General features: G+C 41.0%; 63 protein-coding genes (1 of these 63 running past the window's edge). 45 read left to right on the forward strand and 18 right to left on the reverse strand.

Annotation, left to right across the window (positions count from 1 at the left end):
- The 8 genes from NIE88_RS07540 to NIE88_RS07585 form a co-directional block, all read left to right on the forward strand.
- Positions 1 to 1,537 (forward strand): phage tail protein (locus tag NIE88_RS07540; RefSeq protein ID WP_253060720.1); only part of this gene is annotated, 1,537 nt, incomplete at its 5' end.
- Positions 1,537 to 1,971: a hypothetical protein gene (locus NIE88_RS07545; protein WP_253060721.1), complete on the forward strand. Its 435-nt coding sequence runs from the start codon at positions 1,537 to 1,539 to the stop codon at positions 1,969 to 1,971. The genes NIE88_RS07540 and NIE88_RS07545, both read left to right, overlap by 1 nt.
- A complete protein-coding gene (locus tag NIE88_RS07550) occupies positions 1,968 to 2,831 on the forward strand; it encodes a hyaluronate lyase N-terminal domain-containing protein (RefSeq protein ID WP_253060722.1) in 864 nt (287 codons plus the stop codon). Before NIE88_RS07545 ends, NIE88_RS07550 begins: the two co-directional genes overlap by 4 nt.
- Entirely contained in the window at positions 2,828 to 3,112 is a 285-nt protein-coding gene (locus NIE88_RS07555) for a hypothetical protein (protein ID WP_253060723.1), read from the forward strand. The genes NIE88_RS07550 and NIE88_RS07555 overlap by 4 nt, the downstream gene beginning before the upstream one ends.
- Entirely contained in the window at positions 3,109 to 3,564 is a 456-nt protein-coding gene (locus tag NIE88_RS07560; RefSeq protein ID WP_253060724.1) for an XkdX family protein, read from the forward strand. Before NIE88_RS07555 ends, NIE88_RS07560 begins: the two co-directional genes overlap by 4 nt.
- Positions 3,565 to 3,669: 105 nt before the next feature.
- Positions 3,670 to 4,074: a phage holin family protein gene (locus tag NIE88_RS07565; protein ID WP_253060725.1), complete on the forward strand. Its 405-nt coding sequence runs from the start codon at positions 3,670 to 3,672 to the stop codon at positions 4,072 to 4,074.
- On the forward strand, positions 4,071 to 5,120 hold the full coding sequence (locus NIE88_RS22380) for a GH25 family lysozyme (RefSeq protein WP_290446360.1): 1,050 nt from the start codon (positions 4,071 to 4,073) through the stop codon (positions 5,118 to 5,120). Before NIE88_RS07565 ends, NIE88_RS22380 begins: the two co-directional genes overlap by 4 nt.
- 14 nt (positions 5,121 to 5,134) lie before the next feature.
- Positions 5,135 to 5,527 (forward strand): phage holin, encoded by a 393-nt coding sequence (locus NIE88_RS07585; protein ID WP_253060726.1) that lies wholly within the window; start codon positions 5,135 to 5,137, stop codon positions 5,525 to 5,527.
- Positions 5,528 to 5,886: 359 nt separating this feature from the next.
- On the opposite strand, the gene NIE88_RS07590 is transcribed toward NIE88_RS07585, so the two are convergent.
- Together NIE88_RS07590 and NIE88_RS07595 are read right to left on the reverse strand one after the other, a co-directional pair.
- A complete protein-coding gene (locus NIE88_RS07590; protein ID WP_253060727.1) occupies positions 5,887 to 6,117 on the reverse strand; it encodes a hypothetical protein in 231 nt (76 codons plus the stop codon).
- A gap of 117 nt (positions 6,118 to 6,234) precedes the next feature.
- Complete coding sequence (locus NIE88_RS07595) at positions 6,235 to 6,426, reverse strand: hypothetical protein (RefSeq protein ID WP_253060728.1); 192 nt, start codon at positions 6,424 to 6,426, stop codon at positions 6,235 to 6,237.
- Between the two features lie 257 nt (positions 6,427 to 6,683).
- Here NIE88_RS07595 and NIE88_RS07600 point away from each other — a divergent pair, with 257 nt between their 5' ends.
- Positions 6,684 to 7,535, forward strand: coding sequence for a hypothetical protein (locus tag NIE88_RS07600; protein WP_253060729.1), 852 nt, complete (start codon positions 6,684 to 6,686; stop codon positions 7,533 to 7,535).
- Between the two features lie 14 nt (positions 7,536 to 7,549).
- On the forward strand, positions 7,550 to 7,951 hold the full coding sequence (locus tag NIE88_RS07605) for a hypothetical protein (RefSeq protein WP_253060730.1): 402 nt from the start codon (positions 7,550 to 7,552) through the stop codon (positions 7,949 to 7,951).
- 336 nt (positions 7,952 to 8,287) lie between these two features.
- On the opposite strand, the gene NIE88_RS07610 is transcribed toward NIE88_RS07605, so the two are convergent.
- The 3 genes from NIE88_RS07610 to NIE88_RS07620 all read right to left on the reverse strand — a co-directional run bounded on the left by NIE88_RS07610 (position 8,288) and on the right by NIE88_RS07620 (position 9,302).
- Complete coding sequence (locus tag NIE88_RS07610; RefSeq protein ID WP_253060731.1) at positions 8,288 to 8,650, reverse strand: class 1 isoprenoid biosynthesis enzyme; 363 nt, start codon at positions 8,648 to 8,650, stop codon at positions 8,288 to 8,290.
- Between the two features lie 5 nt (positions 8,651 to 8,655).
- Positions 8,656 to 8,832: a hypothetical protein gene (locus NIE88_RS07615; RefSeq protein WP_253060732.1), complete on the reverse strand. Its 177-nt coding sequence runs from the start codon at positions 8,830 to 8,832 to the stop codon at positions 8,656 to 8,658.
- A 233-nt stretch (positions 8,833 to 9,065) separates the two neighbouring features.
- The gene (locus NIE88_RS07620; protein WP_373689414.1) at positions 9,066 to 9,302 is read right to left on the reverse strand and encodes a tyrosine-type recombinase/integrase; all 237 of its coding nucleotides are present in this window, start codon (positions 9,300 to 9,302) and stop codon (positions 9,066 to 9,068) included.
- Between the two features lie 24 nt (positions 9,303 to 9,326).
- On the opposite strand from NIE88_RS07620, the gene NIE88_RS07625 reads away from it, so the two are divergent.
- From NIE88_RS07625 to glnA, 12 genes are all read left to right on the forward strand, one after another.
- On the forward strand, positions 9,327 to 9,488 hold the full coding sequence (locus NIE88_RS07625; protein ID WP_253061105.1) for a hypothetical protein: 162 nt from the start codon (positions 9,327 to 9,329) through the stop codon (positions 9,486 to 9,488).
- Positions 9,489 to 9,915: 427 nt separating this feature from the next.
- A complete protein-coding gene (locus NIE88_RS07630) occupies positions 9,916 to 10,398 on the forward strand; it encodes a hypothetical protein (RefSeq protein ID WP_253060733.1) in 483 nt (160 codons plus the stop codon).
- A gap of 1,336 nt (positions 10,399 to 11,734) precedes the next feature.
- On the forward strand, positions 11,735 to 11,995 hold the full coding sequence (locus NIE88_RS07635; protein WP_253060734.1) for a hypothetical protein: 261 nt from the start codon (positions 11,735 to 11,737) through the stop codon (positions 11,993 to 11,995).
- Between the two features lie 258 nt (positions 11,996 to 12,253).
- A complete protein-coding gene (locus NIE88_RS07640) occupies positions 12,254 to 12,550 on the forward strand; it encodes a hypothetical protein (protein ID WP_253060735.1) in 297 nt (98 codons plus the stop codon).
- 458 nt (positions 12,551 to 13,008) lie between these two features.
- On the forward strand, positions 13,009 to 13,632 hold the full coding sequence (locus tag NIE88_RS07645) for a DUF5052 family protein (protein ID WP_253060736.1): 624 nt from the start codon (positions 13,009 to 13,011) through the stop codon (positions 13,630 to 13,632).
- 386 nt (positions 13,633 to 14,018) lie between these two features.
- A complete protein-coding gene (gene miaA / locus NIE88_RS07650) occupies positions 14,019 to 14,963 on the forward strand; it encodes a tRNA (adenosine(37)-N6)-dimethylallyltransferase MiaA (protein ID WP_253060737.1) in 945 nt (314 codons plus the stop codon).
- Positions 14,964 to 15,173: 210 nt separating this feature from the next.
- Positions 15,174 to 15,407 (forward strand): RNA chaperone Hfq, encoded by a 234-nt coding sequence (hfq, locus tag NIE88_RS07655; protein WP_253060738.1) that lies wholly within the window; start codon positions 15,174 to 15,176, stop codon positions 15,405 to 15,407.
- 268 nt (positions 15,408 to 15,675) lie between these two features.
- Entirely contained in the window at positions 15,676 to 16,629 is a 954-nt protein-coding gene (locus NIE88_RS07660) for an AAA family ATPase (protein WP_373689415.1), read from the forward strand.
- 25 nt (positions 16,630 to 16,654) lie between these two features.
- Entirely contained in the window at positions 16,655 to 17,908 is a 1,254-nt protein-coding gene (hflX, locus tag NIE88_RS07665) for a GTPase HflX (protein ID WP_253060740.1), read from the forward strand.
- Positions 17,909 to 17,912: 4 nt separating this feature from the next.
- Positions 17,913 to 19,193, forward strand: a complete 1,281-nt coding sequence (locus NIE88_RS07670) for a methionine gamma-lyase family protein (protein ID WP_253060746.1) — start codon at positions 17,913 to 17,915, stop codon at positions 19,191 to 19,193.
- A gap of 104 nt (positions 19,194 to 19,297) precedes the next feature.
- A complete protein-coding gene (locus NIE88_RS07675; RefSeq protein WP_253060748.1) occupies positions 19,298 to 19,684 on the forward strand; it encodes a MerR family transcriptional regulator in 387 nt (128 codons plus the stop codon).
- Positions 19,685 to 19,745: 61 nt separating this feature from the next.
- Positions 19,746 to 21,080, forward strand: a complete 1,335-nt coding sequence (glnA, locus tag NIE88_RS07680; RefSeq protein WP_253060750.1) for a type I glutamate--ammonia ligase — start codon at positions 19,746 to 19,748, stop codon at positions 21,078 to 21,080.
- A 125-nt stretch (positions 21,081 to 21,205) separates the two neighbouring features.
- Here the strand turns inward: glnA and NIE88_RS07685 are convergent, their stop codons facing one another.
- Positions 21,206 to 21,340 carry a hypothetical protein gene (locus tag NIE88_RS07685; RefSeq protein ID WP_309247022.1) on the reverse strand — a complete coding sequence of 45 codons (135 nt, stop codon included), beginning with the start codon at positions 21,338 to 21,340 and terminating at the stop codon, positions 21,206 to 21,208.
- A complete protein-coding gene (locus tag NIE88_RS22385) occupies positions 21,288 to 21,422 on the reverse strand; it encodes a hypothetical protein (RefSeq protein ID WP_290446379.1) in 135 nt (44 codons plus the stop codon). The genes NIE88_RS07685 and NIE88_RS22385 overlap by 53 nt, the downstream gene beginning before the upstream one ends.
- A gap of 495 nt (positions 21,423 to 21,917) precedes the next feature.
- Between NIE88_RS22385 and NIE88_RS07690 the strand changes: the two genes are divergently transcribed.
- Together NIE88_RS07690 and NIE88_RS07695 are read left to right on the forward strand one after the other, a co-directional pair.
- Entirely contained in the window at positions 21,918 to 22,889 is a 972-nt protein-coding gene (locus NIE88_RS07690; RefSeq protein ID WP_253060752.1) for an AEC family transporter, read from the forward strand.
- A gap of 242 nt (positions 22,890 to 23,131) precedes the next feature.
- Positions 23,132 to 23,638, forward strand: a complete 507-nt coding sequence (locus NIE88_RS07695) for a DUF3189 family protein (protein ID WP_253061085.1) — start codon at positions 23,132 to 23,134, stop codon at positions 23,636 to 23,638.
- Between the two features lie 492 nt (positions 23,639 to 24,130).
- On the opposite strand, the gene NIE88_RS07700 is transcribed toward NIE88_RS07695, so the two are convergent.
- Positions 24,131 to 25,072 (reverse strand): exonuclease domain-containing protein, encoded by a 942-nt coding sequence (locus NIE88_RS07700; protein ID WP_253060754.1) that lies wholly within the window; start codon positions 25,070 to 25,072, stop codon positions 24,131 to 24,133.
- Positions 25,073 to 25,225: 153 nt separating this feature from the next.
- Here NIE88_RS07700 and NIE88_RS07705 point away from each other — a divergent pair, with 153 nt between their 5' ends.
- The 4 genes from NIE88_RS07705 (at position 25,226) to NIE88_RS07720 (ending at position 28,992) form a co-directional block, all read left to right on the forward strand.
- A complete protein-coding gene (locus NIE88_RS07705) occupies positions 25,226 to 26,275 on the forward strand; it encodes a C39 family peptidase (RefSeq protein WP_253060756.1) in 1,050 nt (349 codons plus the stop codon).
- 670 nt (positions 26,276 to 26,945) lie between these two features.
- Positions 26,946 to 27,317: a phage holin family protein gene (locus NIE88_RS07710; RefSeq protein WP_253061087.1), complete on the forward strand. Its 372-nt coding sequence runs from the start codon at positions 26,946 to 26,948 to the stop codon at positions 27,315 to 27,317.
- A gap of 439 nt (positions 27,318 to 27,756) precedes the next feature.
- Positions 27,757 to 28,359, forward strand: a complete 603-nt coding sequence (locus NIE88_RS07715; RefSeq protein WP_253060758.1) for an ECF transporter S component — start codon at positions 27,757 to 27,759, stop codon at positions 28,357 to 28,359.
- An 87-nt stretch (positions 28,360 to 28,446) separates the two neighbouring features.
- Complete coding sequence (locus NIE88_RS07720; RefSeq protein WP_253060760.1) at positions 28,447 to 28,992, forward strand: DUF6944 family repetitive protein; 546 nt, start codon at positions 28,447 to 28,449, stop codon at positions 28,990 to 28,992.
- Positions 28,993 to 29,085: 93 nt separating this feature from the next.
- On the opposite strand, the gene NIE88_RS07725 is transcribed toward NIE88_RS07720, so the two are convergent.
- Positions 29,086 to 29,433, reverse strand: a complete 348-nt coding sequence (locus NIE88_RS07725) for a hypothetical protein (protein WP_253060762.1) — start codon at positions 29,431 to 29,433, stop codon at positions 29,086 to 29,088.
- An 87-nt stretch (positions 29,434 to 29,520) separates the two neighbouring features.
- Complete coding sequence (locus NIE88_RS07730) at positions 29,521 to 29,961, reverse strand: DUF4395 domain-containing protein (protein ID WP_253060764.1); 441 nt, start codon at positions 29,959 to 29,961, stop codon at positions 29,521 to 29,523.
- A gap of 192 nt (positions 29,962 to 30,153) precedes the next feature.
- Between NIE88_RS07730 and NIE88_RS07735 the strand changes: the two genes are divergently transcribed.
- The 5 genes from NIE88_RS07735 to gnd all read left to right on the forward strand — a co-directional run bounded on the left by NIE88_RS07735 (position 30,154) and on the right by gnd (position 37,588).
- Complete coding sequence (locus NIE88_RS07735) at positions 30,154 to 31,029, forward strand: putative RNA methyltransferase (protein WP_253060766.1); 876 nt, start codon at positions 30,154 to 30,156, stop codon at positions 31,027 to 31,029.
- A gap of 127 nt (positions 31,030 to 31,156) precedes the next feature.
- Positions 31,157 to 31,921, forward strand: coding sequence for a DeoR/GlpR family DNA-binding transcription regulator (locus tag NIE88_RS07740; protein ID WP_253060768.1), 765 nt, complete (start codon positions 31,157 to 31,159; stop codon positions 31,919 to 31,921).
- Positions 31,922 to 32,017: 96 nt separating this feature from the next.
- The gene (locus NIE88_RS07745; RefSeq protein ID WP_253060770.1) at positions 32,018 to 33,922 is read left to right on the forward strand and encodes a PTS fructose transporter subunit IIABC; all 1,905 of its coding nucleotides are present in this window, start codon (positions 32,018 to 32,020) and stop codon (positions 33,920 to 33,922) included.
- A gap of 251 nt (positions 33,923 to 34,173) precedes the next feature.
- The gene (locus NIE88_RS07750; protein WP_507237321.1) at positions 34,174 to 36,348 is read left to right on the forward strand and encodes a glycosyltransferase-like membrane protein; all 2,175 of its coding nucleotides are present in this window, start codon (positions 34,174 to 34,176) and stop codon (positions 36,346 to 36,348) included.
- A 340-nt stretch (positions 36,349 to 36,688) separates the two neighbouring features.
- Entirely contained in the window at positions 36,689 to 37,588 is a 900-nt protein-coding gene (gene gnd / locus NIE88_RS07755) for a phosphogluconate dehydrogenase (NAD(+)-dependent, decarboxylating) (protein WP_253060774.1), read from the forward strand.
- A 228-nt stretch (positions 37,589 to 37,816) separates the two neighbouring features.
- Here gnd and NIE88_RS07760 read toward each other — a convergent pair whose 3' ends face one another.
- Both NIE88_RS07760 and NIE88_RS07765 read right to left on the reverse strand, forming a co-directional pair.
- The gene (locus tag NIE88_RS07760) at positions 37,817 to 39,550 is read right to left on the reverse strand and encodes a pyruvate oxidase (protein WP_253060776.1); all 1,734 of its coding nucleotides are present in this window, start codon (positions 39,548 to 39,550) and stop codon (positions 37,817 to 37,819) included.
- A gap of 171 nt (positions 39,551 to 39,721) precedes the next feature.
- Positions 39,722 to 41,452 carry a pyruvate oxidase gene (locus NIE88_RS07765; RefSeq protein ID WP_253060778.1) on the reverse strand — a complete coding sequence of 577 codons (1,731 nt, stop codon included), beginning with the start codon at positions 41,450 to 41,452 and terminating at the stop codon, positions 39,722 to 39,724.
- Between the two features lie 239 nt (positions 41,453 to 41,691).
- Between NIE88_RS07765 and NIE88_RS07770 the strand changes: the two genes are divergently transcribed.
- Both NIE88_RS07770 and NIE88_RS07775 read left to right on the forward strand, forming a co-directional pair.
- Entirely contained in the window at positions 41,692 to 42,282 is a 591-nt protein-coding gene (locus NIE88_RS07770; RefSeq protein WP_253060780.1) for a hypothetical protein, read from the forward strand.
- A gap of 2 nt (positions 42,283 to 42,284) precedes the next feature.
- A complete protein-coding gene (locus NIE88_RS07775; protein WP_253060782.1) occupies positions 42,285 to 42,584 on the forward strand; it encodes a hypothetical protein in 300 nt (99 codons plus the stop codon).
- Positions 42,585 to 42,621: 37 nt separating this feature from the next.
- On the opposite strand, the gene NIE88_RS07780 is transcribed toward NIE88_RS07775, so the two are convergent.
- The 3 genes from NIE88_RS07780 to lexA all read right to left on the reverse strand — a co-directional run bounded on the left by NIE88_RS07780 (position 42,622) and on the right by lexA (position 45,431).
- On the reverse strand, positions 42,622 to 44,301 hold the full coding sequence (locus tag NIE88_RS07780) for an ABC1 kinase family protein (protein WP_253060784.1): 1,680 nt from the start codon (positions 44,299 to 44,301) through the stop codon (positions 42,622 to 42,624).
- A gap of 19 nt (positions 44,302 to 44,320) precedes the next feature.
- Entirely contained in the window at positions 44,321 to 44,656 is a 336-nt protein-coding gene (locus tag NIE88_RS07785) for a phasin family protein (protein WP_253060786.1), read from the reverse strand.
- Positions 44,657 to 44,816: 160 nt separating this feature from the next.
- Positions 44,817 to 45,431, reverse strand: coding sequence for a transcriptional repressor LexA (lexA, locus tag NIE88_RS07790; protein ID WP_452654017.1), 615 nt, complete (start codon positions 45,429 to 45,431; stop codon positions 44,817 to 44,819).
- A 161-nt stretch (positions 45,432 to 45,592) separates the two neighbouring features.
- On the opposite strand from lexA, the gene yneA reads away from it, so the two are divergent.
- The 6 genes from yneA to acnA all read left to right on the forward strand — a co-directional run bounded on the left by yneA (position 45,593) and on the right by acnA (position 52,361).
- Positions 45,593 to 45,904, forward strand: a complete 312-nt coding sequence (gene yneA, locus NIE88_RS07795; protein ID WP_253060790.1) for a cell division suppressor protein YneA — start codon at positions 45,593 to 45,595, stop codon at positions 45,902 to 45,904.
- Positions 45,905 to 46,240: 336 nt separating this feature from the next.
- Positions 46,241 to 46,456 (forward strand): YneF family protein, encoded by a 216-nt coding sequence (locus NIE88_RS07800; protein ID WP_253060792.1) that lies wholly within the window; start codon positions 46,241 to 46,243, stop codon positions 46,454 to 46,456.
- A gap of 326 nt (positions 46,457 to 46,782) precedes the next feature.
- Positions 46,783 to 47,952, forward strand: a complete 1,170-nt coding sequence (gene nagA / locus NIE88_RS07805) for an N-acetylglucosamine-6-phosphate deacetylase (protein WP_253060794.1) — start codon at positions 46,783 to 46,785, stop codon at positions 47,950 to 47,952.
- A gap of 2 nt (positions 47,953 to 47,954) precedes the next feature.
- Positions 47,955 to 48,695 carry a glucosamine-6-phosphate deaminase gene (gene nagB, locus NIE88_RS07810; protein ID WP_253060796.1) on the forward strand — a complete coding sequence of 247 codons (741 nt, stop codon included), beginning with the start codon at positions 47,955 to 47,957 and terminating at the stop codon, positions 48,693 to 48,695.
- 4 nt (positions 48,696 to 48,699) lie between these two features.
- Complete coding sequence (locus NIE88_RS07815) at positions 48,700 to 49,428, forward strand: GntR family transcriptional regulator (RefSeq protein WP_253060807.1); 729 nt, start codon at positions 48,700 to 48,702, stop codon at positions 49,426 to 49,428.
- Between the two features lie 224 nt (positions 49,429 to 49,652).
- Positions 49,653 to 52,361, forward strand: a complete 2,709-nt coding sequence (acnA, locus tag NIE88_RS07820) for an aconitate hydratase AcnA (protein ID WP_309247025.1) — start codon at positions 49,653 to 49,655, stop codon at positions 52,359 to 52,361.
- 259 nt (positions 52,362 to 52,620) lie between these two features.
- On the opposite strand, the gene NIE88_RS07825 is transcribed toward acnA, so the two are convergent.
- Positions 52,621 to 53,994 carry a dipeptidase gene (locus NIE88_RS07825; RefSeq protein WP_253060811.1) on the reverse strand — a complete coding sequence of 458 codons (1,374 nt, stop codon included), beginning with the start codon at positions 53,992 to 53,994 and terminating at the stop codon, positions 52,621 to 52,623.
- A gap of 201 nt (positions 53,995 to 54,195) precedes the next feature.
- Between NIE88_RS07825 and NIE88_RS07830 the strand changes: the two genes are divergently transcribed.
- The 4 genes from NIE88_RS07830 to dat all read left to right on the forward strand — a co-directional run bounded on the left by NIE88_RS07830 (position 54,196) and on the right by dat (position 56,730).
- Positions 54,196 to 54,315: an FbpB family small basic protein gene (locus tag NIE88_RS07830; protein ID WP_253060813.1), complete on the forward strand. Its 120-nt coding sequence runs from the start codon at positions 54,196 to 54,198 to the stop codon at positions 54,313 to 54,315.
- A gap of 137 nt (positions 54,316 to 54,452) precedes the next feature.
- Complete coding sequence (locus tag NIE88_RS07835) at positions 54,453 to 54,980, forward strand: GrpB family protein (protein ID WP_253060815.1); 528 nt, start codon at positions 54,453 to 54,455, stop codon at positions 54,978 to 54,980.
- 15 nt (positions 54,981 to 54,995) lie between these two features.
- The gene (locus NIE88_RS07840; protein WP_253060817.1) at positions 54,996 to 55,775 is read left to right on the forward strand and encodes a GDSL-type esterase/lipase family protein; all 780 of its coding nucleotides are present in this window, start codon (positions 54,996 to 54,998) and stop codon (positions 55,773 to 55,775) included.
- 97 nt (positions 55,776 to 55,872) lie between these two features.
- On the forward strand, positions 55,873 to 56,730 hold the full coding sequence (gene dat, locus NIE88_RS07845; protein WP_253060819.1) for a D-amino-acid transaminase: 858 nt from the start codon (positions 55,873 to 55,875) through the stop codon (positions 56,728 to 56,730).
- 165 nt (positions 56,731 to 56,895) lie between these two features.
- Here dat and tnpA read toward each other — a convergent pair whose 3' ends face one another.
- Positions 56,896 to 57,381, reverse strand: a complete 486-nt coding sequence (tnpA, locus tag NIE88_RS07850) for an IS200/IS605 family transposase (RefSeq protein ID WP_253060823.1) — start codon at positions 57,379 to 57,381, stop codon at positions 56,896 to 56,898.
- A 179-nt stretch (positions 57,382 to 57,560) separates the two neighbouring features.
- Positions 57,561 to 57,671, reverse strand: partial view of a glucose-6-phosphate dehydrogenase gene (gene zwf / locus NIE88_RS07855; RefSeq protein WP_253060825.1) — the 3' end only. It continues 1,362 nt past the right edge of the window; 111 of the gene's 1,473 nt are visible here — the last part of the coding sequence; its start codon lies beyond the right edge, outside the window — the gene reads right to left on this strand; the stop codon is at positions 57,561 to 57,563.

The raw sequence follows: 57,671 nt of genomic DNA on the forward strand, positions 1-57,671 counted from the left end.
AGGATGGGGGAAAATCAAGCCGCTGAAAACATTGATCGAAGCTCGGGATATTAAGCGAAATAAGCGGATTTTCAAAGGCCGCGTGCTCAAACCTACACAGACGATGACTAGTGACGGACTGTTCAGTATCGAGTATGCGTGTGAAGATCGATTGGCATATCTTAATGACTCGAATCAGCGTTTCGGCGAATATCATAACATCACTGTGCGTGATTTTCTTGGCGTGATTCTTGAGAATCACAACCGGCAGGTCGAGACGTACAAGCAGTTTAAACTTGGCAAGGTGACAGTGACGGACCCGAACGACAGCCTGTATCGGTATCTTGGCTACGATAAGACCTATGCAACGATTAAGGACAAGCTGCTGGATCGGTTGGGCGGCTTTCTGGTCATCCGGGAAGCAGCGGACGGAAATTATATCGACTACCTGGCAGAGGTCGGCGAGGATTCGGAGACCGAGATCCGGCTGAGATCAAACCTGAAGGACATGAAACGTGAGATCGATCCGCTGGACGTGATTACGCGTCTGGTCCCGCTGGGTGCAAAAATTGAAAGTGACAACCCGGATGACACGGGAGCAAGCGAGGCGCGGATTACCATTGCCGATGTGAATGGTGGTAAGGATTACCTGGATGATCCGGAGATGATCGCTGAATTTGGCCTTATCGTAGGCACGCTCGATCTAGACGACGTATCGGATAAAGCAACATTAAAGGCAAAGGGCGAACAGTTTCTGGCGCAGCAGAAAGCGGCGAAGGTCACGTATTCACTGACGCCGGTCGATGTGAGTCTAATCAATAGTGAATTCGACGAGTTGGAACCCGGGAATCGCTATGCGGTGGTTAATCCGGTGTTCGGTATTAACGAGCGCCTGCAGGTGATTGAGAAGGACAACGATCTCGTGAATCCTCTGAATATCTCACTAACGATCGGCGACAAGTATCAGACACTGACTGAATATCAAAGGGCAAGCCGAAAACAAGTTAAAAATATTGTTCAGCTGGAACGGACGGTGGAAAGTCAAACACAGACGATCGGTACACTGAAAACAGAGCTAGATTCTGTGGACAGCACCGTGCAAACAATGCAACAAGCGTTAGCGGACGGGGACATTCCGGGGCTGAAGCAGGCCGTGGGAAACTTGCAGAGCGCTGTAGATGATCTAAACGAGGCTATAGACGGTCTACCATCTTACGGACCAGCAACACCGACAACAGACGGGTTGATGTCTGCCGCAGACAAGACGAGATTGGATGGGTTGCAAAGCTATGAGGAAGCTACACTAGAAACTGCCGGATTAATGAGCACCGAGGACAAGGCAAAGCTAGACAACCTACGAGATTATGAGGAAGCGACGTCGGAAGCTTCAGGATTGCTGTCAGCTGCGGATAAGGCGAAGCTGGATCTGATTACGGTATTGCAAGAAATTGACCTAGATGGGCTGAGCGAAAAGCTTGCTCTGATTAGTGTGACCGCTGCTGTTGACTTGGACGATTTAGTGAGCCGGGTGGAAGCGTTGGAAGGAGGTACAGCCTAATGGCAAATATTAAGGATTTTTTAAATAAGATCAGAACCGCCGTGTACGGTCGGGAAGTCCGGGGCAGTTTGGCGGATGGATTGGAAGCCATAAACAATGAAGCAGAGGCAGCGACAACCCGGACGGAACAAACCGAACAAAGACAAGACACGCTGGAAAAGAAATTTAACGATGAAATCGCAAACATGACGATTGATGATCCGTCCAGCGCCGAAATTGTTGCTGCCCGAACCAATACGAAGACCGGCGACAGTCATAGCACGATCGGGGAGCGTATTGACGCCGATTACAGTTTGATTGCCGCGCAGCTTGCCCCGATCGATGCGGGAGAATTCGGCGCAACGAGAGACACCGAAGTAATCGACTGCGGCACATTTGCAGATCGAGTTGTCGAGGACAGGAAAAATCTAATTGATGGGGGTGTATGGTCGTGACATATAGACCAATACAGCATTATCGTGGAAACGAAGCGGATCTGCCGCAACTGATGGCCGGGGAAATTGGTGTCGCAACGGATACAAGAAAGCTATTTTTTGGCGCTGGTGGTAATCAGGAAGTTGCAAGAGTTGGGTATGTGCCGCTAATGACCACAGAAGATATGGAAATACATGCCGCTCCTGATGGTAGCGATGAAACAGGGGATGGTACGGAATCTAGACCATTTAAAACAATCCAGAAAACCTTTGATAGTATACCAACTGTTAATAATGAGCACATGGTTAGCATTATAGTGCCGGCGGCGGCGGTATTCAATGAAACCAGACTAACTTTGTCCTCTAAACTTGGAGGACGTATTGAAATATCTAACGGGTTTGCTACTTCTGATATAGATACTGTTAGTGATAGTGACAGAGCTACAATCAATCTTAACGATCAGTTTTTAATACGTAATATATTTTCAATTATATCAATGAGGTACTTAAACTTTAACCTTAAAACCCTTACGGATGAGGATAGAAAAAATGTTGTGGCCCTTTCGGGTGTGTTCAGATCAGATATATTTTCATCACATGTGACAAGCGAAGTTGGAGAAAAAAGTGTTGCGGGTGTGTATGCGTCATCAGCAACGACATTAGAACTCCATAACAAAATTAGAATAACAAATGCCAATTTTGCGGTTTATGCTACTGGCGGATCAACACTTAAACTCTATGATTTTGACCAAGGCGCAACAACGGATAGCAACATCGGAATCGGTTGTGACTCGTCCATAGTGTTTAAGGGAACGGGATACCTTCCTACGGGAGCTACGGCGCAAGCAAAATATAATGGAGGACAAATATACCCATCATGAAAACTCTAACATTTGGAAATACACAATTTGTAGCTGAAAAGATTATTAAAACATCCTCTGATATTATAGGCCTCAATGGAAACAATGTTGCTTTTTCATTTAATGGAATTTCCGATTTTTCAAAGTTTACACTCGGTGAAGGCCAAGAATTCGATTCAGAACCCGCGACAGCCGAGCAGCAGCAGATTTCTCAAATTCTAGCTGATCAAGCAAAAATGAAGCAGGATATTGATCTTCTTAAACAAGACATAGCAGATCTGAAAGGAGATGCGACACAGTGAGTGATACGAGCGAATTAAGCGGGCAAATGGCCGAGTGGGTTCAAGAGTTTTATCGGCTTAAGCTTTACACGAATGATGATGTGAAAGAGTTTGTAAAGTCAAAAGACATTACAGTAAACGATTACAAGATAATCACCAGTGAGGATTACGCAGCCGTTCCTGGTGCGCCAAAGATTGAGGCGGTAGCCAAAGATGGTGCTATTGATTTTACTATCAATCCCCCGGAATCTGATGGGGGCAGTCCGGTCATCAAACACAAAATATATTGCAAAACTCGTGAAACATCTGATTGGGGTACGCCCATCGAGCAAGCGGCAAAGGTGCTTACCGGAACGATTAGCAATTTAAAAAATGGCCAGATGTACACACTTAAAGCGGTGGAAGTCAACATTATGGGCGATGGAGCAGAAAGCGAAGGCATTCACGTAACGCCGATGGCTCCGGCTCAGTAAACAGAGCCTTCGGGCTCTTTTTTCATACCCCAATAAAGGAGGATAGCTTGCTTAGACCCGAGGCGGGTCTATTTTTTATGCTCAAAATTAAAAGGAGGCTAAACGGTGAACAAATACGAAACCATCTATCGATTAATTGCGGCGGCAGTGGGGGCATTAACAGGCTATTTGTATGGAGGGTGGACGCCGCTGATACAGATTCTCTTAACGTTCGTCGTGATTGATTATTTGAGCGGGCTGCTGGCCGCAGCTTACACCGGCACGCTGTCAAGCAAGATCGGCTTTCGGGGCATCGCTAAAAAGGTGATGCTCTTTTCTATTGTCGCTGTGGCTCATCTAGCGGATGCGGCTGTTGGTTTTGGGCACGTGTTTATGGATGCGACCGTTTATTTTTATTTGGCCAATGAACTTTTGTCTATTTTGGAAAATGCAGGACGAACGGGTCTGCCCGTGCCCGATCAGATTAAGAATGCCGTGAGTATTCTAAAAGGAAAAGGGGATCAGAAATGACCGAAATTAAAGGCATTGATGTGGCTCGTTACCAGGGCGACATTGATTTTAACAAAGTTAAGGGTGCAGGCTACAAGTTTGTAATCGCTAAGGCAACTGAGGGCAGTGAAGCAGGGAGTCGGATTGTTGACCCATATTTTAAAAAGAATATTGCCGGAGCAAAGGCAGCAGGTCTGGCCGTCCACGCTTATCACTTTTTTCGAGGCATTTCGGAAGCAGATGCACGGGCAGAAGCAGATTGGTTGTTGAAAAATCTGACTGGAAATGAATCCTACTTATTTTGTGATGTGGAAGCGACAAGTCTGAATAAAGATCCGGATAAACTGACGGCGTTTGTCAATGCGTTTTTCGATCAGCTGGAAAAAGCAGGGCACACCAAACTAGGAATCTATTCCGGGAAGTCATTTTTTGAAAGCCGTCTGATTGAGTCCAAGTTGCGCCCAGGTCTCTTAATCTGGATTGCACGGTACAATGATACACTTGGCCGAGATGCGCATATTTGGCAGCATACATCCAGCGCGCGAGTGCCGGGTATTAGCGGCAACGTGGACGAAAACATTGCTTACACGGATGCGATTGTCGGTGGTAGTAGCAAACCTTCAGTCTCTAAACCAACTAAGGAAAAACCTGTCGCAAAGAAAAAGCCTTCCGGATCTCTTCTGAAGCGTGGATCTCGCGGTGCTGCTGTTCTATCCATGCAGAAAAAGCTTTCTAGCGTTTATTTTTATCCGGATAAAAGCGCAAATAATCATGGCTGTGATGGTATCTATGGACCGAAAACGGAAGACGCGGTTCGCCGGTTCCAATTAACTCATGGACTGACCGCAGACGGCATCTATGGCCCACAGACTGCAAAGGCATTGGACAAGGCTGTTGCCGCACAGAAAAAATCCAAACCGAAAAAATCACCGACACACAAAGTAGTGAAAGGCGATACGCTTTGGGATCTTGCGATTAAGAACAAGACGACGGTTGCGAAATTGAAAAAACTGAACAAGCTCAAGTCGGACATCATCTATCCAGGACAAATTCTGAAATTAAAATAAGGGAGAGATCATTCATGAAAATCAATTGGTTGGTACGTTTTAAGAATAAAACTTTTGATGTTTCCTTTGTGGCACAGGTGATCGGTATCTTGGCGGCTGTCGTCACACTTGGTAACTCGGCAGGTTGGTGGAGCGTCCAGTTTGACAGTAAGGCGCTGACGGATCAACTCACGCAGGCGGTTGCTGTGATCTTTACGCTGCTTGGCACATTGGGCGTAGTACAAGACCCGACGACTGCCGGCATCGGAGACAGCAAGCAGGCGCAGACGTACACAGAGCCGAAAAAGGATACCGCTGAGCAGACTAAGGCAGAAGATCAGACCGCAGCTGCACAGGAACAGCTGACCGAACAGCAGGCAGCGCAGGACGCGGTTAAAGCGCAGACAGAAGCACCGGAACAAAAATAACCCAAAAAAGTTTAAAATAATTTAAACTGACATAACGTAAGAAGCCCGGCTATGCCGGGATACATATGGTATAATAAAGTCAATTAAGGAGCTGGGCTTGTTACGGATCGTACAGGCTAGAAACGGGGGATCGCTATTTGGCGGTTCCCCTTTTTCTTTTTACATAAAAAATCCCACGCTCTCGCATGGGAAACAAAAAATAGGGAACTGGTATGTTGTTCATAGTCCTTATAACCTAATACACAAAAAGTAAACGCTTTATTAACAATATTTATAAAAAAATATCCCCACCGTAGCAGGGAGAGAGGGGAGTTAGTTTTATTTTACATTAATTATATCGGTAAAGACGCAGCAATTTTTTATTGATTTGAAAATTGGTCCATCAAAGAAACAAAAGGATTTATTTCACCATTAAAGCGCTTAACTCTTAACCGTCCAAAATCTTCAATGACAAGGTAGCTCTGGTCATTAACTTCAATGATATCCCCCTTCTGATACTTTGAAAGCGCTGATTGAAGCTCCAAGGTTGCGCACATAAACCATGCGGTAGATCGATCGAGATACTGAATAATGTACATGTTACGAATCATTGATAAAACCTCCTAATTTGATGTGAATACAACTAACATCTATTCAAAGGATAATTTTACCAATAAAAGTGTTTTGAAAATAAAAAAACTTCATGCTATGCATGAAGGGAAAAATAGTTATTTTTCTGTTGGCGTGATTCTTAGTACAGAAAGATCCTCGATCACTTTGTATTTTTTTCCGTCGATCATAACAGAATCACCCGTTTGATACTGCTCTTTTGCATCAAGGATGAGTATCCGATTACAAAGATACCACGAAGATTTACTACCTTCCAAAAATTGAATAACACTAGCAACTCGTATATTCATAGTTAAAACAGCCCATTACCATAATACCACTATATAAAAATAATGAATATAATATATGGATAGATTGGCAGTTTATTACTGTAATAATTTACCATGGTAGCGTGCGTGATCGTGCGTGATTCCGTATGACATAGATCACAAACCACGCATAAAAAATACGGAGCCACGCATGAAATGTGCGGGTTTTTTTGCTCAGTTTAGCGTTATCATTTGTTTGTAAGATAATTAAAACTTATTATTGCATGGGGGACAAAAGCATGAAAAGAAAAATTTTGCTAATTTTACCTTTATTGATTTCTTTGTTCTTTGTAGGCGTTCAGCCAATCAGTGCTGAGGAAGCAAAAGTTGATTATGGTAAAATATATAATGAAGGAATCGCTGATAAGGCAATTGATCCCGTTAACGTAAATTATGCTGATTGGATTACACAAAATAATACTGAATTTATACCTGTGTATCGTCAGGCAATAAACGCAAAAATTATAAACAGTAATACGAGTTATGCAGAATGGTTACGTGCCAATAATTATGGACAAATGCCTGAGGACAATAGTAATGATTTGATGGTTTATACATTGGCTAAATCTGGAGGTTCATTTAAATTTCGCACTGGAGACATGTTATTAACTAATCATACTAGTTCATATGGCATATTGGGTCATATAGCAATAGCTACAAGTAGTATAAACATTGTTGATTTGCCTGGTAAAAGCGGGTTGAAGCCTCTCCCAAACAATAATAGGCATATATCAATAAAAAAATGGCTTTCTCAATATTCCAAAGGAAAAGAGTACGTTAAAGTATATCGTATTAAAAGCAAGTCTTTAGCAAACAAGGTGGGAACTTACGCATATCATAGATTTTGGGCAGGAAAATACTCAAGCGGTAAACATGTTCACATAACTTATTCTTTAACGCCTCACCTTTATTCATTATCGCCAAGCTATTGTTCTAAGCTGGTTTTTCAAGCTTATTATTATGGCTCGGGAAAAGAAAAAGTCGTCGTCCCAGAAAGGGGCATCGTGACACCTTATGGAATGGTTAATAAAAATACACCACATCCAGTAATCTATAAAAAATATGGATTAAAACTTGTCAAAACATACTAAAAGGGGGCGATATTTTGAAAAAAAAGAAAAAACGAGTAGTATTTTGGGGTATTTCAGTTGTATTAGTGATTATAGTTGGAATCTCTCTTTTCAAGGTTTATGCACATTATCAAACAAAAAATCAGGCGGAAAAAATATTAGATCAGTATATCATTGAGTACAGATTTCCGGCAAAACGGGTTCTAATACAAAAAATATATGCACCAAAGGATGTTGGCGATGCCTATAGAAAAGAGGTTCATATTAAAGGTAATAAGGAAGATTATTATGTATTCACTTATTACACGGATAGAAAAAAAGTTGATTTAACAGGTGTTATTGATGGGGGAGAGTGGGTTGATTTGAAAGATCATCTTTATAAATCTTTGCCTTATCAACCGTCAAGTGAATTTTTGAAAATATACAATAGGCAATAAAAAGGAAGCATTTTGGAAGCAGAAAGCTATTTGAAGAAGTATCAAAAATCGCTCACTAAAATGAGATAAGACGTAAAATAAAAATGCCCATCCACCCTCACATGGACGGGCATTTTCTATGTTAAGAGCACCACACCGATCCCCTCAAGAGCATTATCTATAACCCCACGAGATCGTGCAAATTGCACTTTTGGCGAAAATAACGGTTACAATGGGATAAATAACTTTCTTTGCGGTGATTTAAACGTTTCTTGGCTTGTTTTTGCTAATTTTGTAATTCAGATTTTCTGAAATCTTTTCAATAAAAATCCCACGCAATTAAGCGTAGGAATAGGATTATTTAATGTATAGCGTACGTTCAATCTCTTTCTTTCCATAGTACGTAACCATCACATTGATTTGCCTTACTGGATAGTTCTCATCGATCACAGCGGCATGTAGCTTGTTAATTTTCCTCAACCCATCACGATGGGCATTAGTTTGTGACCAACCTGATCCGTCCCATCCTTCGGCTTCTGCGCGAATAGTCATAACGCCGTCCTTAATATGGTAAACGTCAACATGATCATCAAAGATGCGGATGACAGTGTGATGAAGTCCAACAGGATTGCCTAGCGTGCGATAAGCAAAAACAAAGCATGATAAAAGGGTAATCAAAATCAAAGAGATTTCCAGAATTGTTTTTGTCTTTTTCGGCATCGCGATCACCGTTCAGCGAGCCATTTATTTTGCTTCTCAAGTCGTTCGATCTCATTCTCAACTGCATAGTATACGGCACGATCATTAAAGCTGTAGCGATGTTCGTCTGCATATTTTCTGAGTTCGATTAGACTGCGATTGTTTTCTTCAATTAATGCATCAGCTACATTCCATTGGTTCATTTATCTGACACTCCTTTGCCCATAATTTGCCCATGTAGATTTGAAAAGCTATGATTTTACTTGAAAACACCATTTTGAAAAATGGCTCTACAAAGGGATTTTTTCAATCTATGAAATTATGGGGAAGGCTCTGACTATACGCCCTACGAAATGGAAAAAATGTTTAAACGCGTGCAGTGACTGGGTTTCTGAGGGGTGTGTAAGTGATTTGCCCCCAATTTGCCCCCACAATTTTAATACGTCAGATACGACTGTAGGTTATTGATCAATTTTTCTTCCAAGTTCTTTGTGAAATGGACGTATACATTTGCTGTAAATTCGACGCTGCTGTGACCAAGCCGTTTACTCACTGACTTGATATCGGCACCACTCTCAAGTAGCATAATTGCATGCGTATGTCTAAGCCCGTGTGGCGTGATGTGCTTGCCCAAATCTGTTTTGGCTAAGATCATATCAATAACTTTGTTCACGCCATATTCACCCATCTCACGACCGTGTTTGACAGCCAGGAGACCAAAGACGCGACCGCGCTGGCCATTGCAGACACACTTAAGAAGAAAGGCCTGAAAAATGTGACTGCTGATGAGGTGGCCAAGGTTATTGATGAATTGAAAGCAAAAGTAACCGAAGCTGTGAAGGAACAAGCACATAAATAATATAAATGATTCACTGCCCGGAAAAACGGGCGTACATAGGATATAATACAAATAATTGGGCTGACTAAACAGCTAGGGACGGGGGATCCCTGTTCGGCGGTTCCCCGTTTTCCTTTACATAAAAATCCCAAGCACTCGCATGGGAATGGGGAAAGATTAGTTATCTTGCTATACCCTTCTATAAACTATTAAGCTCTCGTTTTATAATTTATCCATGTAATGATTTACCACATTTTCATGCGTGATCGTGTGTGGTACCGTATGACATAGATTACAAACCACGCATGAAAAAATGCGTGGTCACACAGAAGATGTGCGGGTTAGTGCGGTATAAGCTATGGTAATATTTTCATATAAACTATAAGGAGTGATTGTATGAATTGCATAAGTTCGGTGAAATTTTAAAATTTATTTTTGGGTTTTAACGTTGGCCATAACGCTTACCCCGCTTTCGTTATTCGCCAATAATGCTAGCGGGAAAACAAAAATAGATCCAATTAAAATTGAAGTACCGGATTCTTTTGCCCTCTATTCGAATGCGGGCAACATTACTGATAATTTAAATGAAAATACGATAACTCCATTTCAAATGACGCCAGGTCCAGGCGGCGGTGGGATAAATTGGACGTACTGGGGGACGCTTAAGTATTCAAAAAAGTTTATCGCAGTTACAAAATCAGCGATAAGTGCTGCTATTATGGAATTTGTTCCTTGGGCACAGGCAAGGGCTGTTTACGATATTGCCGCAATTTTCTATGCTGCATATGCTCCTAATGAATATGTCACAGAAAAAATATATAGAAAATGGTTCAATGGAGTACCGATAAAAGAAAAAACAATATATTATTTCTATACAAACAAGGCGAGAACGCATCTTGCAGGTAAAGTGAGCCGCATCTATAATAAATAGTGGGGTGAAGGGGCGTTGGCGAATAATAAGGTAATTGTTTTAATTAAAGTTATTCTTGTTATTGTTTTATTCACATGCATTTTTGTTAATCCTGATGGAGGAACTGGTTATTATCTTCCCGCTTTAATAGGGTATGTGATTATCTCCTTCATATTAGATTATATGAAAAGTAAATTTTCAAAATGATATTAAGAAGTCCTTTGAAATTTATTATAATTATTTATAAATATGATTAACACGTCCGTAAGCTTTATTGCTATAATTCGTCAGAAACGTATAGTTAGAAAAGCAGCTATATTTAGCACACCAACTATTCGGAGCGCATAAAAATATCCGTCCGCTTCCAATGGACGGGTATTTTTATGTTAAGTCTATCAGGTTTATAGAATATGATATAATCAGTTCAGGCAATAGATGAAGCATATGAGCGGATACGGTGACGCCCTCTGAAAGGGGGTGGAGCCTATGACAGTATACCAATCGTTAACATTAATGATTAGTTTTGCAGTGCTAATGCTGATGCTGTCAAATAAAAAGAAATAATCCGTCTCGTATGCCATTCACGGTGGCTAAGACGGATTACCTTCAATTTGTGTAATTTGTTCAAGCATCGTTCCGCTCATATGCGGATATTGCATCCCGTCAGTGTGGAAGCACTGGCGGATTTATTTTCTTCCTATGTTCATTATACACAAAATTTGCGGATTGATACAAAAGTTTTAAAATAAAAACTCAGCACTGACCAATGTTTTTGTTTATTTGTAGGAAAGCATGAGTGAGTTTCCTCCTTCAATTGTCCGCGGCGCATGGACGACAACCCAATATATGGCATCTGAGAGTAAATTGTTATGATGTTATGATGATTTGCTTCATATTTTCGCATACATAGTTATGTTTACAGATCAAGTTTCTATCTCAAAAGGACTAGAAACGATAAATTTAGGAGAAAAGTCGATTTGGATTCCATGAGAGTAATGGGTAGTAAAATCATAATGCTATTGCATGATAAACCCTTTGTCGTCTATCAGATCTTTATATTAGCAGGTCTGGAGGAGAGCAAGGAAGATAGTTTCACACATGCAATTTTATTCTCTATATTTTCTGACTTTCAGAAAGAAAAAAATTGTTTTTAGAACAATTTTTTGAAAGAGTAGAATTAGACTCATAAAATGAGGCTGTTAACTTTAGAAACTTTGAAGAACAGTGTTATTCAAAGTTTAAAATCGTTATATACACCAAAACGCTTGTCTAAAGCATTTCAGTTTTTTTATGGATGGTTTTTTATGAAAAAAACAATTAATGACTAGAGCGCGATGTATCCTCATTGGATCTTTTCATGAATCAGGTGAAAAACGCCTATTGGATCATCGAAAAGGAATTTCAAAACTTAGATAAAAATGATATTAGTACGAGTATCCCAATATCTTTTTCTATGACAAAAGAATGGGATGACTTTATTCATTTTATTTTTGATCCGTATTTTGCAAAGGTGCAAGTTGTTGAAAGTTACCATCCAGATGGATTGATCACGCATCTTATTGATTTATCTATGCCCCTAGGGGAAAAGAAACAAGTACAAATTAAGGATTTATTTTAAGGTGATTTCCAAAAGCTTGTCTTGGAAGTTAATAACAGATGTCATTACAGCTATCTCTTCAATAGGATATGGCTTTTTGGTGTTTTTAACTTAAAGCATACTTTATTTTCAGAGGTTATGCACAATAAATCGCTTAGCGAGGTTCAACTGTTTTCTATTCATTCATTCGCCTATAAAAGGCTAATGCAGTATGATTGTATTAAAAAAGATGGGTTGCGTAACAAATAAGCAAGTTATAGGAATTGAGGAGATCATTTAATGGAGAAACTGAAACATCCGAATCTGGTTGCATTTATACTTATGTTTATTGGCGCTTCGTTCAGCAGTGAATTCCAACAGATGGCTTACTGGTCACTGGGTATATTCTGGTATTGGGTTGGCGCAGGAATTGCTTATATAGCAACATTTGCGGCTCTTATTTTAATGGTATTTTTAAACAAATCAAAGAAAGAAGGCAACTTGGTTCTTTCAACTAAGCTGATCGGTATTATTATTTGCACACTGATTCTCTTGTGGACGACCTTTGTGATTATCGCCGGACAGTCAGGGATGTAGGACTGGAATAGTAGAAAAAGGAGTTGGTCTGCAGACAAGCGAAAGACTACCGATCATTTTGATCGCCTTTTTATCGGGAAATCGGGCTGCATGTCCATTATTGTGATTCTAGCAGTGCTTTTTCTAATTTACGCAATTTTTATTGCAAAGTAATAAAATAGTAATAAAAAACATTCTATTTTAACGTTTCTTAAGGATATTAAGAGAGCGTAGACTTGTAAAGGCAATGGCCTCCGCCTTTTTTATTTGAGCGCATTGGTTCGTTTTTTTTGTTCAGAATTCGTTCAGTTTTCTGTGCTACTTTGTACGTGCCGTACATTGTTATTTTTGGGGCCTGAGAGGGCCTCTTTTTTTTGCGTTTTTTCTTAGCTCTGTCTTGAGACGGATGACAAAATCTGATGAACACGTTATGATTTTGATAGACTTACTGATTTTTCATGAGACAGGAGAGAAATCCGGTGACAAGGAAAATAAAAATCGGACTTATGGCTGTTTTACTGGCCTTATTGCTTGTCGCACTCAGCGGCTGCCAAGTATTAGATTTTTTTACCACTCAGGTTGAAGGAAGCCTAAGAGGACTTAATGTGACCATGCAGACTTATGATGCAGACGGACAGCCGATTGATACGATAAAAGGAATTTCAGGATCAATTACACGGGACGATAAGTTCGACCGCACAAATGATAAGGGCGAGACGACCAAAGAATCATCAGTTTTGAATATTACCATTGGCGGGAAGCAAGTGGTTCATGTGGGCAGTACATTGATCATGTATGAAAAAGGTTTGCAGGATGTTATGAATAAATTACCGCAAAAAGTGCTGGTTGAAAACCAAGAGCGCAGCATGCCATTTGTTAATCGGATCGTTAATAATTATCACAATTATTTTGACGGACGTTCGAAAGTCATTTTAATCCGTTCGCAGCTTGGAAAACCAATCGCTACTTTTACGGGTGACCGTGTTTCTTATTTTGCAACGGAAGTGCCGAACTCGACCGGATTGATTATTGATGGGAAATATCTGTTTATTTATCGATGTGATTTCACTATGTATGATACATCACTTCTGAAAAACGAATGAATGGGTTTGAAATGGGTAATAACTTGATCTGACAGCGTCGTTCGAGTGTGTTCACTATAAAAGATTTACTCGTTCAAGGAACACAGCTCCTTATAGCGATAATGAATGAAGAGGCTGCATTCATGATGAGAGGCGCTATCGTCGAGTTATCGATCAAGCAATCGGCATCGGCGTGATCAGTCAGGTTATGGCATATTTAAGTGCAAATGGACTCATATGTTAAGGCATCTCATGATATGAGCTGCTCTGGCTGCAATCTTCCGCAGAACCATGCATGACACGAGTTGCTTCATAGCCATCTGCGTTAGATAGGTTATTCATGTGGTGGCACAGTAATTTGTGTTATACTGTATCCACCTTTTTATTATGGGAGTTCATGCGTACAGATGAAGCAAACAACAATTGTCATTGTCGGGCCGACTGCAGTCGGAAAAACACAGCTCAGTATTATGCTTGCCAAACGGTTTCACAGCGAAATTGTGAATGGAGATGCGTTTCAGGTTTATCGCGGTATGGACATTTGTACTGCAAAAATAACTGAAGCGGAAGCAGAGGGAGTAACCCATCATCTGATTGATATTCGCGAGCCAAGCGAACCTTATACAGTGGCGGATTACCAGCGTGATGCACGGCAAACACTCGAAACTTTATCTTCTGAAGGGAAAATACCGATTTTAGTCGGCGGTACCGGTTTTTATATAAAAGCTGCATTGTACGATTATCGCTTTGCTTCCAGTGGTGCAAATCCGAAATATCGGCGTAAATTAATGCGTATTGCACAAGAAGAAGGTGGAGACGCACTGTTTGCACGTTTAAAGCATGTTGATCCGATTGCAGCAGAGCGGATTCATCCTAATAATGTAGTTCGGGTCATTCGCGCCCTGGAGGTTTATCATGAAACCGGTACGCCTTTTAGCGATCGAGTGCGAAATGAAACTGTTCGCCAGCTTTATCCGTATCTATGTATTGGTTTAACGATGGAGCGTGAATTGCTGTATACGCGTATCAATGCGCGTGTTGATCAAATGATGGACGGAGGCCTTCTTGAGGAGGCACGTTCGATCTATAATCAGGGACTTAGAAATGCACAGGCGATGCAGGCAATTGGCTACAAGGAGTTTATTCCGTTTTTTGATGGAACATGTCCACTGGAAGAAGCAGTAAGTCAATTAAAGAAAAATTCGCGTCATTATGCGAAACGGCAATTAACGTGGTTTCGAAGACAAATGTCGATCCAATGGTTCGATATGACTGATGTGTTGGATGACTTTTCAACAAAAGCTGAAGAAATTTACTGCTTTATTAAGAAACATCAATCAAAAAGTAAGTAATCGTAACCTTCTATCACATTTATTGTCTTGTTTTAGAAACGATCTTTGCAAATGATGGAAATATAAAATATAATCTTAATTGTAGATCTTTCTGACTGGACATTTAATTCCTTCTCAGAGAAAAAAGATCAGGTAAAAGAGGTTTTCTTGCAGGAAATTTTCATATTAAATCGAACTAGTTTTATTTAGAGAGAAAAGAGGAGGAATAAAATGAAACAGTCAATCAACATCCAAGATACTTTTCTGAACCAATTGCGAAAAGAAGGAACATTTGTGACCGTCTTTCTTATCAGCGGTTTTCAATTGAAGGGCAAGGTTAAGGGGTTCGATAATTTTACAGTGCTTCTGGACAGTGAAGGAAAGCAGCAATTAATTTTTAAACATGCAATTTCGACGTTTACTCCTTCAAAGCCTGTAAATTGGACCAGTCAGGACGAGTCATAATAGATTCTGGAAGGACAGCGGTTGCGCTGTCTTTCTTTTATTTTTAGATACTTGGCCGTCCGCATGGATCACCATTTGCAGTCGGCGTATCTTTGGCTGTTTGCACTTCTGAATAAGACACGAATGACATAGGATAGAGCAGTCCAATCATATTTCATCGTGTTCCAAATTAATGGGCATCTGTCACGGACACGTTCAAGCCGGCGTACACATAACAACGCAGGCAGTCAGCGGAGCTTGATCCAATGAATAGCGAGGTGATCGGATCGTGCGAGAGGCCTATACATTTACAAAAAAAAGCCAGATTAACGTGGTCTTTAACCAGAAGGCTGAAAAACATGAAGTTGCACCTTTTCCGGTTGATGAGCGTGTGACTCATGAACCGCTCGAAAAGCTGGAGACGAAGTTAAACCGACTGGTGGGTATGGATCAGATAAAACATATGGTACGCGAACTTTATGCGTGGCTTTATATTTATCGCAAACGTGAAGAAGCGAATTTGAAAGTACAAAAGCAGTCCTTTCATATGCTGTTTAAGGGGAATCCGGGAACCGGGAAGACAACGGTAGCACGTCTTCTGAGCGACTTGTTTCGTGATATGGGCATACTGCCGAAAGGTCACTTAATTGAAGCTGAGAGAGCAGATCTTGTCGGCGAATACATTGGACAGACTGCACAAAAAACAAGAGAACTTGTTAAACGTTCCTTAGGCGGAGTTTTGTTCATTGATGAAGCGTACTCACTTTCTCGTGGAGGGGAAAAGGATTTTGGCAAAGAAGCCATTGATACATTAGTGAAACAAATGGAAGATCACAAAGACGAGTTCATTTTGATTCTTGCCGGTTATTCCGATGAAATGGAAGAATTTCTGCGAATGAATCCTGGACTTCCGTCACGATTTCCGATGATCATGTCTTTTCCGGATTATTCCGGTTCGGAATTGCTTGATATCGCGAAACAAATGATCCGTGATCGCGAATACATCATGACGGCTGAAGCACAAAAGAAACTGTTTCGCCATCTTCATCAGAAAATTGTTGAGAATGAACCGCATTTCAGCAATGGACGTTATGTACGCAATCATGTGGAAAAAATGATTCGGCAGCAGGCCGTCCGTCTGGTCAGGGAAAACAGTTTTGATCGTGACGCGCTGATGACAATACGTGCCTGCGATTTGGCACTTGACGACCATTCGATGATCACGCATGCAGACGAAGCATAATGCATTAATTAAAGAGAGGTATTTTATGGAAAGTGTAATACTCGTTGCCTGTCAGCTTCCTTCTCAAAGTGATGATCATTTTGAATCATCACTTGAGGAGTTGGAGGATTTGACAAAAACGGCTGGTGGACAAGTCGCTGCCGTCGTGACCCAAAAAAGGCAAAAAATTGACTCTGCTACCTATATTGGGAGTGGAAAATTGCAAGAACTTGATGCCCTTGAAAAGGAATTGGCTGCTGGGACCGTGATATTTAATGGTGAGCTGTCTCCATCCCAGCAAGGACGGCTCGGTGCGTTGCTCAATGCAAAAGTGTTAGATCGAACGCAGCTCATTTTAGACATTTTTGCGATGCGGGCACGTTCACGAGAAGGTAAACTTCAGGTGGAGCTCGCCCAGCTTCAGTATCTTCTTCCTCGCTTGAGCGGGATGGGAGAATCACTGTCACGCCTTGGAGGAGGAATCGGGACGCGAGGTCCCGGCGAAACCAAGCTTGAATCTGATCGACGCTATATTCGTAGCAGAATGAAGGATATCCGCAGTCAGTTAAAAACTGTTGTCGCGCATCGTAAGCGCTATCGTGACCATCGTCAGACAAATAATCAATGCCAAGTGGTCATTGTCGGCTACACAAACGCAGGAAAATCCACACTGTTCAATCAATTAACGGCTGCCGGAACTTATGCCGAAAATCAGTTATTCGCAACTCTTGATCCGTTGACTCGAAAAATGGCACTTCCTAGTGGCTTTATGGTCCTGCTGTCCGATACAGTTGGCTTTATTCAGGAGTTGCCGACACAGCTGGTAGCCGCATTTCGCTCAACACTTGAAGAAGTGAGCGGCGCGCAATTGATTTTGCATGTACTGGATGCTTCAGATCCGGATTTGATGGTCCATGAAAAAACCGTTCGTCATTTACTTTCTGAACTCGGTGCCGACGATTTGCCAATGCTTATGATTTATAACAAGAAAGATCTGTTACAAACACCATTCATTGTTCCAAAAGGATCGCTTCTCGTTTCAGCAAAGGACACGGCGGATCGTGATCGAATTCTTGCTGAAATACAGACGCAGATTGAAGCGCAGATGGTCGCTTACCATGCATTGCTCCCTGCTGATGAAGGGAAATTACTTAATGAACTAAAGCGGAACACGATACTGAAGAGACAAGAATATGACGAGGCCTCGCAAGCCTACGAAGTTGGAGGATTTGTTTTTCCTGATACACCGATCGCTGCGAGGTTGACCCGAGATCCATCGTCAATGAATAAGGAGTCTTGACAAAATGTTTGATGCGCTTGTCTATGGAGAAAAATTAAAAAATATTGCTGCAACAGTCGAAGAACAAATTGCGGATCATTTGAAAACTATAGATACTATTTCGTTAGAAAATCAATACCGTGTTTTATCCAGCTTTAAAAAAAATAAGATCAGTGATGCACATTTTAGCGGAACAACAGGTTACGGCTATGATGACTTTGGCCGCGAGGGTATTGAAGCAGTTTATGCAAATTGTTTCGGAGCTGAAGCAGGTCTTGTCCGTTCACAAATGATTTCCGGAACACATGCAATTACGACTGCACTCTTTGGAGTGCTTCGTCCCGGTGATGAATTAATGTACATAACAGGCAAGCCGTATGACACCCTGGAAGGGGTGATCGGTTTGACAAGCGGCAGTCATGGATCATTAAAAGACTTTGGAATCGGATTTCGCGATGTTGCACTTAGCAATGGAAAAATTGACATTGAGACTGTAAATCGCATGATCGTCCGAAACACAAAACTGATTGCGATTCAGCGTTCTTGCGGCTATGATCAGCGTCCGTCGATCCCGGTTGCCCAGATTGGAGAGGCGATTGCAGCAATTAAAAAAGTGCATCCTCATATCCTTGTTTTTGTCGACAATTGTTATGGCGAATTCACCGAGACACTGGAGCCCTGTCATGTAGGTGCAGATCTCATGGCCGGATCGCTGATTAAGAATCCTGGAGGGGGACTTGCAAAGGCCGGAGGCTATATAGTCGGCCGCAAGGAATTAGTTTCGATGTGTGCGGAACGACTGACGGCTCCAGGACTGGGAAAAGAAGTCGGCCCGTCATTAGGTGAATTAAAGGATCAGTATCAAGGCTTTTTTCTTTCGCCGCACATGGTTGCCCAAGCAGTGAAGGGCGCTATATTCACATCTGCGTTCATGGAAATGCTTGGTATGGAAACATCGCCTTCATGGGACAAGGCACGTACAGATTTGATTCAAAGCGTTACATTTCATGATCCGGATCAAATGATCGCGTTTTGCCAGGCGATACAAATGGCATCTCCAATTAACGCCCATGTATTGCCGTATCCGAGCCCGATGCCCGGCTACACGAGTGATGTTATCATGGCTGCTGGTACATTTATTCAAGGAGCAAGTCTGGAATTAACAGCAGATGGTCCGATTCGTTCTCCATTTACCCTGTATGTTCAAGGAGGACTGACGTTCGAACATGTCAAAGCGGCATTGATGATTGCGGTGAATCACTTATTAGAAAAAAAATTGCTTGATCCTGAAAAGATCAAATTGTGACAATTTATTTAAATCAATACCACAAGCTGTAAGATAAGCTAACATTGTTTGACAACTTATGGGCTGCCCGTTATAATGTGTTTAAGAAAGGGGCGTGAGGCGAGATGGCTGATAACGTACGCCGCTCAATGCCTTTGTTCTCGATGGGCATTGTTCAGAAACTAACCGGGCTGACAGCTAGGCAGATACGCTACTACGAAGAAAATGATCTAATAAATCCGGAGCGTAGCGAGGGAAATCGCCGCGTCTTTTCTTTCAATGATGTTGATCGTTTACTCGACATCAAGTCTTTGCTGGACGAGGGTGTAAATCTCGCCGGCATAAGACGTGTGCTTAGCGAAAAGCCTGTAGAAGCAAATCGTCCGGCCGAAGCAAAGAAAGCTATGTCCGATGCTGAGCTTATGAAATTTTTGAAATCCGAACTCGTTCAAGCGGGCAAGTTCGGCAAGGCTTCGTTAATACAAGGGGAGTTATCCCGATTCTTTCGGTGACTGCTTCCTATGTATATAAAATTTTTTGAAAACAGAAACTTATTTTTGGGGAGGATCTTGAATGGCAAAGTTTACAAAAGAAGACATCATTTCTAAGGTAAATGAAGCAAACGTAAAGTTTATCCGTTTGCAGTTCACTGACTTGCTCGGAATTATCAAAAATGTAGAGATTCCTGTAAGCCAGCTCGAAAAAGCACTAGACAACGATATTATGTTTGACGGTTCTTCAATCGAAGGATTTGTAAGGATCGAAGAATCGGACATGCTTCTTTATCCAGACTATGACAGCTTCGTCATATTCCCTTGGACGGCAGAAAAGGGTAAAGTTGCTCGCTTCATTTGCGATATTTATAAACCTGATCGTACGCCATTCCCGGGGGATCCTCGCTCGGTTCTGAAGGCTCAGTTGGCTGAGATGGAGAAACTTGGTTTCACTTCTTTCAACATTGGACCGGAGCCAGAATTTTTCCTCTTTAAATTGGATGAATCCGGAAATCCTACTCTTGACTTAAATGATAAAGGCGGCTATTTTGACTTGGCACCTACAGATCTTGGTGAAAACTGTCGTCGCGATATCGTGCTTGAGCTTGAAGATATGGGCTTTGAAATTGAAGCATCACACCATGAAGTTGCTCCTGGTCAGCATGAAATTGATTTTAAATATGCGGATGCTGTAAAAACATGCGATAACATCCAAACATTTAAGCTTGTTGTGAAGACCATCGCTCGCAAACATGGTTTGCATGCGACATTTATGCCGAAGCCGTTGTTTGGTGTAAACGGCTCAGGCATGCACTCAAACATGTCGCTGTTCAAAGGCAAAGAAAATGCATTCTTTGATGCTGATACTGAAGACAAACTCAGCGCAACAGCCAAATCATTTATTGCTGGTGTTTTGGAACACGCACGCGCATTTACAGCCATTACAAACCCGATCGTTAACTCGTTCAAACGATTGGTTCCCGGCTATGAAGCACCAAGCTATATTGCATGGTCATTGAGCAACCGAAGCGCTTTGATCCGTATTCCTGCTGCTCGAGGATTGAGCACACGTATTGAAGTACGCAGCGTTGATCCTGCTACTAACCCGTACCTTGGCATGGCTGTACTGCTGGCTGCCGGTTTGGATGGTATCAAGAAAGGTTTGACTCCGCCTGCTTCCGTTGACCGCAGCATCTATGTTATGAATGATCAAGAACGTGAAGAACTTGGCATTCACGAACTTCCTGCATCACTTAAAGAAGCAGTTGATGCATTCAATGCTGATGAAGTCATCACGGCTGCGCTTGGCGAACATACGGTTTCTCACTTCAACGATGCGAAAGAAATTGAATGGGATATGTTCCGCACTCAAGTGCACCAATGGGAACGCGATCAATATCTCGAACAATATTAATCTATTAATTACTCTGAAACCCCTTGAGCCATATGGCTTTGAGGGGTTTCTTAATTTGACCAATATAAAGTCGCCATAATCATTTTTTTAATTGTTGATGATATTATGGTGACTTTTTGGCGACCTTATAAAAATTTTTCGGTGTATTTTTCAAATTTATTAATGGAATCTTGTTGAATGACATCAATGTTATGAGAAAAAATATCTTCAGTAATTTGCATCGAACTGTGACCGAGCCGCATCTGCAAATCCTTCATCATCGCTCCCGATTCGAGCATCAGCACAGAATACGTATGCCTTAAAGAGTGGATAGGTAATTTTGGTAATGTTCGACACAAACATAGAAAATGCCTCTGACGGGATTTGAACCCGCACTCCTTTGGTAAGCATAGGCTCTAGGAAACACGCTTCCCTACGGATGTTCACCTGCCTCGACTAATTTGCTTTTCGGTGCTTCTTTGCGATTTTGCCAAACTTGTACATCTCAAGCCCTCTCTTGTACACGCAACGACCATTTATGTCTTGCATGCGAACGCGACCAATACTTGAAACACTATTAATTGGCAGGAAACGAGATGGCAATTGACGATGAATTTGCTCTCATATAAATGGAATTTATCATTAATGGGGTGTTTGACTATAATTTTTATTGCCTGTTATAGTTTCTTGTAAACAGCTCACAATTGATAATATGCAGAAGAGCATGGCTCAAGAGGAGGCAATAAAATGCAATATCCCTGCCAGAGGACTTAAAAACAACAGGTGCAGATCTGCAATAGGGAGCATGATGTACAAAAATTAAATGTAGACTAACATCTGAGAGAAGGGGAGATTTGTATGGTATTTCTCCAGTCCATTCAAAGTGTCATTTCGATTATTTTAATGATAGGTTTAGGTTATTTCTTGAAAAAATTTCAATGGTTTGATGAAAATTTTGGTAAAAGCATTTCATCTTTAATTACAAAAGTTGCTTTACCGGCATCGATCTTTGTATCCGTACTCAAGTATTTATCCCGCCACAGTTTATTGCAGTTGTCGGGCAGTCTCATCTACCCAATACTTGCTGTCATCGTTTCGTATCTCATCGCTTATGCTTTGGTAAAAATACTAAAGATTCGTCCGGGGCGGCGTGGGATTTTCATGAATGCGGTAGTGAACGCGAATACCATTTTTATCGGTCTGCCACTGAACATTGCGCTGTTTGGAGACAAAAGTCTTCCTTATTTTCTAATTTATTATATTACGAATACCGTTTCAACTTGGGCTTTCGGAGTATATTTAATTTCCAATGACGACCCGACGAAATCTTCTGTAAAAAAGGAAGGCAGGAGGGGGATAAATTGGAAAAAAGTACTACCGCCGCCACTGCTTGGGTTTATTGTTGGGTTAGTATTTTTAATTTTAAACATTCCTGTTCCGGCTTTTATCAATTCGACACTTACTTACGTAGGCAGTATTGTCACGCCGCTTTCATTAATTTATATCGGCATTGTTTTGTACAATGCAGGGTTCTCAAGTATGAAATTTGAAAGAGATACGATTATCGCATTACTTGGCCGCTTTGTAATTTCACCACTTGTATTAATTACGTTGATCTTAAGCGGGATGCATATCACAGGCACGCAACTACCAACAATGTTAATTCAAACATTGGTTGTCCAATCTGCGACGCCAATGCTTGCTGTACTGCCGATCCTAGCAAACGAAGCGCATGGTGATGTAAAGTACGCGACCAATGTCGTGACAACAAGTACAGTATTATTTGTTATCGTTATTCCGATTCTAATGCAAATGATCCAGTTTCTCTGATCAAAAAAGGTGAATTGAAAACAGCCGCTTCCTTTTTATTACTTGATCCCCCTAAAATAATATTAATTAGTGAATTATTCTGAAACCCTTTGTGCCGAGATGCATTGAGGGTTTTTTACATTGATCATGTGCGTCGGGCGTTTCTTTTTAAATCTGCTTGAGATGTACCGTTATTGAGGGATATTCCTTTTTAAAAATGGAGATAACAAGGTAAGGAAATCAAAATGAAAAAGGATGATCGTGTGATTTACATCTATAATGACTTCGGCGGGACACATACGACAGCATTAGCTGCAGCATATCATCTAAAGAAAATATCTGCTGATCACAAATTGACAAAGGCAGAAATTTTAGCTGTGCCTTTTTTTAATAAGTTAAACAGTTCGGACATGGGTAAGATTATTTATCATGGAATTGATGATGAGGGAAATTCAGTTTATACAGTTGGGCGCGGTACATCAAAGCATCTAGTTCCGGCATTAAATAATTTGAGTTTGTTACTGCAGCAGAAATATAAGGGAACTGAAAAAATCATTTTTTCAAATACATCACCAACTGTGCCCTTTGCGATGACAATCGGTGGGCTATGTTCCAGATGGTTGAAAATTGATCTGATAGGCGTGCCGCTGCTTGTCCTAGGAGCAAAGCAATGCTGTCAGGATATCAATCGTCTTGTTGCGTCTACTAAAAAAGCTGCAAGAACGAGTGAGAAAAATGTTACTGTTTTACAAAATAATTCCTTTAAATAGCTTAATTAATTGTGCTAAAAACAGAAGAAAAAATGACCCTGTCTGCAGGGTCATTACGTTTTGTATAGCTATGATTGGATTGTATGTGATTCTAATTGTTCTCAGTTTGTCACTAATCCCTACGTTTAAGAATATCAAATAATGACCAGGCTATTTTGGTGGCCCTTTTCCTGCATTCTGCCTAAAGGATGGATGTTATGCAACAACCTGTACGTAAACAAGGTGACCGACCACCATGGAAGCATAGATTGAGGATTATCAGGCTGTTTATGAATATATATCATAATAATCGCAGACACCAACCAATTCTTCGATCAGCATACATTGCGTTCAATTATTGTCATTTGATTTGGAAGGACATTTACGGTCCGCCAATAAAATAGTACTTTATAATAAGTAATCCCCGGTCAAAATATGCCGAGGATCATTTTTTGTAATGACCAACCAGAAAGTAATGATTTTGTGGATTGGTTTTACTATGTCAAGAAGTTGTTAGTTGTGATTCTCACTTATAATCTTAAGCATAGCCAAAAAATGGTTTTCATCAATAATGGTAATGGATTGCCCGGAAGCTGCCAGACGTTCTGCTTTAAGAGCTTTGCTGCTTTTTGAATGCGTCATTGTTCGTCGATCGGGTTCACCAACAACAAGCAGTGTTGTTTTCTTTGTCACGCTATTGCCATTAATTCCGCCGCGATCAGCAACTTTCTGACAAGCTTCCTCGCGTGACATCGATTGAAGCAAACCTGTAAACACTACCGTTTGATGAAAGAGAGGATGTTGCTTATCAAAGAAATTTTTTTTAGAGGTAATGTCCGACGGCCTGAATGATGGTACTCGTCGCGTTCTGACGGATGAAAAGGGTGCGTAGGAATGTTTATGTAATCGGCCTAGTTTATAATTAATTTGCTGCTGCATTTGTTCTAACGTTTGAATATGAAATTCCTGCATCATTTTCCGGACGATTTCCGCACAAACCAATGCATCGTCGGAAGCCTGATGGTGATGAAACGCAATTCGGTAGTAGGAAGCAACACGGTCTAAACGATAGGAAGGCAATGTCAACAATTTTTTTGCAAGGATGTAAGAACAGAAGTAATTGACTTCCGGGTAAGGCAGTCGATATTTATCGAATGTAAAGCGCAGAACACTCATATCAAAACTGGCATTGTGAGCCACCAGCGGCAGACCATCAATAAATGGAAGCAATTTAGGATAAAGCTCGTCCATAGTCGGTGCTTGAATAACGTCATGTTCATTAATCCCATGTATCTGCGTATTATATGGATCAAAATATTCTTCAGGATTAATCAAGGAGTAGTAGGATTCGGTAACTTGTCCTTGAATTACTTTTGTTAATCCGATGGAACGTGGGGAAGTGCGTCGTGAATTTGCAGTTTCAAAGTCAATCGCTACATAGGATAATTCCGGCATCCTCAGTCTCTCCATTCTTGATCGTTCTTCTAATCTATCACTATAATAACATGAGATTTGCGGATGATAATTCGTAAGACTTTTTAAGCAATTTTTAAGTTTTACATGCTAACTTTGTCTCATCAAATCTTAATGATTTGGGGGACGAGTTCATTGGTTAAACACCTGAATACCCGTTTTATTTTCATATACATCATTATTATTTTACTTTTACTGCTTTCTGGTTGTTCTAAAAGCATTTTCGGGCGGACACAACATGAGAAACAGGTCATTATAAATGTGCAGAAAGTAGCGAAGACCATTCATTTAGGTGATCGTTTTAATTCAAGGAAAAATGTTGTTGTTACGAGTCAAGAAGGGAAAAAACTTACACTGAATAAATTAGCGATTTCCGGGCATGTTGATCCCAATAAAACAGGTGCATACAAGCTCACTTATACATATAAATTCAAAGGGAACAGTACTTCTGTTTCTAAAGTGATTCACGTCATTTATGAAAGAAAAGAGAAGATTGCCTATAAAACCCAAACCATCGAGAAAAAATCCATGCTTCGAGGAAATTACGTTGTGCACCAGAAGGGAGAAAACGGCTCCATGCTTGTGCGCTATCAGGCAAAGCGAAAGAACGGTGAAATTGTGCTTGGGAAAATACACCTACAAAAAGTGATGAAGCAATCGCGGTCAAAAATTGTTTATACAGGAACTAAAATTCCGGAAAGTTACCGCATGAACGTTGCCGTCGTAAGTCAATTACCTGAGCTTCCTGCAGGATGTGAGATTACGGCTGTAACAATGATGCTCCGCTATAAAGGGGCAGATGTGACGAAAAAAGGGCTTGCAAAAGAGATGCCGCGCGCAACGAACGGTGATCCCGATACTGGGTTTGTCGGCAGTCCATACTCTAAGTCTGGGGCGACGATCTATCCTCCGGCACTTATGAAGCTTGTTAAGAAATATGCGGGCAGTGCAGTTAATCTGACCGGTGCTTCAACAGATAAATTGAAGGATTTCATCAGCAACAATCACCCGGTTGTGATTTGGGGAACCTATGATGGTTTCTTTTATCACGCGCTAACATTGACTGGCTATTCGGAAAGCGGGTTTTATTATAATGATCCTTGGACAGGAACAAAACGCTGGATGAATAATGAACAAATGATGATTCATTGGAATGCGCTGGAACGTCGAGCGCTGTCTTATTAGAATGAAAATCAATGGTGAATTGAGGGGAAAATGCGTGATCGTGCGTGATCCCGCATAAAAAAATGCGGGGGTACGCATCAGAAATACGTTGTTCATGCGGATAAAAACGAGATAAAATAATAGTGGTAAAGCAATCCAATGCTTTGCCGCTCGGATTTGAGGTGAATCCAAGGTTATGCCTCCAGCAAATCTTGCCCCAAATACTTAATTTTTCCAGCGCGCTTAGAAAACGAGTGGCGTCTGGCTGTACAATGATTGCCTCACTAACTTTCCCATCCTTTAAGTTTAAGATTTGCATGCATGCCATGTTCACCTTAAATCTTATTTAATTTTAAGACTTTAGACGTAGATGAAAATCACCTAAAGTTTGATGCTGGTTGTCACCTATTTATGTTATATTCATTATGTTAGTTATTAAGCAATAACTCCCAAAACAATCGTTACTAGATCCCCTTAATTAGGGGATCTTTTTTTGTGTTTTTGGGGATCGGTTTTGTTAAACTATTTTGTTGTTTAATACAATTGATCATCTCATCTGATTTTTTAAGTTAAAATGGTTATTCTTGCTGTATCTCGAGCCTTTACATGATGGAGCATGGCAACATAAGTTATAGAAAAGAAGCATTGAGGTGATGAAATTGTGACAAAATATGAATTTATTTATAGAAGCATGGCAGCACTATTTGGAGCTGTCTCTGGTTATTTATATGGTGAATGGACACCTTTGATTGCAGTATTGGTCGCCTTTGTGATCATTGATTATATTTCCGGGCTGCTGGCGGCCGCCTATGTCGGTACTTTGTCTAGTAAAATCGGTTTTCAAGGCATTGCAAAAAAAGTGATGATTTTTGTCATTGTGGCTGTCAGTCATCTATGCGATCAAGTCATTGGTTCGAAAAACATCATTATGGATGCAACAATCTATTTTTATTTAGCAAACGAGCTTTTGTCAATTTTAGAAAATGCAGGACGGACAGGTCTGCCTGTGCCGAAACAGATCAAGCAACTAATAGGTATTTTGAAAGATAAAGAAGGGCAATAGTAAATCTTTTATCGGGTAACTATAAGGGCGAAAGGCAATGATCACTTTGAAAAAGAGGTTCATTGCTTTTTTTTATAACCGAATAGCCTCACAAGGGAACAACACCAATGAAAAAATCATATGATACACATTAATTCAAAAAATTAACTATAAAATAATTATGTAAACAATTATATGAGTTACTACGATATAATCTGATATCATTGCTCTATGGGACAAATGAGTGTTCTACAAGCAAGTAGACTTTGCATGGGTCTCGCTCACTGCAGTCTATCTTCGAAAACTTTTCTCAAAATGTCTTAGCTACGTCACTGTCATCAATAAGTAACCTTTATTAAATGATTTCACCTTGCTCGATTGAAAAAAGCAACTATAATTCATAATAGGTTAAGGAAAGAGAATGATAAATCACTCAGACAGGTTTAAGAAGGAGCGAGACATGGACAACGGAGGTCAAAACCAAACATTTCGTTTAGTTCTTATAAGCGTATTTACAGCCATTATTATTTTGCAGAATTTTGTACCTTTTCTTGGATACATTCCGATTGGTGTTTTTAGTTTAACAATTATTCATCTAACTGTCATTGTCGTTGCCCTTGTTTTAGGGCCGGTTGAAGGAGCAATTATTGGAGGAGTATGGGGAATGACCACATTTATACGTGCATTCACCTTTCCCAGTAGTCCCATTGCACCGATCGTATTCACTAATCCATTAATTTCAGTAGTGCCACGCATTCTTGTCGGTTTTGTCGCTGGTTATCTTTTTCTTTTATTGAAAAAAACGAAACGTTCACGTATTATCTGCATGTCGATTGCTGCTTTGTTTGGATCAATAACGAATACGGTGCTGGTTCTTGGTCTTATCTACATTTTTTACCGTGTTCCCTATGCAAATTATTTGCAAATCGATGTGAGCAAGCTGCTGCCTGCTTTGTTTGTTGTTGTTGTGACTAATGGAATTGCTGAAGCACTTGCCGCGTGTTTTATTTCGCCGATGATCGCAAAGCCGCTTATGGCAATCAGGAAGAAACTGGGCAGTTAAATGTCGACCTTATGATTATACTTCAATCAATTATTCCGTTTGTGAATAGAATATGGTATTGAGGTTCTGCGACGGGTGGGAAACAGGGTGAAAAGAAATGAACTGTCAAAAAACATTGCGTTTACATCCATAGCAATAGGAAAATTTATGAATTCCATCGGACAGACACCAATTAAAAGTTTAGATCGTGAAACTCAGGATCAGTTAGTTTTTCTCGGCAGTTTAATCCAAGTGGGTGCCGGCGCTCTTCTTGCAGAATTTGTATCTGATGATCCATTGGCACAATTAAGCGTAGCTCTGACAATTATTAGTTATGGATCTTTTGCGGTTCAATTCCTTCATAACGAAGACGACGACCGCAAATTGCTTGTGCAATCCATGTCATCGAACCTGAAGGAAGTACTGGCTAACATGATTCTTTTGACAGATCGAGGTACGTGGAAAAAAACGTATTTGTTCGTTGGTATTTTCATGCTCTGTCTCGGAAACTTTATACAGGCACAAGGAAGAAAAAAAATATTGGATGAACAGGATGATTATACTATATTTGATCCGACGGTAACGGCAGGAACTTGGATCGAAACAAGTGGTGCCATCGCGATCATGCTTGGTAATCTGGCAGAAACTGCATGATTGAAATGCAAAAACAAAAAACGCTCCTCTTTCATGCATGATGCGACATATTGAGGTAGCGTCTTTTTCGTTTAAATGACTAGTTATCATGAATTAATAATAGTAGGGATACGGATAGAAAAATGGTGGAACAAAGAAAATAAAGGGAAATAAAAAACGGTTAAATCGTCTGAATCGTGGACGCGGTCCCCCAGGCCCCTGGAAAAAGCGTTCATTTACATTTTCGGGAACCAGCATGATGACTCCTTGATCGTTCACGTCTTCAATAATTCCTTCCATTTTTGATCCGTCAGCCATCTGTGCAATCACGTGAAAATTCATTAATTTCGTGCATGTATCATGGATCGCTTGGTTATTGCTTGCCGGCTGCTGTGCAGCTCGTTCATCCATCGTTTGAGGGATAAAGAACGGCTGCTCTGGCGCATCATAAATTTCTGACATATCCATCGCTCCTTTTCGCCTTAGTGTATTCACCCATGTTTCAACCTGTGACAGACTCATGCGCTACTCTGGTTGTTTAGTAGGAGGTTATTTCGATTGATTCTGTGCTTGAAGACGTCTCTGCCGATACTGTGACCAATGAAAATGAATATAGCATCCGATACAGAAGCCAAGAATAGCGATAAAAGCAGCAAGACCAACAATTAATGAGAAGACAATGGAGACTATCGTCCAACGCAGCAGAAAACTAATGAATGCAATGAAAAGACATGACACTGCGATTGTCTGATTGAACTTTTGCTGTTGCTTGTCTTCCGGAATATACGTATTAAGCGGTTTTCTCAAAAAAGATTTTGCCAGTGCCATAATCGGATTGAAGTGAAAGAAGAGCCCTATGAGGCCTGATAATAATGGAATTAAAAGCAGCCAGTATTGATTGGTGATCAGTGATACGACAACGCTTAGTACGATGACCCATTGATTTGTTCTGACAAGAGGACGAGGAATTGATGGTGAAGCAGTACTCATATTAATCATACCTTTCATATAGGATTAAGCATATTATACGTTTTAAGATTCAAAATCTCCATTGATTAATATACATTATTTGAAACAACCGCTTCTTTTCCAATCGACGATTTAGAGATTTGTGAAGCCTCAGGCATTTATATCCTGTGGTATAATGATGCAATACGTGTTATAGAATGAAGGCTGAATTGAATGATAAGTAAACGAACACATTGTGCCGAACAATTGCACTTAAATCGAAACATGTTTCAATGCCCTGTCTGCGGTGCAGCCATGGATACAGCTATGCAAAAAAGTCTGGTGTGCATGCATGGGCATACTTTTGACATTGCTAAACAGGGCTATGTAAACCTGTTAACAAGACCGATCCATACACATTATGACAAAACACTGTTTGAGGCACGGAGAAGGATTATTGTTGGTCACGGATTCTTTGATCCACTTATTGAAGCTCTAGCAGAACAAATAATGGGTCTTATGAATGATTCTGCTCACATTCTTGATCTTGGCTGCGGAGAGGGTTCGCATCTTGCCAAGATCTGTCAGCTTCTTGCAATCGTCCAATCAAATAACATAAGGGGGTTTGGTGCTGATCTTGCGAAGGAGGGCATTCAATCAGCAGCAAAGATCTACCCGAATCAAAATTGGCTTGTGGCTGATTTAGCTTATCCTCCGTTTAATGTTCATTTATTTGATTTTGTTTTGAACATACTTTCACCATCCAATTATCACACCTTTGATCGGATGCTTAAGCCGGGAGGATCAATAATAAAAGTTATTCCAGGTAGTGAATACCTTAGAGAACTGCGTTTTTCATTATTTGGTGAAGAAAAAACGCACTATTCCAACGCAGACACATTCAGTCTGTTTCAACAGCATTTTCCAAATGCATTGACACAAAAGATAAGTTATACGATTCCATTGAATCAGGAAGGAATCAGAGATTTGATTCAAATGACGCCGCTCACATGGAATGTTTCTGAAATGAAACGAAAACAGTGGTTAGAAAAATCGTCAGCAACAATTACGGTTGCATTTGAAATTCTTGTTGGCAGTAAGAGTCACTGATCATAATCGTTCAACTTCAATCATTAAAAATGACGTTTCACTGTAAGCACTGACTTTTTTTGAAATGAATTGATTGATTTTGGCTGAAAATGTGGTAGAATAATTTTTGTGGAGGAGAGGAATAGATATGTTGGCTGAAGAAAGGCAACAATTGATCCTGAAAATTTTAACAGAGACGCATGTTGTTAAAATGCAAGAATTGGTTCAAATGTTGGCTGCTTCCGAATCAACGATCCGCAGAGACTTACAAGAATTGGAAGGCCGTCACTTACTTCGTCGCATCCATGGCGGTGCGTCTTTATTGCGAAAGCTCAATGAAGAGCCTGACATGGAGACTAAGACGTTTAAGAATGCTCAGCAGAAGAAATCGATTGCTAAGCTGGCTGCTCAGAAAATCAAAGACAATGATTGTATCTATCTTGATGCAGGGACCACAACACTTGAAATGATACCGTTTATAAGAGCAAGAAATGTAACCGTTGTCACTAATGGACCTGCTCATGGTGATCTGCTTGTTCGAAAAAAAATAGTGTGTTATTTACTTGGCGGTCTAATGAAACCGAATACAAAGGCTATTGTCGGCAGTATTGCATTGCAGAATATTAATCTATTTCGTTTTGATACCGCATTCATTGGTGTCAATGGAATTGATTCGTCTGTAGGCTATACGACGCCCGATCCGGAAGAAGCAGCGTTAAAGCGGCGTGCGCATCAACTTGCAGCCAGTTCCTATGTCGTTGCGGACAGCAGTAAGTTCTCTGAAATATCTTTTTGCAGAATGTTTGATTTGGGCGAGGCAGCCATTATTACGGATCAAATACCCGAAAGGTGCCAATCCTTAATTACAGAGAAAACCATCGTTTATATTGCAAATCGTTCAGCAGAGTCTTAACGGAAAAAGAAATGATTCTACAATGAAATTCATGTTAAAGACGGGATTTCAGAATAATCCTGTTTTCTACAGAAACTAAAAAAGGAGTTGCACACGATGAAAATCACAGACTTAATGATCGAACGCGCAATGGTCTTGGATATGCAAGCCACGACTAAAGAAGGCGCGATTGATGAATTAATCGCTAGTTTAGAGCGGAACGGAAGAATTAATGATCCGAAGTTATTTAAAGAAATGATTTTAAAACGTGAAACACAATCAAGCACGGGGATCGGTGACGGAATTGCCATGCCGCATGCAAAAACTAAGGCTGTTAACGAAGCAACGGTTGTATTCGGCAGAAGCAAGCAGGGCATTGACTATCAAGCACTAGATGGACAGCCTTCTTATTTATTTTTCATGATCGCTGCACCAGAAGGCGCTGCGGATGTCCATCTTCAGACGCTTGCTGCATTGTCACGCTTATTGATTGATCATGAATTTGTGGAGCAGGTCAAAAATGCGAATTCGGCCGGTGAAGTCGTGAAACTTTTTAATGACAAACAGGCGGAACATGATGCTGAAGAGGCGAAGGAAAAAGCAGCAAAATCAGTTCAAACTCCGTCTCCATCCAAAGAGGAAAAATTTGTTGTTGCTGTTACCGCCTGTCCAACAGGAATTGCACATACGTATATGGCAGAAGATGCATTAAAAAAGAAAGCAAAAGAAATGGGCGTTGCCATACGTGTCGAAACGAATGGTTCTGAAGGTGCGAAACATGTGCTGACAAAGGACGAAATCGCACGTGCCGCAGGTGTTATTGTTGCTGCGGATAAGAAAATTGAAATGGCGCGTTTTGACGGGAAAAAGGTGCTTCAGACTCCGGTCAGCGATGGAATTCGCAAGCCCGAAGAATTAATTAATAAGGCGCTCAATGGACAGGCACCGGTTTATCATGCTGAAGGCGGAGCCACTGAAAACGATGCTCCGGAAGCAAATGCGTCGATTTGGAGCAGAATTTACAAAGACTTGATGAATGGTATTTCACACATGCTTCCTTTTGTTGTCGGTGGCGGTATTTTGCTTGCTATATCATTCTTATTTGAAAGACTTGGTAAAGACAATACCATTTTCCAAATGTTGAGTGCGATCGCAGGCGGCGATACTGGTGCGTTTCACTTCCTAATTGCTATTTTGGCGGGTTATATTGCGATGAGCATCGGTGATCGTCCTGCGTTGATGCCAGGTATGGTCGGTGGTTTCCTTGCAGCTTCTTCAAACGCCGGATTCCTTGGAGGTCTGGCAGCCGGCTTTCTTGCAGGTTGGGTAATCATCCTATTGAAGAAAGTATTCAGCGGTCTTCCGCGTACGTTAGACGGTTTAAAACCGATTCTTCTTTATCCTGTATTTGGTCTATTGATTACGGGTGGATTAATGTATTATATTCTTGATCCGATTTTTAAATGGGTTAACACGGGATTAATTGGCGCTCTTGATCACTTAGGCACTGGAAATGCTGTTGTACTTGGTATAGTACTTGGCGGAATGATGGCTGTTGACATGGGCGGTCCTGTTAACAAAGCCGCATATACATTTGCTATTGGTGTTTTCACGAGCAGCGGTAATACAAACGGACTTATGATGGCAGCAGTTATGGCAGGCGGAATGGTACCACCGCTCGCAATTGCCTTGGCAACCTCGCTCTTTAAACATAAATTTACTGAAGATGAACGAAAAGCAGGTATTACCAACTATATTCTTGGCCTTTCCTTTATTACTGAAGGTGCGATTCCATTTGCAGCATCTGATCCATTGCGCGTGATTGGTTCAAGTATTATTGGAGCTGCAATTGCCGGCGGTTTAACTCAGTTCTGGAACATTAACATTCCTGCACCACATGGCGGCATTTTCGTTGTCTTGCTTGGCAATCATGCAATTTTGTTCCTGATTTCAATTATTATCGGTGCTGTCATTTCAGGATTGATCTTGGGATTGTGGAAAAAGCCTGTAACCGAAAAATAATACGTTAATAAATAGATGCGTTGAAGAACGGCCGATCTTGTATCGGTCGTTTTTTGGTACTACAAAAAAATAATAGAATCAATTTGGCGGACCGGGATCTTCTGTCAAGACGGGACATGTCGTAAATTTGCCAAACAAATGCACATTATTTTAGATATCGTAATAAATATGGGTAGTTTAACAAATACTGTTTAAGAAAAAATGGAATGATTACCCGGATGTGAGTCGGATTGCTGTTTCTTAAACATAAATTGATACGAATATTTTGCATTGCATTCGCCTTCTTTACAATACTTTTTTTTCTTATGAGCGTGCTTGGTCCTATATTTATAAATTCCCGGAATTACTATGGAAAACTTGCCTTTTCATCACTTGATTTGTCTTTTATGCTGTTCTTTTATGCTGCAGTCGTTTTTCTTTTTTTTCTTTCATTTAGTCAGATTGTTACAGGCTGCTCAGAAAGACGTGTAAGAATAATCACTGTATTGTTGTTGGGTTGCATTGGGTTATTTGAGTGTTTTGTTTTCATTGCATTTGCAGGTATTCAACCTCCGGAAATTGATGGGGGTCATGTATTCATGAAGGCTTTTGATTTGCTCCAAAGAAACGCTTCCATTGGTGAAGATAGTGTTTACTTTCAAATCTACCCTAATAATATTCCGATTGCGCTGTTTCGATATATCCTCTATTGTCTCGTACCCTTTCATTCGAGTCGAGAATTATTCATCGTTGATCATGCGGTCTGTTTAACAGCGCTCAATATAGGTATTTTTTATTCTTGGAAGGTTGTTTCTCTGCTTCTTGGCCGAAGAATGGGTACAGTATTTCTGCTTCTTGTTTTGTCCTGTGCGCCAATCTTTTTTTACACACTTTACTTTTACTCAGATACACTGATGATTATGATGCCCCCGCTGCTTCTCTACATTTGGTTGCGTTATGAACAGAGGCGCCGTCCAAAGGACGTAATCCTTTTTTGTTGTCTTTTAGCTGCCGGCTGCGTTCTGCGTCAAAATCTTATTCTATTTCTCCCTGCCGTTGTTCTGTATTTAGTGCTCAGATCAAAACTGAAAACAGCGTGCACTATTGGAACGAGCGTAATCATCATATTAATGTTGATGCAGGGGGCAACAAGCAGCTTATCCAGTAAGGTACATATAGATGCCATGCCGCAATACAAAATGCCAACCACACACTGGATCATGCTGGGACTGTCTGAACAGGGTCGCTATAATATCCGCGATTTCAAGAAAACCTTTGAACAGCCAACACAGGCACAAAAAAAAGCAACCAATCTGCGTGAAATTAAGCACAGATTAACAACAAGAACTGTTTGTGGATTGCTTTATCTGTGGCTCTTAAAAGCATTTCGCGTATATGCGGACGGATCAATGGGCTACTACTGGTATATGGGAAATACTACGGGTCATTCGCTTATGTATAATTATTTTTTCGGCGGTCAGAAACAGCTTGTTTTGTTCATGGTTCAGATCTTCCATTGTTTCCATTTTATGTTGCTTTTTGGTTCGGTTATGCGTTTTTTCAGACTTAAAAAAGTGGATGTATGTTTATTAATTCAAATCATGCTATTCGGAAATTATCTTTTTTATATTTTTGTTTGGGAAGCGGAGCCGAGATACGCTTTGCTTTTTCTTTTCCCGATGCTGATTGGATCTTGCTATGGGCTTAAAGAGTTGGTGATCTTTGTGCAAAAAATACGCATGCATGCATCTTTAACGCTGCCTTGGGTGGATGCACAGCGAGGAGCAAATCTTTTGTTTGTTGTCTTTCTATGCCTTGCTGTGGCTCATCTGAAGCCAATTACTCAGAATCCGGATGTGCAGTATCACTATTCAGTTAACCAAAGTCAAAAAAAGGGAAGTATCTATGCACGCATTTCCGAACGGAATGTAGTAAGGCAAACATTTCATGCGGGCCGTAATTTTGACCATATTGCTTTAGGAAAAGCTGCTTCTGGCGGCAGAGCGAGTTATCAGGCGGCAATCAGTCCTATATATGGCACAGAACCAGAACCAAAAACAAAAAAGATCATTTCAGAGAAGGACTTAGAGAAAGACAGGCTGTCAGAGATTGTTCTTGATCGTCAATTGCCAGGAAAAAGGGATTATCAATTGACAATCTCTAAAATTTCCGGAAAAAAAGATGCCTTTCTGGATTTATCAATCCATGGTAAAGGCTTATTTGAACAGAGAGACTTATATTTAGATGGCGCTTTAATTCAAGATGCTCATACAGTCAAGGGTAAAGATCTTCAATTCCGTGTCTATAAAAAAGTACAGAAGCCATATCTAAATGTTGGCCTTTACTTCTTCTTGTTGAGCTTTCCTTTAGCTGAGCTTATCATTTTTGCGGATGTATATCGAAATCCGGAAGCAAATCCGGCAGATCTTCATCCTGATCCAGTTTAGTGATTCATAAATCAGATTAAAAATCGACGTATCAATTTTTTGGTGATGAAATCTCATCCAAAACGAGAGACGCAGGATAAGTGGTTAGAGAGAAACTGAACGTCTAATCTCCTCTATATGAGAAAAATAAAGCTGCAGAAGAAGCAGGATCAGACTGACAAAAGAATCCCTCCCCAAGTATGTAACACGAAAATCGTAGCAGATTGCTTTTTTGTTGTGAATTATTTTGCCTGAACTTAAGAAATAAATGATTATAGAAACAATTGATTTGGAGATGGAACGTGTATAGGTTAAACTTAGAATGGTGTGAATTAAATAATTGATAAAATAGGTGATTGAATTGCAAATCGGCTTAATTGGTTTAGGGAAGATGGGCTACAATTTGGCAATGAATATGTCTGAGCACAGTTTTGAAGTAAAAGCATATGACTTGTCAAAAGAAGCGGTCAAAAAAGCAAAGGAATCGAAAGGAATTGACGGATTTACTTCTCTTGGTGCGCTTGTCGGTTCCTTAGAGAAACCACGCGTGTTTTGGATGATGGTTCCTGCAGGCGATCCGACAGAGCAGACACTTTTAAATCTGTTGCCGCAGCTTGATTCGGGAGATATCGTTCTTGATGGAGGCAATTCTCGATATACAGATTCTGTTCGGCGCTATGAGTTGTGCAAGAAAAAAGGTGTGTCCTTTATGGATGTCGGCACATCGGGCGGTATGAGCGGTGCTCGAAATGGGGCCTGTGTGATGGTTGGAGGCGATCAACGCTCATTTAGCTATCTCGAACCGCTTTTTAAAGCAATATCCGTTGAGGACGGGTATCTTTACACAGGAAAAGCAGGGAGCGGTCACTTCCTGAAAATGGTTCATAACGGCGTGGAATACGGAATGATGCAATCGCTTGCTGAAGGTTTTGAAGTCCTTCAAAAAAGTGAGTTTGATTATGATAATCAAGCCGTCGCGAAGGTATGGAATCATGGATCAGTTATTCGTAGCTGGTTGGTTGAACTGCTCGAAGATGCCTTTTCAAAGGATGGAAATCTTGAAAAATTGAGCGGCGTCATGGCGTCATCGGGCGAAGGTAAATGGACTTTGGAAACTGCACTGGACATGCAGGTGCCAACGCCGGTTATTGCGCTTTCTTTGATGATGCGTTATCGTTCGCTTGAGAGTGATACGTTCTCCGGAAAAGTAGTAGCTGCGCTGCGCAATCAATTTGGCGGTCACGCAGTAGTTAAGAACTGAAATGCAGTGTATTAAAACTTGTAGCGAGAAGACTTAACTGCGGTGGCCATGAAGGCCAAGGTCCGGTGAGCAGCAGGACGGTATACTACTTGTCCATGCAGGGGTGGCTTCAACGTTGCTTCGAGATTTCTTTATTTGCCGAGCCACTCACACATTTCCTTAAATTTTTTATACTTAATCATAAAAAAAGCGTTCACCCACTAAAGGGCTGAACGCCTTTTTTTCAGTTCAAAAGAGCCGGCGTACAAGTTCTTTAACTGGAGGGACGGGATCTTCTAATTTGTGTGTTTCAATTAATGATTTCGCCGTGAAAGCTGCATATCCTTGCATTTCGGCAGAAATGATTTTTCCTGGTAACGGTGCGTCATTTTGATCGACGAGTATGTCTAGAAGTACGGGAACCTGTGCCGTGCGTGCTTCCTGAAATGCAGGATGGAGTTGGTCAAAGGTTTCGACACGCATGCCTTTGCCTCCACATGCCTGGGCAACTTGTGCAAAGTTAATGTCCTGCATGTCGATCCCATAATTAAGTTCTCCGGCTGATTGTTGTTCATATTTTATAAAACCAAGTTGCCGGTTATTGAGAATAACAACGATAATTGGCCATTTATACTGAACGGCCGTTGCGAAATCCTGCATCACCATTGCAAAACCGCCGTCCCCACAAATGGCGATCGCCTGTCGATCAGGATATGCATGCTTCGCCGCCATTGCTCCCGGGACGCCGCACCCCATCATACCCAGCCAAGATGAAACAATAAAATCTTGATTTTTATTTAGGTTCAAATAGCGTGGCGCCCATATAGTCGCTGTGCCGACATCGACGGAGAAGATCGCGTCATCCTCGGCAATACCTTCAATGGCTGACATGACTGCTTCGGGAGCGATTGGCGATTGGGTTTTCTTTTTATCTTCTTCAATCCATTTTCGCCATTTGCTCATATTTTCCTGACAATGTTTAAGAAAAGGGCGATCAGAAACAGGGATCAAATGTTCGGTCAAGTGGTTAAGTGCGTCTGCTGCGTCTCCTAGAATGCCGACATTTACCGCATATCGCTTTCCAAGATGTATTGGATCAATATCAATCTGAACACATTTCGCGTGATCAGGAAGATAATTCTGATACGGGTAATCTGTGCCAATCAAAAGTAACAAATCTGCTGATTTCATTGCCTCATAAGCTGGTTTAGTGCCTAATCGGCCGATATTTCCAAGAAAATTAGGATGAAGGTCCGGGAAGCCCCCTTTTCCGCGAAGTGAAATGGCAACAGGAGCTGAAATACGTTCGGCCAAATCAACTAATTCAGCGCTTGCGTATTTTGCGCCTACACCGGCGAGAATGACTGGATTTTTACTTTTATTAATGAGGGTAACTGCCTGACTAAGGTCGTCACTATTTAATCCGGGTTTTTTCTCCTCGAAAATTGTGGACAGCTGCATTTCATCATCAGGGATTTCACCCAAAACAAGATCGTCCGGAATCATCACGACAGAAACGCCGCGCTGTTGGTAAGCACTGCGGATGGCTTGATTAATCACGATTGGTAATGTTTCGCTGCTTGCGACAACTTTATTGTAAACCGCTACATCCTCAAAGAGCTGATGCATATTCATTTCTTGAAAATAGTCGGTTCCTGTTAATGTTGTAACGGTATGACCAACGAGGACCAGCATTGGCACATGATCCAATTTTGCATCATACATACCGCCCAGGAGATGAATGGCTCCGGGACCGTTAATCGCAAGACAAACACCTATTTTCCCTGTAAGTTTCGCATAAGATGAAGCTGCGAGCGAGGCAACCTCTTCATGACGGACAAGATAGAAGTCAATCTCATCTTTATGCTTTCTGAGCGATTCAACAACTCGGTCAATGGAACCGCCAGGCATACCATACACGTGGTCAATTCCCCATTTTGAAAGGCAGCGCACAAGCGCTTCTCCAGCCTGAATTTTTCCCATAGCTTAACCTCCGATATTAGATTAGTGACGTTTTCTTTATTAGGTTTTGCCCATTCGGTTATTTTATGAGTAAGATTATAAAGAATTAAATGGAAAATAGGGTTGTGTTTTAAAACAAAAAAACGCTCACTTGGGATAAACCCAAAGAGCGTTTTGAATGAGAAATGAAATTTATAAAAATCTACGCACGACTGTTTTCATTGGAGGCATCTTTTCCAATTTGTGATTTTCAGCAATCGACTTGGCAGTGAAACGAGCATAACCTTTTGCTTCGTCCATAACAATTTTTCCTGGGAGCGGAGCAGCGTCGACATCGACGACTACATCTAATATGACCGGAACATTGGAAGCTTTTGCCTGTTCAAGAGCAGGTTGCAGGTCGTCGTATTTTTCAACACGGAAGCCCTTGCCACCGCATGCTTCAGCAAATTTAGCATAGTCAATATCTCCGAAGTCGACAGCATATTTTAGCTGACCGGCAGATTGTTGTTCATATTTAATAAATGCCAGTTGTTTGTTATTGAGGATAACAACGATAATTGGCAGCTTGTAGTGGACAGCAGTGACAAAGTCCTGCATAACCATAGCAAATGCACCATCTCCGCTAATCGCAATAGCCTGGCGATCTGGAAATGCCTGCTTGGCCGCAATTGCGCCTGGAAGACCGCACCCCATCGTTCCCAACCAAGCTGATACAATGAAATCCTGTTTTTCGGAAACCTTGAGATAACGGGTCGACCAAACAGTTGACGTACCGACATCAACCGAATAAATGGTGTCGTCTTCTGAAATCGATTCGATTGCTGACATAAGCGCTTCAGGAGCAATAGGTGTTTGTTTCTTCTCCTGATCTTCATCCATCCACTTCCACCATGTAGCCATCTTGCTTTGGCAGGTCTTCAAGAACGGACGTTCATTAACAGGCGTAACATGATCATTTAAATAAGCGATCGCTTCAGCAGCATCACCAACAACTCCGACAGTTACAGAATAGCGTTTGCCAATCTTAATTGGATCGATATCAATTTGAACGCATTTTGCACCTTCCGGCAGATAAGCTGCGTATGGATAATCGGTACCAATCATGATCAGCAGATCCGAGTTCTTCATTGCTTCATAAGCAGGTTTGGTACCGATTTTACCGATATTTCCAATGAAATTCGGGTGATCATCAGAAATAGCGCCTTTGCCTGGTAGGGTTACAGCGACAGGAGCTGAAATGCGTTCGGAAAACGCCCTTAATTCCTTCTTAGCGTTTTTTGCACCGACTCCTGCTAAAATAACCGGATTACTTGCGCTATTGATCAATGCTACCGCATTATTTAAATCATTCTGAACAAGACCAGGTACTTTCTTTTCAAAAACAGTGGAGAGTTGTGGGGCGTTGTCTGAAATTTCTCCCATTGCAATGTCGTCCGGAATTGAAAGTACGGCCACACCGCGTTCTTGATAAGCGGTACGAATGGCTTGATTAACGACAACCGGGAAACTTTCCGCACTGGTAATTTTCTTGTTATATACAGCGACATCCTTAAACAGTTCAACCGTATCAACCTCTTGAAAATAATCGGTACCGGTTAAACGTGCAGGAATATGCCCAACCAATACAAGCATCGGCACATGATCCATTTTTGCATCATACATGCCATTCAACAGATGGATGGCACCAGGACCGCCGATGGCAAGAGAAACACCGATTTTTCCGGTGAGTTTAGAATATGCCGCAGCTGCCAACGACGCAACTTCCTCGTGTCGTACGGTGTAAAATTTGATTTTGCTTTCTTCTTTACGTAATGCTTCAACCATTGAGTCGATTGAATCGCCTGGGATTCCATAAATATGATCGATACCCCAGTTTTCCAGTAGCTTCACTACTGCCTCACTAGCTTTTACTTTTCCCATAATGGGTTCCTCCTCAGAATCAAACTGTTTTCTTTTTCTTAAAAAATAATGGGCATCATTTTTCAAGAATTCTATTTATATAATTGTGACAACAAATTGAACCTTATGTGTATATTTTATGACTTTTGATAAAAAATGCAAATTGATTTGCTCAATTTACTGTAAATAATTTTTCGGACTGTATTTTTTTAACGATTTACTATGCCTATAATAGGTGGGAGTGAAAGGAGAAGATCGTTATGAGTTTTGTTTCGATTATTGCTACAGATAAATGGATTTCCGCTGTGAGTGACAGCAATCTGCTGGAGGTCAGCGAGAAAGGGGACATGAAACGATGTTTAGGAAATAAACCGAGTTTCACCCGAATATCAAAGAGGCAATTTATCGCGTGTACAGGGAGTGCGGCACTGTTAAATAGGATTAAACACAATATGCCATTCAAATTCCAACCATATGTTGTTAATGAAGCACTTCTTTCGGAGCTTGAGCAAGAGGTGAAAAAATTTTCGACTGAGCGGCAGGATGTGCTGCTTGTTATTGCAGATCTTGCAGAAAAAAGTATTTGCCGGATGATCTCCAATCGAAAAGATGATGATTGGGTCAGTATCGTTCCAGAACGAGGAAGGGCGGGTACCCTTTTTCTTGCTGGAAAAGAGATCGATGAACAGAAAATCAAATTCATCTATGAAGAATGCAACCGCATGCTTGGAAGCAAGCAAAGAGATTTGAAAAATGTTATTATTGTCCAAAAAAAATTAAATCGATTGGCGATGAAATTTGATTCGTCAATCGGTTCACGTGTGTTTCAGTTAACAATCAAAGCTGATTAAGATTGAGACAAAATTCGACTGTGTCTTTATTTTTTACTATGATCTTCTTCGCAACACTGCTCATTCCATTAGTCAATGTTGCAATCGGCGGATGGATGCCGTATCTTATGAATCCGAAAATGATGGGCAGAGTGAAGAACTGGAGTACGCCGATTTTAATACTTTCTCAATCACTGACACTTGGAATGATTACCTTATCCTTCCCAGCCTACTTGTCTGTTGAGTCCTTATTTCTGGTTGTAGGTGTTGTGACCGTATTCTCAGCCTTCCACTATTATTTTTTGTACCGCCGGATACCTTAAGCATGAGCAAAGAACAAAACCCATGAAGCTGGAGCTCTTAGAACCGTCCGGAGCGAAAGATTGAAAGAAGCACGATCATGAACATGAAAAGTACAATGGTTACCGCAATGCCGATAATGGGTACATTTGTAATCAGTGAACGCGAGCCAAATGTTTCACCAAGAATAATACTCGCCAAAATAATACTAAGTGAGAGCAGCATTATACTAAATGAGATCCGATTTGCAGCACGGTCAAGTTTGGCAAGCAAAACTTCCAGTTGAGGCAATTTCATTTCGACACGTGTTTTGCCTTTATATAAATGCGTTAAGGTTTTTCGTAAAAGTGAGGGCAGACGCATGCTGTTTTCAACAACGTCATAACCGTTCATTAAGATCTTCTTTGAAAGTTCAGAGGGGTCCAGTCGTCGAATCAAAAGCCGCTGCCCATATGGCTCAGCGAGTTCAAGGATGTTCGTGTCGCTATCTAGACTTGTAATCAAGCCTTCCAAAGTGATCAGTGCCTTGCCGAGGAGTGTGTAATTTTTGGGTATGCCTATATGGTGCTTTTTGGTAACAGCGAAGACATCGGAAATGACTTTGCCGATATGAACTTCTTTAAAAGGCAGGCGATAGTATTTTTCACGAAGTCCTTCCAAATCACCTTTTAACTGACGTTCATTCAAGTCATCCGGCATAACGGTCATTGTAGAGATCGTACGAAAAAGCAATTCGGTATTTCCTTTCATCAGACCAATGATTAAATTACCGAAGTCACGTTTCATTGACTCATTTAAATGTCCGACTTGTCCAAAATCAATGTACCCGATTTTATTATCAGGGAAGAAGAACAGATTGCCCGGATGCGGGTCACCGTGAAATATACCGCAAATCAATGCTTGATCAAGAAATGACCGAACAAGCCGCTCACAGATGATTTTATTTGATACATCCTTTGGAGGACGATTGATCAATTCTTCATATTTATAACCGTGAACATAGTCAAGAGTTAGAACTTTGGCTGTTGAATAGTCACGATAGACCTTGGGAATGATTACATTCACGTCACTTTTAAAAAAATCATACAATTTCTCAGTTGTTCGTGCTTCCATTGTATAATCAAGTTCGCTGCGGATTGCCAGCGAAAATTCTTCAACTAAATCGGTGATTTGATATGTTCTTGCCCATTCATAGCGTTTTTCAACGAGAGAAGCAAGATCCCAGAGGATTTCAATATCGTTTTCAACAACTGATTCTATATCAGGACGTCGTATCTTAACTGCGACTTCTTCACCGGTTATTAATTTTGCATGATGTGCCTGGGCGATGGAGGCAGCGGCAATACACTGCTCATCAAATTGCGCAAAAACATCAGTAACCGCTGTACCGAATTCTTGCTGCATGATCTGTTTGACTGATTGTGCATTGATTGGAGTAACACGATCTTGGAGTCCGCGCATTGCTTCGGCAATTTGTTCTGGTAAAATATCAGTTCTGAGGCTCAGCAGCTGTCCAAGCTTAATAAAGGTCGGTCCCAATTCTTCAAGCATCAAGCGGATACGCTGCCCAAGTGACTTCTGATCGTTTCCATTTCCTGAGAAATCGGAAACAATCTGTCTCGGTAAAGAGAGTAAGTGGAACAGACCGACATCTTTTACAATATAACCAAAGCCATATTTCACGAGAACGGAAACAATTTCTTGGTATCTTTTAATATGGCGTATATGTTTTCCAATCATCGCATTCACCTAATGCAGGTTAGTCTTCGCTGCTATCTCTCTTAGATACTGTTTGCTTTAATCCCGTGAGTTCATTTTCTAAAAGCGTTAATTTTTCTTTGAGATTCGCGTACTCTTCCTGTGTCACAAAGCCAAGATCCTTGATTGCATCGACGACGTCCTGATGTAACTCAGTACGCCACTTGTCCGTATTCTCTTTTCCCTTTTCATTGAAGGATTCTAAAAGTGATTTTGCTTCATCTGCCGCTGCACCACCACTTTTGGACAGGTCATTTAAAAATTTCTCTGCTTTTTCTTTGCTGGCAATGGTCGCCCCAAGCCCGATAAGAAAACTTTTCTTCAAAAAATCATTCATCGCTTAATCCCTCCTTGTTCTTTTCTTCATTTTAACCGACTTAGCGGGTCATGTATACGAAATTGTCATTTCTAATTATGCAGGAAACCGTAACCAAGTGAAAAAAAGCCCGAAAGGTTCTTTCGGGCTTTCAGCATGATTAACGCATCGGCAGTAGCGATTATTTAATTGACCGGAAAACACCGATCACTTTACCAAGAATAACACAAGTATCCAGCAGGATGGGGTTCATTGATGGGTTTTCCGGTTGAAGTCTTATATGATCGTTTTCTTTAAAAAAGCGTTTAACTGTAGCCTCATCTTCATCAGTCATAGCAACGACAATTTCGCCATTCTCTGCAGTCTGCTGTTGACGGACAATAACTTTGTCGCCGTCAAGAATGCCGGCGTTAATCATGCTTTCACCGGATACATTGAGAATAAATGCATCTTCATCCTCGACCATTGAGCTTGGAACAGGAAAATATTCTTCAATATTTTCAACAGCGCTAATAGGAAGCCCGGCCGTTACCTTGCCAATCACGGGGATGTTTACTGTTTTTTCCGTATAGATATCTCCGTCATGATCAAGAACTTCAATCGCTCTGGGTTTTGTAGGATCACGCCGAATAAAACCTTTTTTCTCAAGTCTTTCAAGATGACCATGTACTGTAGAACTGGATGCTAATCCGACGGCATCGCATATCTCGCGAACTGATGGTGGATAGCCCTTGATCGCAACTTCATGCTTAATAAAATCCAGTATAGATTGCTGCCGATTTGAGAGTTTCATGATACTTCTCCTTTTCCTTATCTTGACAACAGTATATCATTTGAAAAATGCATATGCAAACGTTTGTTCTAAAATAAATATTGACACAAATATACGTTCGTAATAAAATGAATAAAACGAACAAACGTTCCTGGGAACGAACATTCCTACAAGGGGGAAATCAAATGAACACTCATGCAAATAATAAAACGAAGGGCATTTCTTTTATTGTATTGTTTTGTATTATGACAGTTATTCTTTTTTTTACTTTAACAAACACGGTTGCCGCTGATCAAAATAATTATGTCAAGATTACGGTAAAGTCAGGTGATTCATTGTGGTCAATCGCTACAACCTATCATGCTGATAATTCAAGACTTTCAAAACACGCATTTGTGGCCTGGGTCAAAGACAATAATGGTTTAGTGCGCGACCGAATTGTTCCGAATCAGAAACTGATCATCCCTGTAACGGCCCATCAATTAACAAAGCGCTAAAAATTGATGCTATAAAATTGGCAAAGAAAATATTTTATGCTATACTGTTATATAACAAGGGGGCGCAATTGGCAATGTACTGCTACAACTGCCTTTTCCCTTTTGATCTTTTATTTGTGATTTCGAAGTTCTATTCCATTAATGATTATCTTTATCATTAATGGCCATTTTTCATCCTCCTTCAGAAGAAAGCATTTCTTATTTTATAAGGATCGCTTTCTTTTTTTTACTGAAAATGTTGTGGGAACTTATGTTTCATGAGGATGAGGTTGACCTGAATTCGCGTGATAGTGTAAACTGAACTATGGACATTTGACACAAGGAGGAAGCAGACGCATGCTCTGGTTATACATACTCGTGGGCGTGATTTGCCTAGCAGCCGGATTGATCCTCGGCTTTTTGATCGCCCGTAGATATATGATGAATTATCTAAAAAAGAATCCGCCAATTAATGAAAATATGCTGCGTGTTATGATGGCTCAAATGGGTCAGCAGCCGTCGCAGAAGAAAATTAATCAGATGATGAAAGCGATCAATCATCAAATGAAATGAGTATTGAACCCCCATGAATTTAACTGTTTATGGGGGTTTTGCAATAGGAATTTAGTAGCGATAATTGACGCTCTGTTAGAGTAAGATAATCAAGCTGCTTTTACCGATGCAGCTCCTTTCTGCAGACAGTTTTGAAAGCGCTATAATATTTATGGAGTCGGTCGAAAAAACAAGCTCTATGAATGAGGGAAGCTCCCTGATTATATGAATGGAGGTCACAGAAGAAGAACACATCTTCGAAGAATATTAAATATTTTTTAACGTATAGATGTCTAGACATGTACTTCTAATAAGTGATAAAATAAAAGAAAAAAGGAAGCGATCACATGACGACTAAAATTGAAGGATGTTCTATTTACAGTAAAAATGAATGGTTGGAAAAAAGCAGCCTTCTGATCGACAAAGACAAGATTATCAGCATCGGTACAAGCGAAAGCCTGACGGTAGATCAAACACTGCAGTTCCCTTCAACCTACAAGTGTTTACCGGGCATGATTGATATGCACATTCATGGCGCAAACGGTGCAGATACTATGGATGCAACTCCTGAGGCATTGAGTACGATTGCTGCTGCGCTTGCTAAAGAGGGGACAACATCGTTCTTAGCGACAACGATTACGCAGTCTGTTCCATTAATTGAAAAAGCCTTAGTAAATGCCGGAGAAACAATCGGTCATCAGAAGCCGGGAGAGGCGGAAATTATCGGCATTCATTTGGAAGGACCATTTATTAATAAAGAAAAGACTGGTGCACAGCCTGAAGCGTATATTCTTGAACCCGACTCTGATCTGTTCGACCATTGGCAAAATCTGTGCGGGAACCGCATTAAGGAAGTGACGATGGCACCGGAAGTTAAAGGTGGATTAGATTTTATTCGTCATTTAAAAAAACAAAAGGTTATTGCATCAATTGGCCACACGAACGGTGTTGATGAGGACGTAATCCGGGCGATTGATGCAGGTGCGACACAAGTGACGCACCTGTACAATGGAATGAGAGGAATGCATCATCGCGAGCCGGGAATCCTTGGCGGGGCACTGCTGCATCATGATTTATACACTGAGTTAATTTGCGACGGACATCATGTATGTCAAGGGATGGTGAATCTTGCCTATAAATTGAAGGGCAGTGACCGAATGATATTGATCACCGATTCTATGCGTGCAAAATGCCTGAATAAAGGCGTTTACGATCTGGGCGGTCAAGACGTATTTGTTGATAACGGACTTGCTTTGCTTAAAGACGGTACGATTGCAGGCAGTGTATTAAAAATGAAGGATTCCTTGCGAAATATTCTCGCCTTTACTGATGCCACACTGAGCGATGTTGTACAAATGGGGGCAATTAATCCGGCACTTCAATGCGGTGTTTTTGATCGTAAGGGATCAATTGAGAACGGAAAAGATGCCGATCTGATTATTCTGAATGAACAAAATGAACTCGTGCTGACAATTTGTCGCGGCACGATTGCTTATCAAAAGAAAGAGGTGCATTAAGAATGCAAGTTATTGCCGTTAAGGATAAAAATGAAATGAGCCGAAAAGCAGCGGAATTAATTATAGAAACCGTTCGTCAAAAACCAAACGCCGTTCTTGGACTTGCGACCGGAGGAACTCCTGAAGGGACATACAGGGAACTTGTTGCCGATCATCGGCAAAACGGAACAAGTTATCAACAGGTAACGACGGTAAACCTTGATGAATATGCCGGTATTGATCCAAAGGATCCGAACAGTTATCACGCCTATATGGCAAGCCATTTTTTTAATCATGTTGATCTTCCTGAGAACCAGAGCTATCTCCCAAACAGCTTCGATTTGTCAGAGAAGGAATCCAAACGCTATGATGATTTGATCGCCAGTCTCGGAGGTGTCGATCTTCAACTGCTTGGAATCGGCCGCAATGGTCACATTGGATTTAATGAACCGGGGACCCCTTTAACAATTGGCACACATATAGTACAATTAACGGATTCAACACGTAAAGCAAACGCTCGTTATTTTGGAAGTCTCTCGGAAGTACCTGAGCGAGCCGTTACAATGGGTATCGGAACGATTTTAAAAAGCAAGAGAATTCTATTGATTGCATCCGGGGAGGAAAAAGCTGAGGCAGTGAGCAAGCTGGTTCACGCATCCAGACCAGACAGCAGCTTTCCTGCATCTGCGCTTACAGCGCATCCTGATGTTACCGTGATTGCCGATGAACCTGCATTATCTCTAATATCATTGAACAAGGATTGATAAAATGATTGACCGTAAATCCCCAGTACCGATGTATTATCAAATTGAACAATACATTGAGCAGTTGATTGAAAGCAGGAATTTGAAATCCGGTGATCAAATTCCTTCGGAACGAGAATTTACCGATCAATTTCACGTATCGAGAATGACTGTGCGGCAGGCTGTCATGAATTTGGTACATTCGGGTGTACTTGTCCGTATTAAAGGAAAAGGCACATTTGTTTCGAATCAGAACAAAATAGAAAAATCGCTGCTTGGATTAAACGGATTCTCAGAAGATATGATCAGCCGAGGAATGAAGCCCGGCAGCTTTATGATGAGTTTTGCTCGCATACGTGCAGCCGCCAAAGTAGCGGATCGTCTTGCATTAGACGAGCATGACGATGTCTTTGAGATCAAACGAACACGATTTGCCGATGACGAGCCAATGGCGATTGAAACCTCATACATTCCGGCTAAAATGGTGCCCGATCTAACAGAGGATCAAGTCAGTCCATCACTTTATCAATATATTGAACGGCAGTGCGGGCTTCCTTTTGATCATGCTGTTCAATCGATTGAAGCATCGGTGGTTACGGCTGAGGAAGCAAAGATACTGGCTATTCCAAAAGGTTCTCCAATTCTATTAATCGAGCGCTGTTCCTATTTAAAGAACGGACGTCCAATTGAATTGACAAAATCATTATTCCGAGCCGACCGTTATAAATTTATGGTGAAGCTTCCTAGAGGATAAGCATTTAATTGTGCTTATTCTTTTTTATTTAATATTAATACATCGTATGTAGGTTGGCGTTTATTGATGGACGAGCAAGTCATTATAGATAAGAAATACTTATCGATTAAATTCGATTAAATAAAATTTACTTAATCAAACAGTTCCTTTATGATTAAATTAGGGAATTATGTAAAAACAAACGGGATGGTGACAGCATGGAGGCAGCTGCAGAAACAAGGGCAATAACAAAAAATGATTTTTTCAATGCGCGCAACACATTTAAGAGCAATGGAAAAACGATTAATTTTTATCAATTGACTGCTTTGTCAAATTATGGAGATGTGGAGAGGCTTCCTTATTCAATAAAAGTTTTACTGGAGGCTGTTCTGCGGCAATGTGATGGAAAAGTGATCAAAAGAAAGCATGTGGAAAATTTAGCGAAGTGGGGAACGTCGAAACTCAATAAGAACATTGACGTTCCATTTAATCCTTCTCGGATTATTCTTCAGGATTTTACCGGTGTACCTGCGGTTGTCGATTTGGCTTCACTGCGCAAAGCAATGGCCGATTTAGGTGGGGATCCGGAAAAAATTAATCCGGAAAAACCGGTCGATTTGGTTGTCGATCACTCGGTTCAAGTTGACCAGTTTGGAACAAATCAAGCACTGCGTTTTAATATGGAGCGGGAATTTGAACGAAATGAAGAACGGTATAAATTTTTAAAATGGGCTCAATCCTCGTTTGAAAATTTTCGGGCGGTACCTCCTGCTACTGGCATTGTCCATCAAGTGAATCTTGAATATCTGGCTTCTGTTGTTCATGCGGTAGATGACGAAAATGGAGAACTAGTGGCATTTCCGGATACATTGGTCGGAACGGATTCGCATACGACGATGATCAATGGGTTAGGCGTTCTCGGATGGGGCGTCGGAGGTATTGAAGCCGAAGCAGGTATGCTCGGACAGCCATCCTATTTTCCGGTTCCCGATGTGATCGGTGTTCGAATTGTCGGCAGCCTCCCAGACGGAGCAACCGCCACTGATTTGGCGCTCCGAGTGACCCAGCTCCTGCGTGAAGAGAGTGTCGTCGGTAAATTTGTTGAATTCTTTGGTCCAAGTCTCTCTTATATGTCACTCGCTGATCGCGCAACAGTTTCCAATATGTCACCTGAAAACGGTGCAACGGCAACATTTTTCCCGGTAGACCAAGTCACTTTAGATTACTTACGTCTTACAGGGCGATCGGAAGAACAGGTCCAACTTGTAGAAGATTATTGCAAAGTAAACGGAATTTTCTACACACCAGAGGCAAAGGATCCTCATTTTACAAAGGTATTGGAGCTGGATCTGTCTGAAGTCCAATCGTCATTGGCCGGGCCAAAACGTCCGCAAGATCGAATTGCGTTAACTGGAATGAAGGATGAGTTTGAAGCCTCGTTAACTCGTCCTGCAGGAAATCGCGGATTTGGTCTTAAAAAAGAAGAATTGACTAAAACAGCCGATGCTGTGTTTACCGACGGATCAAAAGAAAAATTAAGTACAGGTGCTGTTGTCATTGCCGCAATTACGAGCTGTACGAATACAAGCAATCCAAGTGTTATGATTGGAGCCGGATTAGTTGCCAAAAAAGCGGTAGAAAAGGGATTAACCGTTCCGAAATATGTAAAGACGAGCCTTGCCCCAGGTTCTAAAGTAGTAACCGACTATTTGGAAAAGGCAGGACTTATTCCTTATCTTGAAAAATTAGGATTTAACGTGGTTGGTTACGGATGTACCACATGTATTGGAAATTCGGGACCGCTTCCGCAAGCAGTGGAGAAAGCAATCATTGATCAGGACCTCACTGTTTCTGCTGTTTTATCTGGTAACCGTAACTTCGAAGGACGTATTCATCCGCTGATTCGTGCCAACTATCTTGCTTCTCCGCCGCTTGTTGTGGCCTATGCCTTGGCAGGAACAGTTGATTTTGATATGGTACACGATTCATTTGGAAAAGACCAACAGGGAGCAGATGTTTTCTTTAAAGACATCTGGCCGTCAAGCGACGAAATAGAAGAAGTCATGAACCGTTCCGTTGGACCTGAAAGTTTTAAGAAGGAATATAAACGTGTTTTTATTGAAAATGATCGTTGGAACGCCATCCAGACAAGCGAAGGAGAGCTGTATGAATGGGATAAGGAATCTACCTATATTCAAAATCCGCCTTTTTTTGAAAATCTTTCTGCAGAATTAAATCAGATTAAACCGCTTGAAGCCATGCGAGTTATTGGAAAATTCGGCGACTCGGTGACAACCGACCATATTTCACCGGCCGGTTCAATTGCACCTAAAAGTCCTGCAGGACAGTATCTGCTGGAGAAAGGTGTTAAGATCTACGACTTTAACTCGTACGGTTCCAGACGGGGCAACCATGAAGTCATGATGCGCGGTACGTTTGCAAATGTGCGGATTCGTAATCAAATTGCCCCGGGCACAGAAGGTGGCTATACAACCTACTGGCCGACTCATGAATTGATGCCGATCTACGACGCTGCGATGAACTACAAAAAAAACGGTACGGACTTGGTTGTACTGGCAGGCAAAGATTACGGTATGGGGAGTTCAAGAGATTGGGCAGCAAAAGGAACCAATTTATTAGGAATTAAAGCAGTTATTGCACAAAGTTATGAGCGGATTCATCGAAGTAATCTGGTGATGATGGGGGTACTTCCTTTGCAATTCAGTAAAGGACAAAGTGCTGATTCACTTGGATTGACCGGAGAAGAAGCCATCACTGTCTCAATAGACGAAAATGTAAAACCTGGTGATTCCGTTCAGGCAAAAGCAGTAACCTCTGATGGCGGAGCAATTGGATTTGACGTGATTGTTCGTTTCGACAGTGAAGTTGAAATTGATTATTATCGCAATGGCGGCATTCTCCAAACCGTTCTCAGAAAAAAACTTGCTGAATAATTTATTTTCACTCAATGTATCATTTGTTCAGAATGGGGCAAAATAGTGAGCGAAGGAGTTCATTTAGTGCCTTCAGACATTCGGATTTTTTTCGAGGGAGTGGGTTCCGTTGGAAAGATCTATGATTGATCCCATGGTCTTCACAAAGTTCTTTTTTTAAAGGATTTCCGGAAAAGATTCGATTTGGATGAAAAAACTTCATATGACTTCTTCAACAAAAAAGAGGCTGTCCTTTTTAAAGGACAGCCTCTTTCAATGATTAATTCATTTGCTTCGGTAGATCAAATAGGAAAGCGATCAGTGCGCACATGCCGCGGTCAAAATTCTGCAAGTGAAAATGCTCATTCGGCGCATGAAAATTTTCACTGTCTAACCCAAAGCCCATGAGTATCGGGGCAAGACCCAGCTTGTCATGAAATGTAGTGACAATCGGGACAGATCCGCCCTGCTGAGAAAGAATTGCTTTCGTGTGAAACGCTTCTTCGAGGGCATTATGTGCAGCTTTGAGAGCCGGATGATCAATGGGCATGCTGAATGGTTCTGCATGATCCATCAATTCAGCATTCAACTTAACACCGGCAGGAAGATGTTCTCTGAGATGCTTTTTGATCAGAGCACCAATGAGTGCCGGATCCTGATCAGGAACAAGTCTGCATGTGATTTTTGCCGTTGCTGTCGAAGGAATAACCGTTTTTAAACCCTCACCCTGGAATCCACCGAAGAGACCATTTAATTCTAATGTTGGCCGCGACCATATACGTGCGACAGTAGAATATCCTTCTTCACCATATAAAGAGGAAACATCAAGTTCCTTTTTTAATGCTTCATCATCAGACAACGTTGCACACGTGATTCGTTCTTCCTCGGGAAGTGGTTTGACTTGATCATAAAATCCATCGATGGTAACATGTCCTTTTTTATCATGCAGGCTGCCCAGAAGTTCAATCATTGCGTGGAGGGTATTTTGAACAGCACCTCCATATACGCCTGAATGCAGATCACTTTTGGGACCTTGAAGACGAACTTCGAGCCCGCAGATTCCGCGAAGTGCGTAGCTTACGGCCGGCTGATCCATACTTATCATCGTAGTATCTGAAACAAGCAGGACATCGGCTTTAAGCAAATCAAGATGATGATCAACGAAATCATCAAGATGTGCACTGCCGATCTCTTCTTCACCTTCGAAGCAGAATTTAAGATTAACTGGCAACTCTCCTCTTGCTTCAAGGATGACTTCAGCCATTTTTGCAAGCATAAATACCTGTCCTTTATCATCGCTCGTTCCGCGCCCATAAATAATATTATCCTTGATGACCGGTTTAAATGGATCTGTGTTCCATTTGTCAATCGGATCGACAGGCTGTACGTCGTAATGCCCATAACATAAAACGGTCGGCTTGTCCTGAGCTTTAAGATAATCTGCGTAGATGACCGGATGTCCTGCCGTTTCCATAATCTGCACATGTTCAAGTCCACCTTTTGTTAAATCGGTGGCAAGCCATTGTGCAGCCTTCCTCATATCTGCATGATGCGTTGGATCGGAACTGATGCTTGGAATTGAAAGAAATTCAATCATTTGTTTTAAGTATCGATTTCTATTTTTTTGCAAGATATCGTCGATTTGCTGATCCACGGAAAAGCCTCCCTTATTAAAATAACTTCTCTATTGTAGCAGATTGATTCAGTGTAAGACAAAGTGACAATTTGATGTGTTTGAAAAAATAAATTTTAGGCAATAATACGCATATAACAAAAGATTCACATAATTTACGCTTATTCAAAAAGATATGGTAAACTAATATAAATGATGGATAAGCAGAAAGGTGGGCTTGAGATGAGAAAACGAGATAGCATAAAAGAATTGATACAAAAAAACAAGTCTGAAATTCTCAGAGATGAGAAACTTTTAGAAAAAATTGAAGTAAAGATCGACAATAGACATGCTGTCAAGTAAGGTACGGAAAAATGATAACGGATTCAATACGACAGTAAATAAAAAAACAGCGTTCATTCGCTGTTTTTTATTTTTCCTTAGGATTCCTATGTTAAAATAATTACTGTTCTTTTCATGTGAGTTTAGGAGTGAAAAAGATGGCACAAAAAGAAATTCAAGTCGTTCCCTATAACGAGGGCTGGGTAAACGAATATAAAAGAGAAGCTGCACGTATCGCACCTATTATCGGAGCAAATTTGCATGCAATTCATCATATTGGAAGCACAGCAATCCCCGGAATAGCCGCTAAACCGACAATTGACATTCTTGCCGAAGTGCAACGTTTGGACAATGTTGATCCTATCCAAACAAGATTTTCAAGATTAGGTTATGAGTCATTTGGCGAGTACGGTATTCGCGGACGCAGGTATTTTGTGAAAAAAGATGGGCTGGGAAATCATTTGATTCATCTTCATGTATTTGAAGAGAATACGGAAAATGTCATCAGACATTTAGCTTTTCGCGATTATCTGAAAACGCATGATGATGATGCAGCTTTTTACGGCCAATTAAAGCTCGAGCTGGCTAAGCAATTTGCTGATGATCGCGAAAGCTATTCAATAGGGAAAAGCGAAGCATGCAAACGAATTGAGCAGATTGCTCTGCAATGGTGGTATGATGCATAATGCGAGGTAAGAGGGGTGCAGGCTATTAAAAAGAGAGTTATTTACAGTGTTGTTGCACTATTAGCGGTTATTGTCATATCCATTCCACTATTTTTCCTGTATTTTGAAAAGAGTACTACACCGCAAAAAAAACCGGAACTGTTGAACTATAAAATCGTTGCATTGGGCGATTCATTGACAGAAGGAATAGGAGACCTGGAAAATCAAGGCTATGTGGGGGCAACATATAAAGCACTTAAGAAAAAGAAAAATGTTAAGCATGTAATAATACGGGATTTAGGGCATCAAGGCGACACATCCTCAGACCTGTTGAAAAAATTAAAACAGCCTAAATTTATTGAATCAATTAAGGAATCAAATACGGTATTCCTGACGATTGGCGGCAATGATCTTGTTCATGTTTTTAAACAACATTTTCTTAACCTTCGTCAAAGTGATTTTACAAATCAGCGCAAGATTTTTTCATCGAATTTGAAGAAAATATTGCATGAAATCCGTCAGTTGAATCCGGATGCGCCTATCTATTATTTTGGTCTCTATAATCCGTTCGAAGATTATTTGGGAAAAGCGAATAAAGACTTTGTTCCGATTCTCAATGAATGGAATGCAAACAGCAAACAGATCGGCAAAAATTTTGAACCCATCTCTTTTGTGCCGACCAGCGATCTGTTTAAAGGAAAAACCGACAGTCTGCTCTATGATGATCACTTTCATCCCAATAAAGAAGGCTATGCAAAAATGTCTCAACGTTTGCTTCAGTATATTAATAAAAGTAATGCGAATAAACAGCACTGATCAATACGTTCCCATGAATAAGACAATGGACAAGGGATTGTCGGTTTCTCAGCGGGAGCATATAATCAGATTATAAAGTATTGAGGGGGAACCGGGAGTGGCAATTGTATTATATCAAGATCAGTTTATTGATCGCGATCAAGCAAAAGTTGATATTGAAGACAGAGGCTACCAATTTGGCGACGGCATTTACGAGGCATTGATGGTTTACAGCGGTCGTATTTTTCTGTTGGAACCTCATATGAAACGTCTTGAACGCAGTGCACGTGAGCTTGACTTAGCCTTACCCTACAGTACTGACCATATTATTGAAAATATAAAAAAATTAATTGAACTGAATCACCTTGATGACGGTGTCGTTTATTTTCAAATCACACGAGGTGCGGCTGCTCGCCAGCATTTCTTTCCGGAAAATACGCCTGCAGTCATTACCGGCACGGTCGCTGGAAAAATACGCGATTTGTCTAAAAGACCTCAAGGAATAAAAGCGATTCTTGCTGATGATATTCGCTGGCTCCGCTGCGATATTAAAACACTTAATTTGCTGGGTAACGTGCTTGCAAAACAGAAAGCACATGCATCGGGCGCTGGCGAAGCAATTCTGCATCGCGAGGCAATAGTTACTGAAGGATCTTCGAGTAATGTGTTTATTGTTAAAGATGGAACATTAGTGACACATCCTGCCGATCATTATATCTTGAATGGAATTACACGACTTTTTGTTTTTGATCTTGCTAAAAAGATGAATATTCCGCTCGCCCAGCGAGAATTTACAGTTGATGAATTACTTGATGCAGATGAAGTGTTTATTACAAGTACAAGCAATGAGGTAAATCCGGTGCTTCAGATTGATGACCGCTTGATCAATGGCGGAGAGCCAGGCCGAATCGAAAAGAAACTGATCGATGCTTACGACGCAGAAGTGGAAAGGATTCGTGCTGTACCGTTCGTATAAATCATTTATTTCGGACAACTGAATAGACGGTCATAATCAAAACCACCCGTGTGAACGGGTGGTTTGTTCTGCGGCTGAAAGCCTTTGTTACTGGCCAGCCCTTAAAAGGGCACCGAGGCGTCCGCCAACCGCACTACTTCCCCGGCACCCCTAAAAGGGGGACTTCTATTTTTTCTTTTTTTTGCGTTTGACCTCTTCTCCAGTAAACGGATCAATATGTTCAAACATACTTAATTGCTCTGCGACTACATCCTCTTGTATCTGGTTGCGAATGTATTCTGCAACCACTTTCTTATTTCTTCCTACTGTATCCACATAGTATCCCCTGCACCAAAATTTTCGATTTCCATATCGGTATTTCAAGTTCGCATGTCGATCAAAGATCATTAAACTGCTTTTTCCTTTGAGATAGCCGATAAAAGCTGCAACGCTTATCTTGGGCGGTATACTGACCATCATGTGTATGTGATCTTTACAGGCTTGGGCTTCGATAATTTCTACACCTTTTCGCTCACTTAACTGTCTTAAAATCATGCCTATATCTTTTTTAAGCTTTCCATAGATAATTTGTCTTCGGTACTTTGGCGCAAAAACGATAGGATACTTACAATTCCATTTTGTATGTGCTAAACTACTTACATCAGATGGCATTAAAAAGTCTCCCTTTGGCTGATAAATTTGGTTGGCGAACCAAGATTTATCTTAACACGAGGTGAGGCTTTTTTTGATACATCGCCTGAAGCTCTCCGGAACCCTAGGCATAGCCTAGGGGTTTCAAAACATAAAAATAAAAACGTGCCTCGCTAAATGCGAGACACGTTTTTTCATAATCATTCCATATGCATGATCGGCCACCAATGATGTCCGTTCTTTTCAAGTAGTTCATCTGCGGAAGCTGGCCCCATTGACCCGGCTTCATAATAGTCAACAGGAACTCGGCG

The sequence above is a fragment of the Sporolactobacillus shoreicorticis genome (assembly GCF_024125445.1).
Classification (GTDB): Bacteria; Bacillota; Bacilli; order Bacillales; family Sporolactobacillaceae; genus Sporolactobacillus; species Sporolactobacillus shoreicorticis.

Excerpts from the sequence above, each read along its gene's own strand:
- NIE88_RS07545 (WP_253060721.1), top strand. The coding sequence starts at position 1,537 with ATGGCAAATATTAAGGATTTTTTAAATAAGATCAGAACCGCCGTGTAC.
- NIE88_RS07555 (WP_253060723.1), top strand. The coding sequence starts at position 2,828 with ATGAAAACTCTAACATTTGGAAATACACAATTTGTAGCTGAAAAGATT.
- NIE88_RS22380 (WP_290446360.1), top strand. The coding sequence starts at position 4,071 with ATGACCGAAATTAAAGGCATTGATGTGGCTCGTTACCAGGGCGACATT.
- NIE88_RS07585 (WP_253060726.1), top strand. The coding sequence starts at position 5,135 with ATGAAAATCAATTGGTTGGTACGTTTTAAGAATAAAACTTTTGATGTT.
- NIE88_RS07590 (WP_253060727.1), bottom strand. The coding sequence starts at position 6,117 with ATGATTCGTAACATGTACATTATTCAGTATCTCGATCGATCTACCGCA.
- NIE88_RS07595 (WP_253060728.1), bottom strand. The coding sequence starts at position 6,426 with ATGAATATACGAGTTGCTAGTGTTATTCAATTTTTGGAAGGTAGTAAA.
- NIE88_RS07600 (WP_253060729.1), top strand. The coding sequence starts at position 6,684 with ATGAAAAGAAAAATTTTGCTAATTTTACCTTTATTGATTTCTTTGTTC.
- NIE88_RS07610 (WP_253060731.1), bottom strand. The coding sequence starts at position 8,650 with ATGCCGAAAAAGACAAAAACAATTCTGGAAATCTCTTTGATTTTGATT.
- NIE88_RS07615 (WP_253060732.1), bottom strand. The coding sequence starts at position 8,832 with ATGAACCAATGGAATGTAGCTGATGCATTAATTGAAGAAAACAATCGC.
- NIE88_RS07635 (WP_253060734.1), top strand. The coding sequence starts at position 11,735 with ATGAATCAGGTGAAAAACGCCTATTGGATCATCGAAAAGGAATTTCAA.
- NIE88_RS07640 (WP_253060735.1), top strand. The coding sequence starts at position 12,254 with ATGGAGAAACTGAAACATCCGAATCTGGTTGCATTTATACTTATGTTT.
- miaA (WP_253060737.1), top strand. The coding sequence starts at position 14,019 with ATGAAGCAAACAACAATTGTCATTGTCGGGCCGACTGCAGTCGGAAAA.
- hfq (WP_253060738.1), top strand. The coding sequence starts at position 15,174 with ATGAAACAGTCAATCAACATCCAAGATACTTTTCTGAACCAATTGCGA.
- hflX (WP_253060740.1), top strand. The coding sequence starts at position 16,655 with ATGGAAAGTGTAATACTCGTTGCCTGTCAGCTTCCTTCTCAAAGTGAT.
- NIE88_RS07670 (WP_253060746.1), top strand. The coding sequence starts at position 17,913 with ATGTTTGATGCGCTTGTCTATGGAGAAAAATTAAAAAATATTGCTGCA.
- NIE88_RS07675 (WP_253060748.1), top strand. The coding sequence starts at position 19,298 with ATGGCTGATAACGTACGCCGCTCAATGCCTTTGTTCTCGATGGGCATT.
- glnA (WP_253060750.1), top strand. The coding sequence starts at position 19,746 with ATGGCAAAGTTTACAAAAGAAGACATCATTTCTAAGGTAAATGAAGCA.
- NIE88_RS07685 (WP_309247022.1), bottom strand. The coding sequence starts at position 21,340 with ATGATGAAGGATTTGCAGATGCGGCTCGGTCACAGTTCGATGCAAATT.
- NIE88_RS22385 (WP_290446379.1), bottom strand. The coding sequence starts at position 21,422 with ATGTTTGTGTCGAACATTACCAAAATTACCTATCCACTCTTTAAGGCA.
- NIE88_RS07690 (WP_253060752.1), top strand. The coding sequence starts at position 21,918 with ATGGTATTTCTCCAGTCCATTCAAAGTGTCATTTCGATTATTTTAATG.
- NIE88_RS07700 (WP_253060754.1), bottom strand. The coding sequence starts at position 25,072 with ATGCCGGAATTATCCTATGTAGCGATTGACTTTGAAACTGCAAATTCA.
- NIE88_RS07710 (WP_253061087.1), top strand. The coding sequence starts at position 26,946 with ATGGCAGCACTATTTGGAGCTGTCTCTGGTTATTTATATGGTGAATGG.
- NIE88_RS07715 (WP_253060758.1), top strand. The coding sequence starts at position 27,757 with ATGGACAACGGAGGTCAAAACCAAACATTTCGTTTAGTTCTTATAAGC.
- NIE88_RS07725 (WP_253060762.1), bottom strand. The coding sequence starts at position 29,433 with ATGTCAGAAATTTATGATGCGCCAGAGCAGCCGTTCTTTATCCCTCAA.
- NIE88_RS07730 (WP_253060764.1), bottom strand. The coding sequence starts at position 29,961 with ATGAGTACTGCTTCACCATCAATTCCTCGTCCTCTTGTCAGAACAAAT.
- NIE88_RS07735 (WP_253060766.1), top strand. The coding sequence starts at position 30,154 with ATGATAAGTAAACGAACACATTGTGCCGAACAATTGCACTTAAATCGA.
- NIE88_RS07740 (WP_253060768.1), top strand. The coding sequence starts at position 31,157 with ATGTTGGCTGAAGAAAGGCAACAATTGATCCTGAAAATTTTAACAGAG.
- NIE88_RS07745 (WP_253060770.1), top strand. The coding sequence starts at position 32,018 with ATGAAAATCACAGACTTAATGATCGAACGCGCAATGGTCTTGGATATG.
- NIE88_RS07760 (WP_253060776.1), bottom strand. The coding sequence starts at position 39,550 with ATGGGAAAAATTCAGGCTGGAGAAGCGCTTGTGCGCTGCCTTTCAAAA.
- NIE88_RS07765 (WP_253060778.1), bottom strand. The coding sequence starts at position 41,452 with ATGGGAAAAGTAAAAGCTAGTGAGGCAGTAGTGAAGCTACTGGAAAAC.
- NIE88_RS07770 (WP_253060780.1), top strand. The coding sequence starts at position 41,692 with ATGAGTTTTGTTTCGATTATTGCTACAGATAAATGGATTTCCGCTGTG.
- NIE88_RS07780 (WP_253060784.1), bottom strand. The coding sequence starts at position 44,301 with ATGATTGGAAAACATATACGCCATATTAAAAGATACCAAGAAATTGTT.
- NIE88_RS07785 (WP_253060786.1), bottom strand. The coding sequence starts at position 44,656 with ATGAATGATTTTTTGAAGAAAAGTTTTCTTATCGGGCTTGGGGCGACC.
- yneA (WP_253060790.1), top strand. The coding sequence starts at position 45,593 with ATGAACACTCATGCAAATAATAAAACGAAGGGCATTTCTTTTATTGTA.
- NIE88_RS07800 (WP_253060792.1), top strand. The coding sequence starts at position 46,241 with ATGCTCTGGTTATACATACTCGTGGGCGTGATTTGCCTAGCAGCCGGA.
- nagA (WP_253060794.1), top strand. The coding sequence starts at position 46,783 with ATGACGACTAAAATTGAAGGATGTTCTATTTACAGTAAAAATGAATGG.
- nagB (WP_253060796.1), top strand. The coding sequence starts at position 47,955 with ATGCAAGTTATTGCCGTTAAGGATAAAAATGAAATGAGCCGAAAAGCA.
- NIE88_RS07815 (WP_253060807.1), top strand. The coding sequence starts at position 48,700 with ATGATTGACCGTAAATCCCCAGTACCGATGTATTATCAAATTGAACAA.
- NIE88_RS07830 (WP_253060813.1), top strand. The coding sequence starts at position 54,196 with ATGAGAAAACGAGATAGCATAAAAGAATTGATACAAAAAAACAAGTCT.
- NIE88_RS07835 (WP_253060815.1), top strand. The coding sequence starts at position 54,453 with ATGGCACAAAAAGAAATTCAAGTCGTTCCCTATAACGAGGGCTGGGTA.
- tnpA (WP_253060823.1), bottom strand. The coding sequence starts at position 57,381 with ATGCCATCTGATGTAAGTAGTTTAGCACATACAAAATGGAATTGTAAG.